This is a genomic window from Ruegeria arenilitoris (genome assembly GCF_013031355.1).
GTDB lineage: Bacteria > Pseudomonadota > Alphaproteobacteria > Rhodobacterales > Rhodobacteraceae > Ruegeria > Ruegeria arenilitoris_C.
In genome coordinates this window covers 169,616-225,899 of record NZ_WPZO01000004.1, presented here as the reverse complement: position 1 = coordinate 225,899, position 56,284 = coordinate 169,616, and the positions used below count along the sequence as shown (strand labels likewise).

At 60.5% G+C, this 56,284-nt stretch carries 56 protein-coding genes, 2 tRNA genes and 1 riboswitch (2 of these 59 cut by a window edge); of the genes, 32 read left to right on the top strand and 26 right to left on the bottom strand.

Going from position 1 to position 56,284, the window contains the following annotated elements; genetic code table 11:
* Window positions 1-281, bottom strand: the 5' end (the start) of a protein-coding gene (gene petB, locus GOX63_RS12120) for a cytochrome b (protein ID WP_170326236.1). Its footprint begins 1,051 nt before the window's first position; the window shows 281 of its 1,332 coding nt (coding positions 1-281); the start codon lies at window positions 279-281; the stop codon falls past the left edge of the window.
* Window positions 282-295: 14 nt separating this feature from the next.
* Window positions 296-880 carry a ubiquinol-cytochrome c reductase iron-sulfur subunit gene (gene petA / locus GOX63_RS12115; protein WP_170326235.1) on the bottom strand — a complete coding sequence of 195 codons (585 nt, stop codon included), beginning with the start codon at window positions 878-880 and terminating at the stop codon, window positions 296-298.
* Between the two features lie 476 nt (window positions 881-1,356).
* On the opposite strand from petA, the gene GOX63_RS12110 reads away from it, so the two are divergent.
* The gene (locus GOX63_RS12110) at window positions 1,357-1,803 is read left to right on the top strand and encodes a c-type cytochrome (protein ID WP_170326234.1); all 447 of its coding nucleotides are present in this window, start codon (window positions 1,357-1,359) and stop codon (window positions 1,801-1,803) included.
* A gap of 49 nt (window positions 1,804-1,852) precedes the next feature.
* On the opposite strand, the gene GOX63_RS12105 is transcribed toward GOX63_RS12110, so the two are convergent.
* Window positions 1,853-2,461 carry a glutathione S-transferase gene (locus GOX63_RS12105; RefSeq protein ID WP_170545812.1) on the bottom strand — a complete coding sequence of 203 codons (609 nt, stop codon included), beginning with the start codon at window positions 2,459-2,461 and terminating at the stop codon, window positions 1,853-1,855.
* Between the two features lie 112 nt (window positions 2,462-2,573).
* A riboswitch (FMN riboswitch) is annotated at window positions 2,574-2,718 on the top strand.
* A 72-nt stretch (window positions 2,719-2,790) separates the two neighbouring features.
* On the opposite strand from GOX63_RS12105, the gene GOX63_RS12100 reads away from it, so the two are divergent.
* The 5 genes from GOX63_RS12100 to cobO all read left to right on the top strand — a co-directional run bounded on the left by GOX63_RS12100 (window position 2,791) and on the right by cobO (window position 6,709).
* Window positions 2,791-3,231: a 6,7-dimethyl-8-ribityllumazine synthase gene (locus GOX63_RS12100; protein WP_170326232.1), complete on the top strand. Its 441-nt coding sequence runs from the start codon at window positions 2,791-2,793 to the stop codon at window positions 3,229-3,231.
* 94 nt (window positions 3,232-3,325) lie between these two features.
* Complete coding sequence (gene aroC, locus GOX63_RS12095; RefSeq protein WP_170326231.1) at window positions 3,326-4,426, top strand: chorismate synthase; 1,101 nt, start codon at window positions 3,326-3,328, stop codon at window positions 4,424-4,426.
* Window positions 4,410-5,084 (top strand): HD domain-containing protein, encoded by a 675-nt coding sequence (locus GOX63_RS12090; protein ID WP_170545810.1) that lies wholly within the window; start codon window positions 4,410-4,412, stop codon window positions 5,082-5,084. The genes aroC and GOX63_RS12090 overlap by 17 nt, the downstream gene beginning before the upstream one ends.
* A gap of 32 nt (window positions 5,085-5,116) precedes the next feature.
* Entirely contained in the window at window positions 5,117-6,052 is a 936-nt protein-coding gene (locus GOX63_RS12085; RefSeq protein WP_170326229.1) for a DMT family transporter, read from the top strand.
* Between the two features lie 57 nt (window positions 6,053-6,109).
* Window positions 6,110-6,709: a cob(I)yrinic acid a,c-diamide adenosyltransferase gene (gene cobO / locus GOX63_RS12080; protein ID WP_170326228.1), complete on the top strand. Its 600-nt coding sequence runs from the start codon at window positions 6,110-6,112 to the stop codon at window positions 6,707-6,709.
* Between the two features lie 34 nt (window positions 6,710-6,743).
* Here the strand turns inward: cobO and GOX63_RS12075 are convergent, their stop codons facing one another.
* The 5 genes from GOX63_RS12075 to GOX63_RS12055 form a co-directional block, all read right to left on the bottom strand.
* Window positions 6,744-6,938, bottom strand: a complete 195-nt coding sequence (locus GOX63_RS12075) for a hypothetical protein (RefSeq protein WP_170326227.1) — start codon at window positions 6,936-6,938, stop codon at window positions 6,744-6,746.
* A 194-nt stretch (window positions 6,939-7,132) separates the two neighbouring features.
* Window positions 7,133-8,701 carry an alkaline phosphatase D family protein gene (locus tag GOX63_RS12070; RefSeq protein ID WP_170326226.1) on the bottom strand — a complete coding sequence of 523 codons (1,569 nt, stop codon included), beginning with the start codon at window positions 8,699-8,701 and terminating at the stop codon, window positions 7,133-7,135.
* Window positions 8,702-8,834: 133 nt separating this feature from the next.
* The gene (locus GOX63_RS12065; protein WP_170326225.1) at window positions 8,835-9,200 is read right to left on the bottom strand and encodes a hypothetical protein; all 366 of its coding nucleotides are present in this window, start codon (window positions 9,198-9,200) and stop codon (window positions 8,835-8,837) included.
* A 109-nt stretch (window positions 9,201-9,309) separates the two neighbouring features.
* On the bottom strand, window positions 9,310-10,260 hold the full coding sequence (locus tag GOX63_RS12060; protein WP_170326224.1) for an AraC family transcriptional regulator: 951 nt from the start codon (window positions 10,258-10,260) through the stop codon (window positions 9,310-9,312).
* 126 nt (window positions 10,261-10,386) lie between these two features.
* Window positions 10,387-11,253 carry a branched-chain amino acid aminotransferase gene (locus GOX63_RS12055; RefSeq protein WP_170326223.1) on the bottom strand — a complete coding sequence of 289 codons (867 nt, stop codon included), beginning with the start codon at window positions 11,251-11,253 and terminating at the stop codon, window positions 10,387-10,389.
* A gap of 159 nt (window positions 11,254-11,412) precedes the next feature.
* Between GOX63_RS12055 and GOX63_RS12050 the strand changes: the two genes are divergently transcribed.
* The 6 genes from GOX63_RS12050 (at window position 11,413) to dxs (ending at window position 16,670) form a co-directional block, all read left to right on the top strand.
* On the top strand, window positions 11,413-11,925 hold the full coding sequence (locus GOX63_RS12050; protein WP_170326222.1) for a MarR family winged helix-turn-helix transcriptional regulator: 513 nt from the start codon (window positions 11,413-11,415) through the stop codon (window positions 11,923-11,925).
* Entirely contained in the window at window positions 11,922-12,623 is a 702-nt protein-coding gene (locus tag GOX63_RS12045) for a response regulator (protein WP_170326221.1), read from the top strand. The genes GOX63_RS12050 and GOX63_RS12045 overlap by 4 nt, the downstream gene beginning before the upstream one ends.
* Before the next feature lie 69 nt (window positions 12,624-12,692).
* Window positions 12,693-13,619 (top strand): histone deacetylase family protein, encoded by a 927-nt coding sequence (locus tag GOX63_RS12040; RefSeq protein ID WP_170326220.1) that lies wholly within the window; start codon window positions 12,693-12,695, stop codon window positions 13,617-13,619.
* Window positions 13,616-13,858 (top strand): exodeoxyribonuclease VII small subunit, encoded by a 243-nt coding sequence (locus tag GOX63_RS12035; RefSeq protein WP_058272726.1) that lies wholly within the window; start codon window positions 13,616-13,618, stop codon window positions 13,856-13,858. The genes GOX63_RS12040 and GOX63_RS12035 overlap by 4 nt, the downstream gene beginning before the upstream one ends.
* Window positions 13,859-14,725 (top strand): polyprenyl synthetase family protein, encoded by an 867-nt coding sequence (locus GOX63_RS12030; RefSeq protein ID WP_170326219.1) that lies wholly within the window; start codon window positions 13,859-13,861, stop codon window positions 14,723-14,725.
* 16 nt (window positions 14,726-14,741) lie between these two features.
* Window positions 14,742-16,670, top strand: coding sequence for a 1-deoxy-D-xylulose-5-phosphate synthase (gene dxs / locus GOX63_RS12025; protein ID WP_170326218.1), 1,929 nt, complete (start codon window positions 14,742-14,744; stop codon window positions 16,668-16,670).
* A 29-nt stretch (window positions 16,671-16,699) separates the two neighbouring features.
* On the opposite strand, the gene GOX63_RS12020 is transcribed toward dxs, so the two are convergent.
* Window positions 16,700-16,775 (bottom strand) — tRNA-Thr (locus tag GOX63_RS12020).
* A 213-nt stretch (window positions 16,776-16,988) separates the two neighbouring features.
* Between GOX63_RS12020 and GOX63_RS12015 the strand changes: the two genes are divergently transcribed.
* From GOX63_RS12015 to arsB, 4 genes are read left to right on the top strand one after another with little or no spacing between them, the layout of a single operon-like run.
* Complete coding sequence (locus GOX63_RS12015; protein WP_170326217.1) at window positions 16,989-17,822, top strand: helix-turn-helix domain-containing protein; 834 nt, start codon at window positions 16,989-16,991, stop codon at window positions 17,820-17,822.
* Window positions 17,819-18,817: an ArsJ-associated glyceraldehyde-3-phosphate dehydrogenase gene (locus GOX63_RS12010; RefSeq protein WP_170326216.1), complete on the top strand. Its 999-nt coding sequence runs from the start codon at window positions 17,819-17,821 to the stop codon at window positions 18,815-18,817. The genes GOX63_RS12015 and GOX63_RS12010 overlap by 4 nt, the downstream gene beginning before the upstream one ends.
* Window positions 18,814-20,079 (top strand): organoarsenical effux MFS transporter ArsJ, encoded by a 1,266-nt coding sequence (gene arsJ / locus GOX63_RS12005; RefSeq protein ID WP_170326215.1) that lies wholly within the window; start codon window positions 18,814-18,816, stop codon window positions 20,077-20,079. Before GOX63_RS12010 ends, arsJ begins: the two co-directional genes overlap by 4 nt.
* Entirely contained in the window at window positions 20,076-21,128 is a 1,053-nt protein-coding gene (arsB, locus tag GOX63_RS12000) for an ACR3 family arsenite efflux transporter (protein WP_170326214.1), read from the top strand. Before arsJ ends, arsB begins: the two co-directional genes overlap by 4 nt.
* 18 nt (window positions 21,129-21,146) lie before the next feature.
* On the opposite strand, the gene GOX63_RS11995 is transcribed toward arsB, so the two are convergent.
* A complete protein-coding gene (locus tag GOX63_RS11995) occupies window positions 21,147-22,160 on the bottom strand; it encodes a LacI family DNA-binding transcriptional regulator (protein ID WP_170326213.1) in 1,014 nt (337 codons plus the stop codon).
* Window positions 22,161-22,394: 234 nt separating this feature from the next.
* Here GOX63_RS11995 and GOX63_RS11990 point away from each other — a divergent pair, with 234 nt between their 5' ends.
* The 5 genes from GOX63_RS11990 (at window position 22,395) to GOX63_RS11970 (ending at window position 27,629) form a co-directional block, all read left to right on the top strand.
* The gene (locus tag GOX63_RS11990) at window positions 22,395-23,699 is read left to right on the top strand and encodes an extracellular solute-binding protein (RefSeq protein ID WP_170326212.1); all 1,305 of its coding nucleotides are present in this window, start codon (window positions 22,395-22,397) and stop codon (window positions 23,697-23,699) included.
* Window positions 23,700-23,771: 72 nt separating this feature from the next.
* On the top strand, window positions 23,772-24,653 hold the full coding sequence (locus GOX63_RS11985; protein ID WP_170326211.1) for an ABC transporter permease subunit: 882 nt from the start codon (window positions 23,772-23,774) through the stop codon (window positions 24,651-24,653).
* Between the two features lie 11 nt (window positions 24,654-24,664).
* A complete protein-coding gene (ugpE, locus tag GOX63_RS11980) occupies window positions 24,665-25,558 on the top strand; it encodes a sn-glycerol-3-phosphate ABC transporter permease UgpE (RefSeq protein ID WP_170326210.1) in 894 nt (297 codons plus the stop codon).
* Between the two features lie 11 nt (window positions 25,559-25,569).
* Entirely contained in the window at window positions 25,570-26,616 is a 1,047-nt protein-coding gene (locus GOX63_RS11975) for an ABC transporter ATP-binding protein (protein ID WP_170326209.1), read from the top strand.
* Window positions 26,613-27,629: an endonuclease/exonuclease/phosphatase family protein gene (locus tag GOX63_RS11970; RefSeq protein WP_170326208.1), complete on the top strand. Its 1,017-nt coding sequence runs from the start codon at window positions 26,613-26,615 to the stop codon at window positions 27,627-27,629. Before GOX63_RS11975 ends, GOX63_RS11970 begins: the two co-directional genes overlap by 4 nt.
* A gap of 3 nt (window positions 27,630-27,632) precedes the next feature.
* Here GOX63_RS11970 and GOX63_RS11965 read toward each other — a convergent pair.
* Window positions 27,633-27,709, bottom strand: a tRNA-Arg gene (locus GOX63_RS11965).
* 115 nt (window positions 27,710-27,824) lie between these two features.
* On the opposite strand from GOX63_RS11965, the gene GOX63_RS11960 reads away from it, so the two are divergent.
* Window positions 27,825-28,850 carry a LacI family DNA-binding transcriptional regulator gene (locus GOX63_RS11960; protein WP_170326207.1) on the top strand — a complete coding sequence of 342 codons (1,026 nt, stop codon included), beginning with the start codon at window positions 27,825-27,827 and terminating at the stop codon, window positions 28,848-28,850.
* A gap of 4 nt (window positions 28,851-28,854) precedes the next feature.
* On the top strand, window positions 28,855-30,063 hold the full coding sequence (locus tag GOX63_RS11955; protein WP_170326206.1) for a winged helix-turn-helix domain-containing protein: 1,209 nt from the start codon (window positions 28,855-28,857) through the stop codon (window positions 30,061-30,063).
* Window positions 30,064-30,066: 3 nt separating this feature from the next.
* On the opposite strand, the gene GOX63_RS11950 is transcribed toward GOX63_RS11955, so the two are convergent.
* Window positions 30,067-30,765, bottom strand: a complete 699-nt coding sequence (locus GOX63_RS11950; RefSeq protein WP_170326205.1) for a fumarylacetoacetate hydrolase family protein — start codon at window positions 30,763-30,765, stop codon at window positions 30,067-30,069.
* Between the two features lie 523 nt (window positions 30,766-31,288).
* Window positions 31,289-31,723: a homoprotocatechuate degradation operon regulator HpaR gene (gene hpaR / locus GOX63_RS11945; RefSeq protein WP_170326204.1), complete on the bottom strand. Its 435-nt coding sequence runs from the start codon at window positions 31,721-31,723 to the stop codon at window positions 31,289-31,291.
* 235 nt (window positions 31,724-31,958) lie between these two features.
* On the opposite strand from hpaR, the gene GOX63_RS11940 reads away from it, so the two are divergent.
* Window positions 31,959-33,371: a pyridoxal phosphate-dependent decarboxylase family protein gene (locus tag GOX63_RS11940; RefSeq protein ID WP_170326203.1), complete on the top strand. Its 1,413-nt coding sequence runs from the start codon at window positions 31,959-31,961 to the stop codon at window positions 33,369-33,371.
* A gap of 10 nt (window positions 33,372-33,381) precedes the next feature.
* The gene (locus GOX63_RS11935; protein WP_170326202.1) at window positions 33,382-34,152 is read left to right on the top strand and encodes an aldolase/citrate lyase family protein; all 771 of its coding nucleotides are present in this window, start codon (window positions 33,382-33,384) and stop codon (window positions 34,150-34,152) included.
* A gap of 4 nt (window positions 34,153-34,156) precedes the next feature.
* On the opposite strand, the gene GOX63_RS11930 is transcribed toward GOX63_RS11935, so the two are convergent.
* Complete coding sequence (locus GOX63_RS11930) at window positions 34,157-35,299, bottom strand: DUF3095 domain-containing protein (protein ID WP_170326201.1); 1,143 nt, start codon at window positions 35,297-35,299, stop codon at window positions 34,157-34,159.
* A 142-nt stretch (window positions 35,300-35,441) separates the two neighbouring features.
* Here GOX63_RS11930 and GOX63_RS11925 point away from each other — a divergent pair, with 142 nt between their 5' ends.
* The 4 genes from GOX63_RS11925 to GOX63_RS11910 all read left to right on the top strand — a co-directional run bounded on the left by GOX63_RS11925 (window position 35,442) and on the right by GOX63_RS11910 (window position 40,541).
* A complete protein-coding gene (locus tag GOX63_RS11925) occupies window positions 35,442-36,614 on the top strand; it encodes an MFS transporter (RefSeq protein ID WP_170326200.1) in 1,173 nt (390 codons plus the stop codon).
* Window positions 36,615-36,637: 23 nt separating this feature from the next.
* Window positions 36,638-37,672 (top strand): glycosyltransferase family 4 protein, encoded by a 1,035-nt coding sequence (locus tag GOX63_RS11920; protein WP_170326199.1) that lies wholly within the window; start codon window positions 36,638-36,640, stop codon window positions 37,670-37,672.
* A gap of 111 nt (window positions 37,673-37,783) precedes the next feature.
* Complete coding sequence (locus GOX63_RS11915) at window positions 37,784-38,806, top strand: aspartate-semialdehyde dehydrogenase (protein ID WP_170326198.1); 1,023 nt, start codon at window positions 37,784-37,786, stop codon at window positions 38,804-38,806.
* 124 nt (window positions 38,807-38,930) lie between these two features.
* Complete coding sequence (locus GOX63_RS11910) at window positions 38,931-40,541, top strand: DUF4139 domain-containing protein (RefSeq protein WP_170545807.1); 1,611 nt, start codon at window positions 38,931-38,933, stop codon at window positions 40,539-40,541.
* Window positions 40,542-40,562: 21 nt separating this feature from the next.
* Here GOX63_RS11910 and GOX63_RS11905 read toward each other — a convergent pair whose 3' ends face one another.
* The 8 genes from GOX63_RS11905 to GOX63_RS11870 all read right to left on the bottom strand — a co-directional run bounded on the left by GOX63_RS11905 (window position 40,563) and on the right by GOX63_RS11870 (window position 49,292).
* Window positions 40,563-41,609 (bottom strand): ABC transporter ATP-binding protein, encoded by a 1,047-nt coding sequence (locus GOX63_RS11905; RefSeq protein ID WP_170326196.1) that lies wholly within the window; start codon window positions 41,607-41,609, stop codon window positions 40,563-40,565.
* Complete coding sequence (locus tag GOX63_RS11900) at window positions 41,609-42,856, bottom strand: MGH1-like glycoside hydrolase domain-containing protein (protein WP_367646713.1); 1,248 nt, start codon at window positions 42,854-42,856, stop codon at window positions 41,609-41,611. The genes GOX63_RS11905 and GOX63_RS11900 overlap by 1 nt, the downstream gene beginning before the upstream one ends.
* A gap of 5 nt (window positions 42,857-42,861) precedes the next feature.
* Window positions 42,862-44,070 (bottom strand): carbohydrate ABC transporter permease, encoded by a 1,209-nt coding sequence (locus GOX63_RS11895; protein WP_170326194.1) that lies wholly within the window; start codon window positions 44,068-44,070, stop codon window positions 42,862-42,864.
* Window positions 44,070-45,302 carry a carbohydrate ABC transporter permease gene (locus GOX63_RS11890; protein WP_170326193.1) on the bottom strand — a complete coding sequence of 411 codons (1,233 nt, stop codon included), beginning with the start codon at window positions 45,300-45,302 and terminating at the stop codon, window positions 44,070-44,072. Before GOX63_RS11890 ends, GOX63_RS11895 begins: the two co-directional genes overlap by 1 nt.
* 57 nt (window positions 45,303-45,359) lie before the next feature.
* A complete protein-coding gene (locus GOX63_RS11885) occupies window positions 45,360-46,715 on the bottom strand; it encodes an ABC transporter substrate-binding protein (protein WP_170545804.1) in 1,356 nt (451 codons plus the stop codon).
* A gap of 17 nt (window positions 46,716-46,732) precedes the next feature.
* On the bottom strand, window positions 46,733-47,878 hold the full coding sequence (locus GOX63_RS11880) for a LacI family DNA-binding transcriptional regulator (RefSeq protein ID WP_254435938.1): 1,146 nt from the start codon (window positions 47,876-47,878) through the stop codon (window positions 46,733-46,735).
* 121 nt (window positions 47,879-47,999) lie between these two features.
* Entirely contained in the window at window positions 48,000-48,536 is a 537-nt protein-coding gene (locus tag GOX63_RS11875; protein ID WP_170326191.1) for an SRPBCC family protein, read from the bottom strand.
* Between the two features lie 105 nt (window positions 48,537-48,641).
* The gene (locus GOX63_RS11870) at window positions 48,642-49,292 is read right to left on the bottom strand and encodes a carbonic anhydrase (RefSeq protein WP_170326190.1); all 651 of its coding nucleotides are present in this window, start codon (window positions 49,290-49,292) and stop codon (window positions 48,642-48,644) included.
* Between the two features lie 144 nt (window positions 49,293-49,436).
* Here GOX63_RS11870 and GOX63_RS11865 point away from each other — a divergent pair, with 144 nt between their 5' ends.
* The 3 genes from GOX63_RS11865 to GOX63_RS11855 all read left to right on the top strand — a co-directional run bounded on the left by GOX63_RS11865 (window position 49,437) and on the right by GOX63_RS11855 (window position 52,006).
* Entirely contained in the window at window positions 49,437-49,826 is a 390-nt protein-coding gene (locus tag GOX63_RS11865; RefSeq protein ID WP_170326189.1) for a hypothetical protein, read from the top strand.
* A 63-nt stretch (window positions 49,827-49,889) separates the two neighbouring features.
* The gene (locus tag GOX63_RS11860) at window positions 49,890-51,272 is read left to right on the top strand and encodes a leucyl aminopeptidase family protein (RefSeq protein ID WP_170326188.1); all 1,383 of its coding nucleotides are present in this window, start codon (window positions 49,890-49,892) and stop codon (window positions 51,270-51,272) included.
* On the top strand, window positions 51,269-52,006 hold the full coding sequence (locus tag GOX63_RS11855) for a C40 family peptidase (protein ID WP_170545801.1): 738 nt from the start codon (window positions 51,269-51,271) through the stop codon (window positions 52,004-52,006). The genes GOX63_RS11860 and GOX63_RS11855 overlap by 4 nt, the downstream gene beginning before the upstream one ends.
* On the opposite strand, the gene GOX63_RS11850 is transcribed toward GOX63_RS11855, so the two are convergent.
* The 4 genes from GOX63_RS11850 to GOX63_RS11835 form a co-directional block, all read right to left on the bottom strand.
* Window positions 52,003-52,353, bottom strand: coding sequence for a DUF2794 domain-containing protein (locus tag GOX63_RS11850; RefSeq protein ID WP_170326186.1), 351 nt, complete (start codon window positions 52,351-52,353; stop codon window positions 52,003-52,005). The genes GOX63_RS11855 and GOX63_RS11850 overlap by 4 nt on opposite strands.
* A gap of 76 nt (window positions 52,354-52,429) precedes the next feature.
* Window positions 52,430-54,094 carry an ABC transporter permease gene (locus GOX63_RS11845; RefSeq protein ID WP_170545798.1) on the bottom strand — a complete coding sequence of 555 codons (1,665 nt, stop codon included), beginning with the start codon at window positions 54,092-54,094 and terminating at the stop codon, window positions 52,430-52,432.
* Window positions 54,095-54,215: 121 nt separating this feature from the next.
* On the bottom strand, window positions 54,216-55,436 hold the full coding sequence (locus GOX63_RS11840) for a phenylacetate--CoA ligase family protein (protein ID WP_170545795.1): 1,221 nt from the start codon (window positions 55,434-55,436) through the stop codon (window positions 54,216-54,218).
* Between the two features lie 19 nt (window positions 55,437-55,455).
* Window positions 55,456-56,284, bottom strand: the 3' portion of a protein-coding gene (locus GOX63_RS11835; RefSeq protein WP_170326183.1) for an ABC transporter ATP-binding protein. It continues 5 nt past the right edge of the window; only the last 829 of its 834 coding nucleotides appear in the window; its start codon lies beyond the right edge, outside the window; the stop codon is at window positions 55,456-55,458.

Sequence of the window (56,284 nt, the reverse complement as noted above, 5' to 3'; positions counted from 1 at the left end):
CGCAGCATATAGCCGCCATTCACGTTGCGCATGATGTGTTCGATGCTGGCGAAGGCCAGATCAACATGCGGGGTGTAGTGCATCACCAGAACGATACCGGTGACGATCTGCAGCGCCAGGCAGAACGCCAGGACGATGCCCCAGATCCACCACCAGTTCAGGTTCTTGGGGGTGGGGATCATGATGGTGTCGTAGATCAGGCCGACAATCGGCAGGCGGCTGTTCAGCCACTTTTCGCCGTTTGTCTTCGGCTCGTAATGATCGTGGGGAATTCCGGACATAAGTTGGGTCTCCCTTAGCCGAGTCTGATGGTGCTGTTGTCCACCCACTCAACGGGCGGGACGGGCAGGTTTTCGGGCGCGGGGCCTTTGCGGATACGACCGGCAAGGTCGTAGTGCGAGCCGTGGCAGGGGCAGAACCAGCCGCCAAAGTCACCGGCATCACCCAGAGGCACACAACCCAGGTGGGTACACACGCCCATCTGAACGATCCATGCGCCGGGCGCTTCGCCTTCGGGCGACGGCATCACGCGGTTTTCGTCGGTCGCAGGCGCATCCGCGGGCAGGTTGAAGTTGCGCGCCAGCGGATCGGGCAGTGCGTCTACGCCTTCGGCGTCCTGCTCTTGCGCTTCGGTGATCTCGGCACCGGTGCGGTGACGGATGAACACGGGTTTACCCAGCCATTTCACGGTCAGCTGCGTACCCGGCTCAACGCCGCTCACGTCCACGCGGATCGAGGACAGCGCCTGAACGTCTGCCGATGGGTTCATTTGGTTGATCAGGGGCCATACGGCTGCACCCGTCGCAACGACACCTGCGCCGCCAGCGACGTAGTAGAGGAAATCTCTGCGGGTGCCTTCGTTGTCTTCTGCGTGGGACACGAGGTTTTCTCCGATTCCGGCGCCCGCAGTTGCGGGCAAACATGCATCAGCACCGCATCAAAGCGGCGTCTCATCGCGGCTATCTAGCCGGGAGAAATCGGTTCGTCCAGCGGTCATAGGCGCGCACTACGCCGCATATGGGCATTCATGTCACAACGGGGGGCTGATTTTTCAAGTTTTGGACGGGTTTAAGTGGGGAAATCCGCCAATCAGCCTAATTCGCCATCCATGTGATTCGGGTCCGGCGTACACGGGCCACCAGGATCAGTCATCCCCTCATCACAGGCTGCCTGATTTGCAAATTTCTGACCCATTTTCGCCATGCAATTTCCCACTTTCAGGAAATCCGTGACCGCGAAAAAACTGAGTTAAAAATAGATATTTTATAGGAGCTTACGCAGGCCTGATTTCGATTGCACTTTTAGCGGGAATCTCCGAAGGGCCGAATTAATCCCAACCTCAGCAGGACATTTTCCATGCCAAAGCTCATTCCAACTGCGTTGACTCTTACGATTGCCCTTGCGTCACATGCCGCAGCTGCCGGTGACCCGGCCAAAGGTGAAAAACTCTATAACCGCTGCTCTTCCTGCCATGCGATCATCAAAGACGGCGAGGTTCTGGTCAAAGGCGGCATCACCGGACCGAATCTCTTTGGCGTGGTGGGCCGCGTCGCCGGTGCCGAGAATGACTACCGCTATGGGAGCGAGCGTCTCCCCGTCGGCATGTTCACCGATGACATGATCCGCGCCGGCGAAGAAGGTCTGGTCTGGACCGAGGAAAACATCTCCGCCTATTCGCAGGACCCGATTGGTTTCATTCAAGAATATCTGGATGACGAAACCGCGCGCCCGAACATGAGCGTGAAGCTAAAAAAAGGCGCCGACGACATCGCGGCCTATCTCGCCACGTTCAGCGCACCCTGATCGACCACGCGCTGGCCCTGCAAGTCACGGCCAGCGCACCTGAATCGGGTTAACCCTCGGGACGGGTCGCCGCCATGCTGGGCCGTTCGTTGAAGGTGGCAAACCACTCGCTCAGCGCGTCATTACCTTTGCGCCAGTTCCGCGCGTCGTGTCGCAGGTCCAGATAGCCCAGCGCACAGGCCACGGCCACCTGCCCCATATCCAGCGGCCCCGACAGATGCGCCATCCAGCGCTGGTTCAACGCGGCACAGGCCCGTTCAATCTTGCCCCATTGCGCATCCAGCCACGTGTCCCACTGTTTGTCCTCGGGGCGCAGGCGCGCCTCATAGGCCATCCCCACCGCCGAATCCAAAATACCGTCAGCCAGCGCCTCCAACGTCAGCACGTCCCAACGCCCGGTGCCCTCGGGGTACATTCCCGCCTTGATGCGCGCGTCCAGAAAGGCGCAGATCACGCGGCTGTCGAACAGCGTCGGACCATCGGGTCGCTCCAGCGCCGGAATGCGTCTCAGCGGCACCTTGCCCTGCAGCTCGTCCGCAGGAGCCAACGGAGTGGTGGCGACGTTCAACACCTCGACATCTTCAAGCTGGCGGGTTTCGTGCAGCAAAACCATCACCTTGCGGACATAGGGCGAGGTTGGACTGTGATAGAGTTTCATTCGCGCTCTCCTTGGTTGCAGCGACCTTACAGGACGACCATGGAAACGAAACCCGTCAATTCGGTGGCAAGCAAAGCCTCTTGCAGAAGTGAACGGGCCTTGGCACATTCCACCCCGTTCTCAGGGCGGGGTGAAATTCCCCACCGGCGGTATGCGGGCATGACCCGTAAGCCCGCGAGCGGCCCCGTGCCGGGGTGTCAGCAGATCTGGTGAGAGGCCAGAGCCGACGGTTAAAGTCCGGATGAAAGAGAACGTGCAGCGTGCCGGTGATGCGGCGCGCCTGCCCGTGATCGCCTTGGGTGACGTGTCTGTTACGAAAGGAGATCATGATGACACACACCCGCTATGCTTTTATCAAAGCCAACTGGCATTCCGATATCGTGGACCGTGCGCTGGACGGGTTCCTCCAACTCATCCCCGCGGAACAGGTCGATGTCTTCGACGTCCCCGGCGCGTTCGAGATGCCCTTGCTGGCCCGCGATCTGGCCCAGACCGGCCAATACGCTGCCGTAGCCTGTGCCGCTTTTGTGGTGGATGGCGGCATCTACCGGCACGATTTTGTGGCCCAAGCCGTGGTTGATGGCCTGATGCGTGCAGGCATGGATACCGGTGTTCCGGTCCTGTCGGTGTCGCTAACCCCGCATCAATATCAGGAAACCAATCACCACAACGCCATCTACCGCGCGCATTTCGTAGAAAAGGGGCGCGAGGCCGCGCAAGCCGCCCTAATGATCACTAAAACCCGTGCCGAACTAACCCGTGCGGCATAGGCACACTTGGTTGGGGCGCCCTTGCCCCAACCGCAAATCCGCTTGAGGCCACGGGCCTTGCCCGCTAATCACAACCCTCAAAGGAGCACGCCCCATGTCGATGAACAGCTTTGGACACCTCTTCCGCGTCACCACCTGGGGTGAAAGCCACGGGCCCGCCTTGGGTGCCACCGTCGACGGCTGCCCGCCGGGCGTGACGATTGACGAGGCGATGATCCAGCACTGGCTGGACAAGCGCAAACCGGGGCAGAACAAATTTACCACCCAGCGGCGTGAACCCGATCAGGTCAAAATCCTGTCTGGCGTGTTTGAAGGCCAGACCACCGGCACACCCGTCCAGTTGATGATCGAGAACACCGATCAGCGCTCGAAAGACTACGGCGATATCATGCACAAGTTCCGTCCGGGCCACGCCGACATCACCTACTGGCAGAAATACGGTATCCGCGACTACCGCGGTGGCGGGCGCAGCTCGGCCCGCGAAACCGCGTCGCGAGTCGCCGCAGGTGGATTGGCCCGCGAGGCGATCAAGCAGATCGCACCGAATGTGCAGATCACCGGCTATATGACGCAAATCGGCCCGCACAAGATCGACCGCGCCAATTTCGACTGGTCGCAGATTGAACAGAACCCGTTCTGGACACCCGATGCCCAAGCCGCGGAGGATTGGGCCACCTATTTGGACGACCTTCGCAAGTCCGGCAACTCGGTCGGTGCGGTGGTCGAGGTTGTGGCCCGCGGCGTTCCCGCCGGGCTGGGCGCACCTGTTTACGCCAAGTTAGACACGGATCTGGCCGCTGCGATGATGTCAATCAACGCAGTCAAAGGCGTTGAGATCGGCGAAGGCATGGCCGCCGCTGAACTGACCGGTGAAGCCAATGCAGATGAGATTTTCATGGGTCAGGACGGCCCACAATACAGCAGCAACCATGCCGGGGGCATTCTGGGCGGCATCTCGACCGGGCAGGATGTTGTGGTACGGTTTGCGGTCAAACCGACCTCGTCCATCCTGACCACGCGCAAGACCATCACCAAATCGGGAGAGGAAACCGAGATCATCACCAAAGGCCGCCACGACCCCTGCGTCGGCATCCGCGCGGTGCCGGTGGGTGAGGCAATGATGGCCTGCGTGATCCTCGACCACCTGCTGCTGCACCGCGGCCAGATCGGAGAGAACCGTGGACGGATCGGCTGATCTGCGCTCGCGCCTGCGCGCCGTCGTCGCGCAGCGGATGGAAACCGATCCGGCACACGATCTGGCCCATCTGGACCGGGTCTGGGTGAATGCTCAGAACATCGCGGATGGGGCGACAGACCGGTCCGTGTTGCTGGCCGCCTGTTACCTGCATGATCTGGTCAATCTGCCGAAAGACGACCCCAAACGCCATCTGGCCTCGCGCAAGTCGGCGCAGAAATCAGAGCCTATCCTGCGAGAATTGGGCTATAACGACACCCAGATCAGCGCCATCCAGCACGCCATCGAAGCGCATAGTTTCTCGGCCAATATCACGCCCGAAACGCCCGAGGCCTGCATTCTGCGCGATGCGGACCGGCTGGATGCGCTTGGGGCGATCGGGGTTGCGCGAAACTTCTCGGTCTCGGGCGCATTGGGGCGGACGCTGTATGATGCCGCCGATCCTTTTGCTGCGAACCGCCCGCTGGACGATCTTGCCTTTTCGATCGACCATTGGAAGGTCAAGCTGTTGGCACTGCCGGATGACATGCTGACCGAAGGCGGCGCGGCATTGGCGCGGCAACGTACCCAACGGATGATCCGGTTCCTGGAAGAGTTTGCCGACGAGATCGGCCACCCCCTGCCTGCCGACTGGTCGAGTTCCCGCACCGATCATTGATCTTTGACTGACAAAAGAGCAGGGTCGCGCCGATGGCAAAACCCTTAACATCGCATCGACCTGTGCTGGCCGTATCGCTGAAACTCAGCGCGCTGGTTCTGTTCACCGCAATGCAGGCGCTGGTCAAAGCCTTGTCGGACGATTTCCCACCCGGAGAGATAGTATTCTTCCGCTCGCTCTTTGCGGTTCCGGTGATCATCGGCTGGCTGGTCTATCGCGGTGAGTTGGCGCAGGGGTTGGTGGTCAAGAAACCCATGGGGCATTTCTGGCGCGGCGTTCTGGGCACGAGCGCCATGGGCCTGACCTTTACCGGCCTCAGCCTGCTGCCCCTGCCCGAGGTCACGGCAATTGGCTATGCCACCCCGATCTTCACCCTGATTCTGGCCGCGATCATGCTGGGCGAGCGTATTCGCATGATCCGCATTGGCGCTGTTGCCATCGGCCTTCTGGGGGTGCTGATCATGATCTGGCCCCGGCTGGGCGGCAACAATATGGACACCGCCGCCACCATCGGCGCGCTCTGCGTGCTGGTGGCCACCATGGCGCGGGCCTTTGTGCAGATACACATCCGGCAATTGGTGCAGATCGACCATCCCGCTGCGGTGGTGTTCTATTTCTCGCTGACCGCTACATTGCTGTCGTCTCTGACAGCCTTTTGGGGTTGGACGATGCCAACATGGGAACAGGCTCTAATACTGGCTACAATGGGGTTGATCGGCGGCGTGGCACAGATTCTGGTGACCTCGTCCTATCGCTTTGGACAGGCCTCAATGCTGGCCCCTTATGATTACACGACCATGCTGTTTGCCATAGTCATCGGCTATGTGTGGTTCGATGAGTGGCCGACACTTGTCATGCTGGGTGGCGCGGCGCTGGTCATTGCGGGCAACGTGCTGGTTATCCTGCGTGAACGCCAACTGGGCGTGGATCGGGGCAAGGACAAATCGGCCCCGGACCCAAAGGCCTGATCTTTACCTTTGGCAAACTTCGCTTAGGTTGGGCGCAAATCAAGAAAGGTTCCGCTCATGAGCGACGCACAAGATCACAAGGAAAAGATGCAGAAGGTGCAGGCCCAGCACCGCAAGAAAGTGTCCGAGGCCGTCGACCCGGAGCGCGGGCTGGTTCTGATCAACACCGGCAAAGGCAAGGGCAAATCCTCGGCCGCGTTTGGCGTGGTGATCCGGGCGCTTGGTTGGGGCCAGAAGGTCGCCGTGGTGCAGTTCATCAAAGGCAAGTGGAAAACCGGCGAGCGGCGTTTTTTCGAGGAACGCGATCTGGTGACCTGGCACACGATGGGTGAAGGCTTCACCTGGGACACACAGGACAAGGAGCGTGACATCGCCGCCGCCAACGCCGCCTTTGACAAGGCCCGCGCCCTGATGGCCAGCGGTGACTATGATCTGGTGGTTCTGGACGAGATCAACATCGCCCTGCGCTATGAATACCTGTCGGTGGATCAGGTGATCGACGGTTTGAACGAACGGTCCGACAAGACCAGTGTGTTCCTGACCGGCCGCGATGCGCCGCAAGCGCTGCGTGACTATGCCGATCTGGTTACCGAAATGACCGAAGAAAAGCACCCGTTCCAAGCTGGTATCAAAGCCCAGCGCGGCGTTGATTTCTAAGGTTTAGAGCTTGTACAGCCCCGCCCCGGGGCTGTTACCCCATCGGATTTTCATTGAGAAACCGAACCGAGCCACGACGACTTGCGGCACTGGCTGGCAAGGTTTCAGGCAAGTCGCGTTCTGCTTTGGGTGTTTTGTCGACATAGGCGCAAAAGTCATCGTCACAGCAACAGCCGCAAGCTGTGGCTGCTTCGTGCCGTGCCATGATTTCGTCCAGCGGATCGCCCATGTCTTACCCCGATCATTCGTTTCCGAGGCGGCGGCAAGCTCTCACCGTTTCATGCGCTAAGCCCGCAAACCGCCTCGAAACCCTGTGCCGGATGCTCTTGCATCTGGCGTTATGCGTTATCTGACTATTTTAGTCGGAATTTTCAAGGGCAAAAACACGCCCCAAAATTCTTCGGGGCGCGATGTGACGAGCGATCAGATCCCCTGCGGCTGCGGGTCCAGTGTGACCGACCACAATTCGGTATCGGCACGATCCATCAGGCGCACGGTCATCTGCTGGGTTGCGCCGTCGATATCGACCAAGCCAAAGAACTGCAGGCCTGCACTGGGGGGCAGATTGGCGCCCTGCTCCTTGGTCGGCGCTTTGGCGAACTTCACCTCTGGCCCAAAAGTGCCGTCCAGCGCGTTCGGACCAAAGGTTCCGGCGTGCAGCGGGCCGGACACGAATTCCCAGAACGGCTCAAAATCCTGGAATTGCGCTTTGTTAGGGTCATAATAGTGCGCAGCCGTATAGTGTACATCCGCCGTGAACCAGACCGTGTTGGTAACCCCTTCGGTCTTGATGAAACGCAGCAGATCGGCAATTTCCAACTCGCGCCCCTTGGCCCGGCCACTATCCCCGTTCGCGATCGCCTCGGCCCCTTTCTGATCCTTCCACCGGTCCCAAACGATCAGACCGATGGGCATATCAGAGGCGATCACCTTCCATGTGGCCTGCGACGCGGCCAATTCACGTTTCAGCCACGCCAGCTGTTCGGCGCCAAGAATGCGCGACTTGTCGGTGATTTCATCCTCCATCGAAGACCCGTTCGGCCCGCGATAGCTACGCAGATCCAGAAAGAACACGTCCAGCATCGGACCATACGAGATCTTGCGATACACACGCCCCGGCTCGGCCGGCGTGATCCGCAGCGGTGTCATCTCGTGAAAGGCACGGCCCGCGCGGGATTGCAGTACATGCACCGATTTCTCGGTATAGCGGTCGTCCGAGATCAGGTCCTTGGCATCCGACCAGTTGTTGACCACCTCATGGTCATCCCACTGGAAGAATGTCGGGCAGACGGCGTTCATCGCGCGCACATGCGCGTCCATCATGTTGTATTTCCACTGGGCGCGAAATTCGTCCAACGACTCGGCCACCTTGCGTTTCTCGTCAATCAGGGTGGTGTTTTTCCAGATCAACTGGCCGTCTTTCTCAACCTCATCCTGCATCGGACCATCGGCATAAACCGTGTCGCCCGAGTGGATAAAGAAATCCGGCCGGTGCTGCGCCATGGTGGCATAGGTGCGCATACCTTCGTCATCGATGCCCCAGCCTTGCCCTGCCGTATCACCCGACCATGCAAAGCGGATATTGCGACGCTCGGACGGTGCAGTGCGGAATTGACCAATAATAGGCTCTGATACGACATTGATGTCGCTCAGATCAGCAGCCACAAACCGGTAGAAGATTTCCTGATCCGAGGGCAGCCCCTCGACCAGCCGCTTCACCGCGAAATCGCTGTTCGGGATCGCATCCATCGGGGTCAACTTGCGGACGTCGGCAAAGCTCTCGGTGGTTGAGACCTCCATCATCACCCGCGCAGGGCGATCCGTGCGGGTCCAGATCATGCCCGAGCTCATGTCCACATCGCCGGACTGCACGCCATGGGTAAAGACGGGACGGGACGCGGCGCGACTGATCGCAGGCATGGACAGCGACGCGGCAAAGGCAGTGCTGCCAGCCAGAAAGGCGCGGCGGTTGGGGCGAAGGATTTGGGTCATGGTGGCTCTCCTGTCTGGCGACCCTTTTGGGTCACGCGATTGGTGAGCGGCAGTGAGCCGCCTGTTTGTAAAACAAGCGGCTCAGATTCTTGAAAGTATCACGATGAAATTGTGACACCTGTGGAAAACCTGCTCAGGCGGTCAAACCCTGTTCTGGCGTGCTGAGCGAGATGACGGCGACCACCGCTGCGCCGTTCAGCCAATAGTATATCGCATCCAGCCCCGAGAACCCAAACAGGCTTGGCGCGGCCAGAAACACGACGCCGACCAGCAGATCAACGGCCAGATGGAACTTGTAGGGCAGCACCCGCCAGATGCCGAGGTGGTGATCGGTCAGCACGGTCAGCACAAAGGCCGCAACACCAGTTGCAACAGACAGCCACAGGGCCATCGGGTTGGATTGCCCCAGCCCCAGAACAAAGGGCAGCCCCATAAGCGCAAAGGCGACCGGGTAGTCCAGATAGGCGTGGATGGTGCGGGTAACGAAACGAACAGACATTGAAATTTCCTTTCCTTTCTTGGCATGACCCCAAACTAGGAAAGAGTATTCGGACGTTTAATTCCGGATCGTTCGTGAAACTGTGCAGATCGTTCAGAACTGGGTGCGATCAGTGCATCGACCGATACGCAGCCGGGGAGAGGCCGATCTGCTTTTTGAATACCCGGGAAAACGCAGCCTCGGAAGCATAGCCGACCTCGGCCGCCGCATCCGCCACGTTCCAGCGCGCCTCGGTCAATCCGTGACAGGCGATCTGCATCCGCCAGTCGGTCAGGTATTGCATCGGTGTAGTTCCCATCTTCTCGGCAAAGAGCTGTGCGAAGGCGGTGCGTGACATACCGGCCTCGCGCGCCAGCGATTCAACGCTCCACTCCTGCGCCGGGGCCTGATGAAAGGCGGTCAGTGCGCGTGAGATGCGGGGATCGGCAAACCCGGCCAACGCGGATTCGCTTGGGCTTTGATGCTCCAAATGGGCACGAATGGCTTGTGCAAACAACACCTCGGACAGTTTCAACGCGATCAGATCGCCGCCGATCCGGGCGCCGCTGACCTCGGACCCGATCATGCGTAGGGTGGCTTCGATCCAGGCCCCGGCCTCTTCGCCGTAGTTTTCGATCAGGATATAGGGTGGCAGCCGGTCGATCAGCATATGCCCGCTCCCTTGCCGTCCCGGAGGGCCGGTGAACGAGAAGTGACCACAGATCAGTTGCGTGTCTCGGCTTTTATCCTCGCCGCCATAAATCAACACGCCGTCACCTTGGTATCCGGCATCGTCCAGGACCTGCTCAAGCGGCAGCGCGTCCATCGGTTTGACCTCATTACACAGCAGGGCATGTGCCGCGCCATGCGGGATCAGAATCAGGTCGCCCTGCTTCAGACGCAGCGTTTCGCCTGTGTTAGAGACGTAAACTTTCAATTCCCCGCGCTGAACGAAATGAAACCGGGCGACGTTCTGGTAGGCGGGCACCTGAATACCAAACGGCGGTGTGAAAGAGGTTCGAAAGTAGAATGTCCCACGCAGGGACAGGCGGGTGAGGATATCGCTGAGCAGGTCCAACATGGGGTTAACCTACACCCGGTTGCGCGTTCGTCCAGCCAACGGGACGATCTGCACAAAGTCTTGAACGGCGGGCAAAGAAAAACCCCCGCCAATAGCGGGGGTTCCATAAATCGTGTGTCGCTCGGATCAGGCGCGGACCAGCGCCTCATACTCGGCAGCGATCTCACGGGTCAGGTCTCCGACCTCGAAGGTATAATCACCGATCTGCCCGACCGGGGTGACCTCGGCGGCGGTGCCGGTCAGCCAGCACTGTTCGAAATCAGCCATTTCCTCGGGCTTGATGCGGCGTTCGTGGACAGTGATGCCTTTGTCTTTCAGCATCTGGATCACGGTCTGACGGGTAATGCCGTTCAGGAAGCAATCTGCCAGCGGCGTGTGCACCTCACCATCCTTGACGAAAAACACGTTGGCGCCGGTCGCTTCGGCCACGTAGCCGCGCCAGTCCATGAACAGCGCGTCCGAGCAGCCCTTGGCCTCGGCCTTGTGCTTGGAAATGGTGCAGATCATGTAGAGGCCCGCCGCCTTGGCGTGGACCGGGATGGTTTCCGGGCTGGGGCGTTTCCATTCCGCGATGTCCAGCTTGGCGCCCTGCATCTTGGCGTCGCCGTAATAGGCGCCCCACGGCCAGACGGCCACGGCCATGCGCACCGGGTTCTTGGCCGACGCCACGCCCATATCTTCGCCCGATCCGCGCCAGACCAGCGCACGGACATAAGCGTCCTGCAGGCCGCTGGCCTTCAGCGCTTCTTCCTTGGCGGCCTCGATTTCGTCCACCGAATAGGGCATCGGCATATCCAAAGCCTCGGCCGAGGCAATCAGACGTTCGGAATGTTCGCGGCTTTTGAAGATCTTGCCGTTATAGGCGCGCTCTCCTTCAAAGACCGAGGACGCATAGTGCATCGCATGGGTCAGGATGTGCACATTGGCCTCGCGCCAGGGCACAAGTTTGCCATCCAACCAGATGGTGCCATCACGATCATCATAACCCGCCATGCGAAACCTCCAGCCTTGGGTTGAATTTTCCGATTGTTGCGCCAATTAAGTCCGATGCGGACATAAAGTTGCGCAGAAACTGCGATTCGATACCTGTCCACTCTTGGAATGTCAACAACGCTGACATAAACTCGGCACGAGTAACGAATGAGGCATACTATGTCGGATACGCGTCCCGCCCAAGTCTTTGGCGGTGAAAGCCTGTTGTTTTTGACCGACGAACAGCTTCGGCAGGGGATCGAGGCGATGTTTTTCGCATATCGCGGCTTTACCGCCGACCCTGATCGCATTCTGGCGCAGATGGCCTATGGCCGGGCGCATCATCGGGCGATCCACTTCATCAACCGCGCGCCGGGGACGACGGTGAACAACCTGCTGGCTATTCTCGGGGTGACAAAACAGTCTCTGAACCGGGTGTTGCGGACGCTGATCGAGGATGGCCTGGTCGAAAGCCGCGTCGGCACGGTGGACAAGCGGGAACGGCATCTGTTTCTGACCGAAAAAGGCAAGGCGCTTGAGACCAAACTGTCCGAAGCCCAGCGCGTGCGGATGCGCGCGGCGTATAAGGACGCAGGCCCCGAGGCCGTGTCAGGATTTCGTAAAGTGCTTGAAGCGATGATGGATGCTGATATGCGTCATGCCTATACGAAACTGCGGGATACCACCTCATGAGCGAAATGGACGCCCATCTGCTGATCGTTGACGACGATGAGCGTATTCGTGATCTGCTCAAGAAGTTTCTGATGCGGAGCGGTTTTCTGGTCACGGCGGCCCGTGATGCGGCACACGCACGGCGTGTGTTGTCCGGGCTGGACTTCGACATGATCGTGATGGACGTGATGATGCCCGGCGAGGATGGCGTGAGCCTGACCAGAACGCTGCGCGAAACCCATACTACTCCAATCCTGCTGTTGACCGCACGCGGAGAGACCGAGCACCGCATCGCCGGGCTTGAAGCGGGTGCGGACGACTATCTTGCCAAACCGTTTGAACCGAAAGAGCTGCTGCTTCGGATCAATGCGATCTTGCGGCGGATGCCGGAAACCCCGGCGCTGGATACCGCGACCAAGATTCTGAACCTTGGGCCGATCCGTTATGACGTGGAACGCGGCGAGATGTGGCAGGGCGAAGAGCCTGTGCGTTTGACAGCAACCGAGAGCCAGTTGATGAAGATCTTCTCGGCCCAGCCGGGTGAACCGATCAGCCGCGCCAAACTGGTCGAGGATCTGGGCCGCGACAAGGGTCAGGCGCAGGAGCGCGCTGTGGACGTGCAGATCACCCGTCTGCGTCGGAAAATCGAACAGGACCCAAAGCAGCCACGGTACCTGCAGACGGTACGCGGCGCCGGATATATGCTGGCGCCGGATTGATTTGGCCGCTGCGCGGCGATTTTATGCCTTCGGCGAGGATGTTTTTGGCCAGATGAACAGGGGATTCTGATGAAAACCGCCCTTTTGAATCATGCGGATTGCCTTGGGCATGTGACACCGGACGGGCATCCGGAACGGGTGGCGCGGTTGGAGCATATTCTGCACGCGCTGGAGTCACTGGATTTAAACCGGGTGACGGCCCCTTTGGCGGCGGATGACGATCTGTTGCGGGTGCATCCGGAAAGCTACATTCGAGACATTCGCAGCGCGCGCCCGGCAGAGGGGTTTGCACAGATTGACGGGGATACGTTCATGTCTCCGGGCTCGGTCGATGCGGCCTACCGTGCCGCCGGGGCCGTGGTGCGCGCTGTGGATATGGTATTGCGCGGAGAGGCCCCGAACGCCTTCTGTGCGATCCGGCCGCCGGGTCATCATGCGGAAACAGACACAGCGATGGGCTTCTGCCTGTTCGGAAACGCGGCGCTGGCAGCCAAGCACGCGCTGGATCACCACGGGTTGAACCGGGTTGCGGTGGTGGATTTCGATGTGCATCACGGCAATGGCACGCAGGATCTGCTGTGGGATGAAAAACGCGCGCTGGTGATCACCAGCCAACAGATGCCTTTGTGGCCCGGATCGGGGCGTCCGGATGAGACCGGCGCCTTTGAGACCATTCTCAACATCCCTCTGGCCCCCGGGACAGGTGGGGCAGAGATGCGCAGGGCTTATGAAACGCAAGCCTTCCCGCGCCTGCGCGCTTTCAAGCCGGAACTGATCATCATCTCAGCCGGGTTTGACGCGCATCAGGACGATCCGCTGGCCAATCTGAACTGGTCCACCGGCGATTTCGCCTGGGTCACGGCAGAGCTATGCAAACTTGCCAACGAGCTGTGCGAAGGACGTATCGTCTCGACTTTGGAAGGCGGGTATGATCTGAACGCACTGGCCGAGGCCACCCGCGCCCATGTGGAAGAATTGATGAAGGCAGCCCGATGACCGATACTCCCGTTGATCAGATGACATTCGAACAGGCGATGAAAGAGCTTGAGGCCGTGGTCGGCCAGTTGGAGCGCGGCGACGTGGCGCTGGACCAGTCCATCGCGCTGTACGAGCGCGGGGCGGCGTTGAAAAAGCGCTGCGAGGATGAGCTGAAACGGGCCGAGGAAAAGGTGGCCGCGATCACTCTGGACGCCAATGGTCAGCCGACCGGGACGACGCCTGTCGAAGGTCAGTAAATGTTTCGCGAAAAGCTAGCGCAGGATGCGGCGCGTATTCAGGATCAGTTCGATCTGGTTCTGGGTGCGCTGGACGATCTGGATGTAACCCGGGCGATGGCCTATGCCACCGAGGGCGGCAAGCGGTTGCGCGGGTTTCTGGTGCTGGAAAGCGCACGCCTGCATGGCGTGGACGAAGGGCGCGCGATTTGGCCAGCCGTTGGGATCGAAGCGCTGCACGCCTATTCGCTGGTGCATGACGATTTGCCCTGCATGGATGACGACGACCTGCGGCGCGGGCGCCCGACCGTGCATGTGAAATGGGACGACGGCACTGCCGTTCTGGCGGGCGATGCGCTGCAAACGCTGGCCTTTGAACTGTGCACACGGCCCGAGGTCGGCACTGCCGAGGTCCGCGCGGAACTGGCCCTGACGCTGGCAAATGCCAGCGGGGCGCAAGGCATGGTGCTGGGTCAGGCGTTGGATATTGCGGCGGAATCGGCGGCTGCGCCGCTGACATTGGACGAAATTACGCGCCTTCAGGCGGGCAAGACCGGCGCCCTGATCGAATGGTCGGCCTGTGCGGGGGCTCGGCTGGCGCTGGCCGATCCGGAACCCTTGCGCCAATATGCCCAAGCCCTTGGCCTTGCTTTTCAGATCGCGGATGACATCCTTGATGTGGAAGGTGATGCCGAAAAGGCCGGGAAACGCCTGCAAAAAGATGCTGAGGCCGGCAAGGCCACGTTTGTATCCCTGTTGGGCCTGAATGCGGCCAAGGCCCGTGCTGTAGAGCTGGTCGACGAAGCCTGCGCCGCATTGGATGGGTACGGTGCTACGGCTGAAACCTTGAAGGACGCCGCCCGCTTCGTTATTGCCCGGGACAGCTAAGCCAGGAACGCGCCAAATGTCTGACCGCCCGAACACGCCCCTGCTGGATCTTGTGAGCCGCCCTGCGGATCTCAAGCAGTTTTCGGACGCGCAACTGCATCAGGTGGCGCAGGAATTGCGGGCCGAGACGATTTCGGCCGTGTCCGTCACCGGCGGGCATCTGGGTGCGGGCCTGGGCGTGGTCGAACTGACCACCGCGTTGCACGCTGTCTTTGACACGCCGCGAGACAAGATCATCTGGGACGTGGGACACCAGTGCTATCCGCACAAAATCCTGACCGAACGCCGCGACCGTATCCGTACCCTGCGTATGAAAGACGGCCTGAGCGGCTTCACCAAGCGCAGCGAGAGCCCCTATGACCCCTTCGGCGCGGCACATAGTTCCACCTCGATCAGTGCCGCGCTGGGTTTCGCCGTCGCACGCGATCTGGGTGGTGTGACACCCGAGGGGCTAGGCGATGCGATAGCGGTGATCGGTGATGGCTCGATGTCCGCTGGCATGGCGTTCGAGGCGATGAACAACGCGGGGCATCTTGGGAAACGCCTGATCGTCATCCTGAATGACAATGAAATGAGCATCGCACCGCCTGTCGGTGCGCTGTCCAGCTATCTGTCGCGGATCTATACCGAGGCCCCGTTCCACGATCTGAAAGCCGCCGCCAAAGGCGCGGTGTCACTGCTTCCCGAACCATTCCGCGAGGGTGCGAAACGCGCCAAGGAAATGCTGAAAGGCATGGCCGTGGGTGGCACCTTGTTCGAAGAGTTGGGCTTTTCCTATATCGGCCCCCTCGACGGGCACGACATGGACCAGCTGCTTCCGGTTCTGCGGACGGTCAAGACACGAGCAACCGGCCCGATCCTGATTCATGTGCTGACCAAAAAGGGTAAGGGATATGCCCCTGCCGAACAGGCCCGGGACAAAGGTCATGCGACGGCCAAGTTCGATGTGGTGACTGGCAAGCAGCACAAGGCCCCGTCCAACGCGCCGTCTTATACCTCGGTCTTTGGTAAAACGCTGGTGGAAGAGGCCGGGCGTGATGACAAGATCGTGGCCGTGACCGCTGCTATGCCGGATGGCACCGGGCTGAGCTTGTTTGCGGAGCGCTACCCCTCGCGCTGTTTCGACGTAGCGATTGCCGAACAGCACGGCGTGACCTTTGCCGCAGCGCTGGCAGCCGGTGGGATGAAGCCGTTCTGCGCGATGTATTCCACCTTCCTGCAGCGCGGCTACGATCAGGTCGTGCATGACGTCGCTATTCAGCGCCTGCCGGTGCGCTTTGCTATCGACCGCGCTGGCCTTGTGGGCGCCGACGGCGCCACCCATGCGGGGTCGTTTGACATCGCCTATCTGGCCAACCTGCCCGGCTTAGTCGTGATGGCCGCCGCGGATGAGGCAGAACTCGTGCATATGGTCGCCACTGCTGCTGCCCATGACGACGGTCCCATTGCGTTCCGTTATCCGCGTGGCGAAGGCGTAGGTGTTGATCTGCCCGAACGCGGTGAGGTGATGGAAATCGGCAAAGGCCGGATGATCCAGAAAGGCGCACGCGTGGCGCTGCTGTCTTTTGGCACCCGCCTGGCCGAGGTTCAGAAAGCCGCCGAAGCACTCTCGGCCCGGGGCATCACCCCGACCATCGCCGATGCCCGCTTTGCCAAACCGCTGGACCGCGAGCTGATCCTCGATCTGGCAGCAAATCATGAGGCCCTTATCACCATCGAAGAAGGCGCAATCGGCGGTTTCGGCAGCCACGTGGCGCAACTGCTGGCGGATGAGGGCGTATTCGATCACGGATTGAAGTACCGCTCGATGGTGCTGCCGGATACCTTCATCGATCAGGCCAGCCCGGCAGATATGTATGCTGTCGCGGGCATGAACGCCGAACAGATCGAAGCTAAGGTGCTGTCGGTTCTGGGCGTGACAACGATTGGCGAGAAACGCGCCTGAGCGTCAACGACCTGAGCAATTGGAAAACGTGGTGCCTCAAGAGGGACTCGAACCCCCGACCTTGTCCTTACGAAGGACCTGCTCTACCAGCTGAGCTATTGAGGCAAGCGAAGGACCGTTTAAACGGTCGGGGTTGCGCGCGCAAGCCTCGATGTTTGTGAATTCACCTACCGGTTCCGTGACGTATCGCGGAGTCGCACTCCCACGCACCTGATCTTCTGCCCTAAAACATCGCACCCGCGTATTTGACTGTGAATTTTTTGTAACGACGCGATTCACGGATTGCTGTACAATCATTATTTCTATATTTCATGAAATATGACAGAACAGATTACCGACCAACTCGCCATCCTCGGCCACCCGCAGCGCATCTCGGTGTTTCGCATGTTGATGCGACGCTTTCCTGACACTGTGCCCGCCGGTGAGCTTGCAACCGAGCTGGATATCAAGGCCAGCACATTGTCGAACTATCTGAACGCGCTGCAACGCTCGGGGCTGGTGACGCAGGAACGGTCGGGAACCTCTCTTCTCTATTCGGTCGATATGAAGAACGTGCAGCACATGCTGGATTTTCTGGTCCTCGATTGCTGCCGTGGCCGCCCTGATATCTGCATGCCTTTCAGCCAAGGAAATGACACCATGACGGACCGCAAGTTCAATGTACTGTTTCTGTGCGTGGGCAACTCTGCCCGCTCGATCTTTGCCGAGTCGCTGCTGCGCGAACTGGGTAACGACCGGTTCAACGTCTATTCTGCCGGAACCCAGCCGACATCGGCACTCAATCCTTTTGCCGTGCAGGTGTTGAAGGACAAAGGGCATGATACTTCGGTCCTGCGTTCCAAGCACATGTCCGAGTTCGCCGCAGCTGGCGCGCCCGAGATGGATTTTGTCTTTACCGTCTGCAACCAGGCCGCCAACGAAGAATGCCCGGCCTGGGAAGGCCAGCCGATCAGCGGCCATTGGGGTATGGTGGATCCGGTCAAGGCTACAGGCACCGATGCGGAAAAAAGCCTGGCCTTCCAAAATGCCTATGGCGCGCTGAAGCGCCGGATCGAAGCCTTTACCTCGCTGCCGGTCGAAAGCCTGGACCGGATTGCATTGCAAACTGCTGTCGATGACATCGGCAGGACGTCACTTGAGGACACGAAATGACGACTTACGCTGTAAACGGCCTGGGCCGGATGGGAAAACTGGCCCTGAAACCGTTGCTGGAGAAGGGCGCCAAGATCGCTTGGATCAATGACAGCGTCGGCGATCCCGAGATGCACACGCATCTGCTGGAGTTTGACACGGTACATGGTCGTTGGGACGCCGAATTTTCGCACGATGCCGAAAGCGTCACCATCAACGGCACGCGCCTGCCCTTTATCGGCACCAAATATCTGGACGAATTGCCTCTGGATGGTGTGGACGTGGTGATCGACTGCACCGGCGTTTTCAAGAGCGAGGCCAAGCTGGCGCCCTATTTCGCAGCCGGTGTTAAAAAGGTTGTCGTCTCGGCCCCGGTCAAGGACGGCCCCACCACCAATATCGTCATGGGCGTCAACGAAGACACCTATGATCCGGCCACGCATCACATCGTGACGGCGGCGTCCTGCACCACCAACTGTCTCGCTCCGGTGGTCAAGGTGATCCACGAAAACCTTGGCATCCGCCACGGCTCGATGACCACGATCCATGACGTGACCAACACGCAAACCATCGTGGACCGTCCCGCCAAGGACCTGCGCCGCGCGCGTTCGGCACTGAACTCTCTGATCCCGACCACCACCGGCTCGGCCACTGCGATCACGCTGATCTATCCCGAATTGAAAGGCCGTCTGAACGGCCACGCAGTCCGCGTACCGCTGCTGAATGCCTCGCTGACCGACTGCGTGTTCGAGGTGGAGCGTGAAACCACTGCTGAAGAGGTCAACGCCTTCTTCAAAGCCGCAGCCGAGGGCGAGTTGAAGGGCATTCTGGGCTATGAAACGCGCCCGCTGGTCTCAACCGATTACACCAATGACGAACGGTCTTCGATCGTCGATGCGCCCTCGACCATGGTGGTGAACGGGACGCAGGTGAAAATCTATGCTTGGTATGACAACGAGATGGGCTATGCGCACCGTCTGGTCGATGTCGCGCTGAAGGTTGGGGCATCGCTGTGACCACCCGGCCCGAAGGACTGTCGGCCTATGTTGCGGTCACGGCGGCCTATTGGGCCTTTATGCTGACCGACGGGGCCCTGCGTATGCTGGTGCTGCTGCACTTTCATACGATGGGGTTCTCGCCGGTCCAGCTGGCGTATCTGTTTGTTCTTTATGAAATCGCCGGGATGGGGACCAACCTTGCGGCAGGCTGGATCGCGGCGCGGTTCGGGCTGACCTCGACCTTGTATGCGGGGCTGGCGTTGCAGGTGGCGGCGCTGCTTGTTCTCACACAACTAGACCCTAACTGGGCGATTCCGGCCAAAGTTGCCTTTGTGATGATCGTGCAGGGGGCCAGTGGTGTCGCCAAAGATCTGGCCAAGATGTCCTCAAAATCCGCGGTGAAACTGCTGGCGCCGACCGAAGGCGGTGGCCTGTTTCGCTGGGTTGCTGTTCTGACCGGCTCGAAGAATGCCGTCAAAGGCTTGGGTTTCCTGCTGGGGGCTGCTTTGCTAGCGACGCTGGGCTTTGTCTGGGCCACGCTAGCCATGGCGATTGTGTTGGCGGTTATTTTGGTGGCCGTCATCCAGTTCATGCCACCCGGCCTGCCCAAGGGACGCAAGGGCGCAAAATTCTCCGAGGTTTTCTCGAAATCCTCAAACGTGAACTGGCTGTCGGCAGCGCGGGTATTCCTGTTCGGCGCGCGGGACGTGTGGTTTGTGGTGGGCATCCCGATCTATTTCTATGCCGTGCTGTCCGACGGCACCGAGGAGGGCAACCGCGCGGCGTTCTTCATGATCGGCACCTTCATGGCCGTCTGGGTGATCCTGTACGGAGCCGTTCAGGCCAGCGCACCCAAGATCCTGCGCGCATCCGAGCGCAGCGAAGGCGACCTGATCCATGCCGCCCGCAGCTGGGCCACCGCCCTGTTCTGCATTCCGGCGGCGTTGACGGTTGCGGTATTGGTATCCTCGGGGCCGCAGACATGGCTGACCGTCACGCTGGTTCTGGGTCTGCTGGTGTTCGGGGCGATCTTTGCGGTCAATTCGTCGCTGCATTCCTACCTGATCCTGGCCTTCACCAAGTCCGAACGGGTGACGATGGATGTCGGCTTCTACTACATGGCCAACGCAACGGGTCGCCTGGTGGGCACCGTGTTGTCGGGCCTGACCTATCAAATCGGCGGGCTGCCTCTGGTTCTGGGCACCGCTGCCGTGATGGTGGCACTGGCGGCGCTGACGTCGGGCAAGCTGACCGATCAAACAAACGAGGCCTACTCATGAGCATTTTCGAACGCTACCTGACCGTCTGGGTCGCCCTCGCCATGATTGCGGGTATTCTGATTGGTCTGGCCGCGCCGGGGCTGATCGGGCTGATCGCCTCGGCTGAGGTGGCCAGCGTCAATCTGGTTGTGGCCGTGCTCATCTGGGCCATGGTCTATCCGATGATGGTAGGCGTCGACTTCGGCGCCGTTGCGGGCGTGGCACGCCAGCCCAAAGGGTTGATCGTGACGCTGGTGGTCAACTGGCTGATCAAGCCTTTCACCATGGCGCTGCTGGCGGTGCTATTCTTCGACTATGTCTTCGCGCCGTGGATTCAGCCCGAGGATGCCGCGCAATACACCGCCGGTCTGATCCTGCTGGGCGCGGCCCCCTGCACCGCGATGGTTTTCGTGTGGTCGCAACTGACCAAAGGCGATCCGACCTATACGCTGGTGCAGGTCTCGGTGAACGATCTGATCATGGTGGTGGCTTTTGCCCCCATTGTGGCGTTTTTGCTGGGCGTGACCGATATCTCGGTCCCATGGCAGACGCTGGTGCTGGCGACGGTTCTTTATGTGGTGCTGCCGCTGATCGCCGGGTTGATCACGCGCCGCAAACTGGGCTCGCAAGACGCCATTGACGCATTTTCGGCCTGGGTGAAACCGTGGTCGGTGCTGGGCCTGATCACAACGGTGGTCATCCTGTTCGGCCTGCAGGGACAGACCATTCTGGCGAAACCGCTGGTGATCGTCCTGATCGCGGTGCCAATCCTGATTCAGAGCTACGGCATCTTCGCCTTGGCCTATGGCGCGGCTTACGCGCTGAAAGTGCCCCACCGAATCGCCGCCCCCTGCGCCATGATCGGCACGTCGAACTTTTTTGAGTTGGCCGTCGCTGTCGCCATCAGTCTGTTCGGCCTGAATTCGGGCGCGGCCCTGGCCACCGTGGTGGGCGTTCTGGTCGAGGTGCCCGTGATGCTTTCACTCGTGGCGTTTGCCAACCGCACCCGCGCCCGTTTTCCCGAACCTGCCGGGATCGAGGCGCATGGCGCCGAGAAGCTGCGCCCCTGATTGGTGCAACGCGGGTGTTCAGTGCGTCCCGCGCGGCACGAAATAGGGGTCGATCAGGAGGGTTTCGCTGGTTCTTGCGGGTTCGGACAACCGACGTTCCAGCAAGTGGATCACGTGCTCGACCGCGTCGTCGATGGGGTTGCTCACGGTGCTCAGATTGAAGGTCGGCCATCCGGCCATTTCGATATCATCAAAGCCCACAATCGACAGGGCCCCTGGCACATCCACGCCAAGTTCGCGCGCCGCGGTCAGCGCACCGATTGCACTGGCGTCATTGGCACAAACCAGTGCATCCAGGCTGTTGCCCCGCAACAGGTTCATCGACGCATCGTACCCGGCCTCGACGGTAAACTCGCCCGCCTCTTCCGCGATCAACGACAGCCCGGCCTGATCCAGAGCCTCCATCAAACCCGCCCGGCGATCGGCGGATGAGGCAAAACACTCCGCACCGGCAATAAAGCCGAACCGCTTGCGGCCCCGATCAATAAGGGTCTGCGTGGCGATGCGCATGCCATCGGCGTTCCGGCAGCACACGTTATCCACCCCCGGCGCATCCACGATCCGGCCGGATGAAATCATCGGTACTCCAAATTTGCTGCACTGCTCGACCAGTGCGCCGGGCATACTGCCGCCCCGCAGAATCAGAGCGTCCAGCGGGTACCGCATCACCTGATCAATGGCCGCTTCGGCGTGGTCATCACCGCCATCAATGAGAATCGGCCACTTGTTCAAAGCGTTCAGCTGACCCACCAGACGGTTCACGAATTCGGAATCATAGGTGTTGCGCATGTTGCCAACAAAAACCGCCACCAGATGCGACCGGCCACCCTTTAACCCCGCCGCCAGAGCGTTGGGCTGATAGCCCATGCGCGCGGCCATCTTCTGGATCTTTTTTCGTTTGTTTGCATCAAGATAAGCGCCAGGCGTAAACGCGCGTGAAACCGCGGAACGCGACACTCCGGCCGCATCGGCAACGGCTTGCGCCGTCACGCGGCGAGGCCTTTCGGCAGGTTTGCTGCTGTCGTCTGTCACACCAATTCAGTCCTCTTTTTTTGATAAATTTGTCAATATTGCTAGAAATCTTTCATCGAACTGTCATACGTTAACATTATGTGAGCACGTGTGCAGAATCCAGACGCGGCTCGCAGAGCAGGTCGGAGGACTGCACGTTTGAACAACGCTGCAGGAGAGCCTGCGCAACAACCTGGCAACTATTGCCACCGGTCTCTTTGCTGCAAGGGGCCGGTATCGAACCGGAGGATCGAAATGACCAACCTGAAGTTCTGCGCAACTGCCGCAGCCCTCGCGTTCACCGCGACCGCGGCCTTTGCAGAAACCGAAATCACGTGGTGGCACGCCCATGGCGGACAGCTGGGCGAAACCGTCAACAAGATTGCCGAGAAGTTCAACGCGTCGCAGGACGAATACAAGATCACTCCGATCTACAAGGGCAGCTACGAAGAAACGCTGACCGCCGGTATCGCCGCCTTCCGCGCGGGCGAGCAGCCAAACGTCATGCAGGTGTTTGACGCCGGTGCCGCCACCGTGATCGCGGCAAAGGGCGCGACTGTTCCGGTCCAGGACCTGCTGGCCGACAACGGTGTCAACTTCGACATCAACGACTACATCGCCGGCGTTCGCTATTTCTACGCCGACAGCGACGGCAAGATGATCGGGATGCCGTTCAACTCGTCCACCCCGATCCTGTATTACAACGTCGACGCGCTGGAAGCCGCAGGCGTCACCCCGCCAAAAACCTGGGAAGAGTTCCAGTCGACCACCGCTCCGGCGCTGAAAGACGCAGGCTATATCGCGCTCAGCCAGTCGCACCTGCCCTGGATCTTCACCGAGAACTTCATGTCGCGTCATGACCTGCCGTTTGCGACCAACAACAACGGCTATGACGGCACCGACACCCAGATTCTCGTCAACAACGACGCCATCAAGGCGCACTTCACCGCCGTGACCGAGTGGAAAGACAACGGTCTGTTCGAATGGTACGGCACCGGCTGGGGCGACAACGCCAAGCCGTTCGAAGAAGGCAAGGTTGCCATGTGGCTGGGCTCGTCCGGCTCGTTCGGCGGCCTGCTGCAAAAAGACCTGCCGTTTGAGTTCAGCGCAGTGGAACTGCCCTATTGGGAAGCCGTGACCCCCGAGCCGACCCAGACCTTCATCGGTGGTGCCGCCCTGTTCGCCATGTCGGGCAAGTCGGACGAGGAAAACAAGGCAACCGCCGAGTTCTTCCGCTTCCTCACTTCGCCTGAAACCCAGTATTTCTGGCACCAGGAAACCGGTTACGTGCCGATCACCGAGGCCGCCTATGAGCTTGCCAAGACCGACGGCCACTATGACCGCTTCCCCGCAGCGGCCGTGGGCGTGAATCAGCTGCAGGCCAAGGCCGGTGAGAACACCAAGGGTTACCGCATGGGCTTCTACGTCCAGATCCGCGACATCATGAACCGCGAATATGGCCGTATCCTGACCGGTGAAACCGACGTGAATACCGCCTTTGAAAACATCGAAGCAGAAGCCAACGAACTGCTGGCCCGCTTCGCCAAGACCCAGGGTTAAACCCCGGGATCACCCCCAGGATGGTCGCGTCGTCACGGCGCGGCCATCCCTTCTCATTCTTACGGACGGGTCATGAAACGCGCGGGCTTCGACAATATCTGGCTACCTGTGGCGCTGCTGCTGCCACAATTGATGATCATCGGCATTTTCTTTTACTGGCCTGCGGGCTGGGCGCTGCAATCATCGTTCTTTCTGCAGGACCCGTTCGGGTTCGGATCAACCTTTGTCGGGGCGGACAATTACACCTCGTTGATGGGCAACGATCAGTACAAGCGCATCGCCTGGTTCACGGTTGTCTTTTCCATCCTCGTCACGTTTTTCTCGCTGGCCATCGCGCTGCTGCTGGCGGTGAAGGCAGACAAGGTGCTGCGTGGAGCCAAGACCTATCGGACGCTGCTGATGTGGGTCTATGCGATCGCACCGCCGGTCGCGGGCTTCCTAGGTATCCTGTTCTTTGACCAGAGCACCGGCCCGATGACCAAGTTTTTCCAGATGTTCGGGTGGGATTTCAAACTGGGCGTCGACTACAACGCCACCGCGACCGCGATGATCATCGTGTCGGTCTGGAAGCAGATCCCGGTCAATTTCATCTTTTTCCTGTCGGGCCTGCAATCCATCCCGCGCTCCGTGCGCGAGGCGGCGATGATCGACAACCGCTCGGCCACCGGGCGGTTCTGGCAGGTCACCTTCCCGCTGCTGGCGCCGACCGCATTCTTCCTGCTGATCATCAACATCACCTACGCCCTGTTCGACACGTTCGGCATCATCGACGCGCTGATGAAGGGGGAACCCGGCAACAACCCGATGACGCTGGTCTACAAGGTTTATCTGGATGGCTTCCGGGGCAATGATCTGGGCGGCTCGTCTGCGCAATCGGTGATCCTGATGGTTCTGGTGCTGATCCTGACCGTCTTTCAGTTCCGGCTGGTCGAACGCCGGATTCACTATACCTGAGGGGGCTAGTCATGGCTGACACAACGCTTGAAACACCCGCCGTCACCCACCGCCCCCGCCGCATTCGCTGGGAAACGGTCGGAGATCACGTCGTCTTGATCCTCGGTTCGCTGCTGATGATCCTGCCGCCGCTGCTGGCGCTGACCACGGCCAGCCATGATGCGGTGACGATTCACCGCGAAGGGCTGCAACTGACGATCGGCGACGATCTGGGCAAGAATTTCCACGCCGCCATGCTTGAAAAGGGCGGCTTTACCCAGACAGTTGACGGAACGCTGATGTTGATGAACTCGTTCATTCTCGGCATCGGCTTTGCCGTGGGCAAGATCATCATCTCGATGATGGCCGCCTATGCGATTGTCTATTTCCGTCTGCGTTTTGCGACACTGGCCTTCTGGATGATCTTCACCACCCTGCTGCTGCCGCTTGAGGTGCGCATCCTGCCGTCCTACGAGGCGATCCAGAAGCTGGGCCTTACCAACACCTATACCGGCCTGATTGTGCCACTGATCGCTTCGGCAACGGGGACCTTCTTCTTCCGCCAATTCTTCATGTCCGTACCTGAGGAACTGGCCGAGGCCGCCCGGATCGACGGTGCAGGCCCGTGGAAATTCTTCATCGACATCCTCGTCCCGCTTAGCCGGACGATGATCGCGGCGATCTTCATCATCATGTTCGTCTTTGGCTGGAACCAGTATCTGTGGCCGACCCTGATCACCACCGACGAAAGCTTCTTTACGTTGGTCCGGGGCATCAAGCAGATCGTGCTGTCCTATACCGACAGTCAGATCCCCGAACACGGGCAGGCCCTGGCGCTGGCCATCGTGGCGATGATTCCACCCGTGGCCATCGTCATCTTCTTCCAGAACTGGTTCGTCAAGGGCCTCACAGAATCCGATAAATAAGGAATACGCGCATGGCTCAGGTTTCTTTAGAGGGCATCCGCAAGGTCTATCCCAACGGCTTTAAGGCGGTTAAAAGCACCAGCTTCACCATTCAGGATGGCGAGTTCGTCGTCCTAGTCGGCCCTTCGGGCTGCGGTAAATCCACCCTGCTGCGGATGATTGCGGGGCTGGAAGATATCACCGAGGGTACGCTGAAAATCGGCGACCGGGTGGTCAACAATGTGGACCCGGCGGATCGGGACATCGCGATGGTGTTCCAGAACTACGCTTTGTACCCGCATATGACGGTGCGCAAGAATATCGGCTACGGGCTGAAGAACCGCGGTACCCCGGCGTCCGAGATTGCCGCCAAGGTGGAAGACGCCGCCAAGATGCTGAACCTGACCGAGTATCTGGACCGCAAACCGGCGCAGCTGTCCGGTGGCCAGCGTCAGCGGGTTGCCATGGGCCGCGCGGTGGTCCGCGACCCGGCGCTGTTCCTGTTCGATGAACCGCTGTCGAATCTTGACGCGAAACTGCGCAACCAGATGCGGATCGAGATCAAGGCCCTGCAACGCCGCCTTGGTACCACCGCCGTCTACGTGACCCATGATCAGGTCGAGGCGATGACGATGGCGGATCGCATCATCGTTCTGAACGCAGGCCAGATCGAACAGATCGGCACCCCGACCGAGATCTACCACAACCCGGCCTCGACCTTTGTTGCCTCGTTCATGGGCGCACCGCCGATGAACCTGATCGAGGCCGAGGTGGCCGATCAGCAGGTCCGGATCAACGGGTATGACGGGCTGATGCCTGCCCCCGGCTCTTATGCCGGCCCGGTCACGATGGGCATACGCCCCGAGGATGTTGAGCTGGACGAACAGGGCTCGGTCACTTTCCGCGTCGATATTCTGGAAGAACTCGGCGCCCACCGCCTGCTGCACGGTGCGATTGCGGATCAGCCCTTTACTGTGATGGTCAACAAAGACCACGACGTTCAAACCGGCGAAACCCGCGTCACTCTCAAACCCGACGCCCTGCGGCTGTTCGATGCGGAAACGGGAAAAGTCCTTTGATTACAGAAAGTTTGCGTGTTCTCCCCGCTGTGACCCCGGATCAGCGTCAGGAGATTCTGGCCGCACCCCGTACGTCCGAGGCGCACCGGGGCCTGTTGTCCGGCCTGCCTGCCATGAACGCGCTGCAGGTGGGGGGTGAGGCATCGGCTACCCAACTGCCCGCCCAATTCACCGTCGCGGCCTGGAATGTGGAGCGCTGCCTGTTCCCCGAAGACACCGCCGCCCACCTTAAACCGATTGCCCCGGACGTCGTGCTTCTGTCCGAGGTCGATCATGGTATGGCCCGCACGTCTCAACGCCACACAACCGAAGAGATGGCGCGTGCTTTGGGCATGGTCTACGCCTTCGGGGTGGAGTTTCACGAACTTGATCTGGGCGGCCCGACCGAACGGTCTTTCTGCACGGATGAATTCAACGAACACGGCTGGCACGGCAACGCAATCCTGTCCTCGGTGCCATTTGAACGCACCGCGTTGATCCGTCTGGACGACCACGGCCACTGGTTCGCGCCCGAGGCCGGTGCGGCCGACCCCGAGCAACCCCGCGTCGGCGGCCGCATGGCCATCGCCGCCGTGATCCCAAATGCCAGCGGCCCCATCTGCGTGGTCTCGACCCATTTGGAAAGTAACGCGGACACGGCGCACCGGCACGCTCAATTTGATCTGTTGCTGCAGAAACTCGACGCCTTTGCCCCCGGTCTGCCGGTCCTTATTGGCGGAGACCTGAACACCGGCAACCACCTTCCACCCGATTTCGACTGGCGGCGGGAAACCCTGTTCGATCTGGCCGAGGGCCATGGCTATTCCTGGGCTTTTACCCCGCCGGGGCTGACGACACGGCCAAGCCTGATCACCCCGCACCCGGACCGCAAAATGAAACTGGACTGGCTGGCAGGTCGAGGATTCGCACCTGTAGAAAGCGGAATTCTGACCTCGATTTCCGCTACAGGAACACCGTTGTCAGACCATGATTGCGTCTGGAGCACCGTTGAACCACAGACCGAAACTGCCTGAAACTGGCGACCCCGGCAGGATTCGAACCTGCAACCTGCCCCTTAGGAGGGGGCTGCTCTATCCAGTTGAGCCACGGGGCCGCGCAAGGCTCTCTGTAACGCGGTTTTTTTCGGTTGTCATGAGTTTTGCACAACAGTTGTAAATCGCGTCCTGTTCACGCTACCATCGGGCAAAACAACAGTGCAGGTGCCCTCCGTGACCACAGAAACAAAACGCCCGCTTACCCTTCGTGATGTGTCCGAAGCGTCCGGAGTGTCAGAGATGACGGTCAGCCGGGTTCTGAGAAACCGGGGCGACGTGTCAGACGCCACCCGCACCCGCGTTCTGGCCGCCGCGAAAGAGCTGGGATATGTCCCCAACAAGATCGCAGGCGCGCTGGCCTCAAGCCGGGTCAACCTGGTCGCGGTGATCATCCCATCGCTGTCGAACATGGTCTTCCCCGAGGTTCTGACCGGTATCAATCAGGTGCTGGAAGATACCGAGTTGCAGCCCGTGGTCGGCGTCACCGACTATCTGCCCGAGAAAGAAGAAAAAGTGCTGTACGAGATGCTCTCGTGGCGGCCATCGGGAGTGATCATCGCCGGGCTGGAACATACCGAGGCTGCCCGGGCCATGCTGGATTCGGCCGGAATTCCGGTGGTTGAGATTATGGATACCGATGGCAAGCCCGTGGACGCGATGGTCGGCATCTCGCACCGTCGCGCCGGGCGTGAAATGGCCGAGGCGATCCTGAAGGCCGGATATCAGCATATCGGCTTCATGGGCACCAAGATGCCGCTGGACCACCGTGCGCGGAAGCGGTTTGAAGGCTTCACCGAAGTTCTGGGCAAGAACGGTGTAGAGATCGAGGATCGCGAGTTCTATTCCGGCGGCTCGGCCCTGGCTAAGGGGCGCGAGATGACGCAAGCCATGCTGGAGCGGTCGCCAGAGCTGGATTTTCTGTATTATTCCAATGACATGATTGGTGCCGGCGGGTTGCTGTATCTGCTGGAACAGGGCATCGATGTGCCGGGGCAGATCGGTCTGGCCGGGTTCAACAATGTCGAACTGCTGCAGGGTCTGCCCCGCAAATTAGCCACGATGGATGCCTGCCGGTTGGAAATCGGGCGCAAGGCGGCTGAGATCATCGCCGCACAACTGGCCGAACCGGATGCCGAGATCGACACCCGCGTGACCCTGACCCCCAAGATCAGCTATGGTGATACGCTGAAACGGCGCTGACGCTGTGGCGCTGCAACGGCTGGACAACAAGGCGGCCCGTGCCCTGTTCATGGACCGCCATGCGCTGGCCGAACAGCCTTCGGGTGGGGCCAAGGGCGCTGATCTGCTGGACCTGATCCACCGGCTGGGTTTTGTGCAACTGGACAGCATCAACACTGTCGCCCGGGCCCATGACATGATCCTGTTTTCGCGGCGGCCGTCCTACCGCGCGAAGAACCTCAAACGCCTCTATGAGCGCGACAAGGCACTGTTCGAGCACTGGACCCATGACGCCGCGGTCATTCCGATGGAATTCTACCCGCACTGGCACCTGCGGTTTCAACGCGACGAGGCGCTATTAAAGTCTCGCTGGAAGAACTGGCGTCGCGACGGGTTCGAACAGCAATTCGCCACCGTTCTGCAGCATATCCGCGACCACGGGCCGGTATCATCCTCGGATGTGGGCAAGGACGAAAAGAAAGGGTCCGGCGGTTGGTGGGACTGGCATCCCTCCAAAACCGCGCTGGAGTTTCTGTGGCGGTCAGGGGCCCTGACGGTGATAGGCCGCAACGGGTTTCAGAAACGCTATGACCTAACCGAAAGGGTGATCGACACGCATCTGTGCCCGGGCAAGATGGCCTGCGATGCCGAGGCAACCGTGGATTGGCTGTGCAACGCCGCACTGGACCGACTGGGTTTTGCCACGCCCGGAGAGCTGGCGGCCTTCTGGGACACGGTCAGCGTGGCCGAGGCGAAAAACTGGTGCGAAAAGGGTCTAACACAGGGGGTATTGGAAGAAATCGAAGTTACATGTGCCAACGGACAGGCGCGGAAACTGCTGGTCCGGCCCGGCCTTGCGGCGGCTGACCTGCCCGCACCGCCGGGGCGCATCCGGGTGCTCAGTCCGTTTGATCCCATGTTGCGCGACCGCAACCGGGCCGAGCGGCTGTTCGGGTTCCACTACCGGATCGAGGTTTTCGTCCCTGCCGCAAAGCGGACCTACGGGTATTACGTCTTCCCTCTGCTGGAGGGCGACCGGATGATTGGCCGCATCGACATGAAAGCCCAGCGCGATCGGGGCGTCCTGCAAGTCAGCGCGCTGTGGCCGGAGCGGTCTGTGCGCTGGTCAGAGGCCCGCACCCGGCGCCTGCAATCGGAACTGGACCGCGTCCGTCGTTTTGCCGGGCTGGACGATGTGGTGTTTGCGAAAGACTGGTTGAAAGACCCTAAATAGGGTCTATTCTGCGTCCGTTAGCGTCAGTCGGATCGGCTGCAACCCATCAATGCCACCCTCGATCACATCCCCGGCCTGAACCGGACCGACACCGGCGGGCGTGCCGGTCAGAATCAGGTCTCCGGGCCGCAGATGGTAATAGCCGGACAGATGGCTGATGATCTCGTCGATCTTCCAGATCAGCTCATTCAGCGTTGCGTCCTGACGGACCTCGCCATTCACGCTCAGATGAATGCGGGTGTCATCCGCCGGCGACCAGTCAGCGGCACGAGTCAGCGGCGCAAACACTGCCCCGGCCTCCAGATCCTTGCCCAAATCCCAGGGGCGCTGCTTGTTGCGCTCGCGGATTTGCAGGTCGCGGCGGGTCATGTCCAGCGCACAGCCATAGGCGTAAACCGAGTCCCAGGCCTGTTCGCTGGTGGCGCGAAAGACGGGTTTGCCGATGGCCACGGCCAGCTCCATCTCGTGATGAAAATTATCGGTGCCCGGCGGGTAAGGCACGGTTGCTCCGGTCAGCGCCGCGTTTGGGGCAGATTTGGTGAAATAGAACGGCGCCTCACGATCGACCTCGTGCCCCATCTCGGCTGCATGCGCTGCATAGTTGCGGCCGACACAGAAAATCCTCCCCACCGGATACGCCGCCTGTTGCCCCAGAACCGGAATCGCAATCGGCTCGGGTAAAGAAAACACAGTATCTGGCATCGCGGCCCCCTTTTGTTTCAGCCAGCCCGCATCTTAGCGCCGCAATCCGAGGGGACAAGACGCCCGGTTTTGCGCACGCCCGGCACTGCAGAACACAAAAAACTGAGCAAATTCCGTTCACAATCCGGGTGCCCTGTCTTGGAAAACACCGGAACAGTTCTAAATTGGAGGGTGGCAGAGCGACGACGCCGGTTACTCGGGGTACGGCGCGCTCTGGCCGCCGCTCACAGGTACGGCGGGTAAACATGCACCCGTCTGGACGTGAAGACATCCCATAAAGCCGCGAACCACGCGGCGTTAACGGATGCGAATACTTCAGAGAACTACGGCCTAAGACTTTACCCCCAAAGTCTTTGCGTCAGAGAGCCGGTATATTTCGGTCCGGCACGTTTTCTGAAGCGCAGGTCGGACCGTCGGGACCTATTCGACGCAACCGGCCTCGGGCCAGGCACATAATCCAGTACACGTCTGGCCGCCCCGCCGGAGAGAATGCCTAACTCCGGCGGGGTTCGTATTTTGGGCGTCACGTTTCCAGATTGCGCAGTTCATTCAACAGGTCCAGCAGCGCCTCGTGCCGGTCCGGGCCCAGCTTGGTGCGCAAATCTTCGGCCAGATGGACCGTCACCTGAATGTTGTCGCGGATAATCTGCCTTCCCTTGGCTGAGATATCGACGATCTGCCTGCGCTTGTCGTCCGGGTGGACTTCCCTGCGGATCAGCCCCTTGGTCTCGAGCTTTTGCAGAATGCGGGTGAGGCTTGGCAACAACAGGCACGCCCGGTCCGCAATATGGGTCGGCTCTTGCGGGCCTTCCTCGTCCAGGACGCGAAGCACGCGCCATTGCTGTTCGGTTACACCGACATCCGTCAGCATCTTGCGAATGGGCCCCATGACCCGTTCTCTGGCCCGAAGTAATGCAATGGGCAATGAACGTGACGTCAATGGTACTTCATTGGTCATAAGGAATTTTCACCGAATTCACGCGATACTGCAACGGGCCAATCTATTCCTCGTTGTAATGTTACCTGTGGCCCTTGTTAGAGTCTTTCGAATTGGCGCACTTTGGGCCAATGCAATTCAAATTTAGTAAACATGGCAATTAATATTGACCTTTGGCGCTTAATCGCCATGACTGGCACAATGAAGAAACTCACCCCGGGGCAAATCCGGGTCTGACAGATATCCGAGGATTGGCATGAAGTGGGACGAGTTCACCGACTGGGGTAAGAAAATATCCGAATGGGCGCAGGATTACCACCTGACCGTGGGTGACAAACCGGTGCGTGCCCGAACCGAACCGGGCGAGATTCTGGACGCCCTGCCCGCCCATCCGCCGGAACAGGCACAGGCGATGGAGGATATCTTTCGCGATTTCGAAGATATCGTGATGCCCGGTATCACCCATTGGCAGCACCCCCGGTTCTTTGCCTATTTCAATGCGAACACGTCGCCCCCGTCGGTTCTGGCCGAGTTTCTGACCAGTGCCATAGCGCCGCAATGCATGTTGTGGCAGACCTCGCCCGCCGCGACCGAGATGGAAACGCGGATGATGGACTGGCTGCGCCAGGCGCTGGACCTGCCCGAAGGATTTGCCGGCGTCATTCAGGACTCCGCCTCCTCGGCAACACTGGCGGCGGTGCTGACCATGCGGGAAAGAGCGTTGAACTGGCAGGGCAACCAGCAGGGATTGTTCGGGCAGAAACCGCTGCGCATCTATTGCTCGTCCGAAGTGCATACTTCGGTGGATCGCGCCATCTGGGTGGCCGGGATCGGACAAGACAATCTGGTGCGCATCCCGATCAAGGGCGACTGGCGCGGCATGGACCCCGCGGCGCTGGAAGCGGCGATTCAGGCAGATTTAAACCTTGGTTTGCAGCCCGCAGGCGTCATTCTGTGTGTCGGAGGGACTGGCACCGGCGCAACCGATCCGGTGGATGAATGCCTGAAGATTGCGCAGAAATACGGGCTGTATTCCCATGTAGACGCGGCCTGGGCGGGGTCGGCGATGATCTGTCCGGAATACCGCCACTATTGGCCCGGGATCGCGCAGGCCGACAGCATCGTGTTCAACCCGCATAAATGGCTGGGTGTGCAATTCGACTGCTGCGCGCATTTCCTGAAAAACCCCGATGATCTGGTGCAGACGCTGGCGATCAGCCCGGAATACCTCAAGACCCACGGTAAGGACGGGATTATCAACTATTCCGAATGGTCAGTGCCTCTGGGCCGCCGGTTCCGGGCGCTGAAACTGTGGTTCGTACTGCGCGCCTATGGGTTGGAGGGGCTGCGCAAACGGCTGCGCAACCATGTGAACTGGTCCACCGACCTGCATGATCGGTTGGCGGCCGAGCCGGACTTCCATATTGTCACCCCGCCGATGTGGTCGCTGTGGACTTTCCGCTATACGCCTGAGGGACATACCGATTTGGACGATCTGAACTTGCGCCTGGTCGATGCGATCAACGATGATGGCCGCATCTATCTGACCCAAACCCGTGTCGATGGCGATCTTGTGATCCGCTTTCAGGCCGGTCAGTTCGAAACCACAGAGGATGACGTTCGCATGGCCTATGATGTCATCACCGAAATCGCCCGCTCCCTGTCTTAGAGGTTCCCAAATGGCTGCGCCCACAAACACGTTCAAACAGGCTCTAACAAAAGGCGATCGCCTGATCGGTTGCTGGAGCAGCTTTGCCGAACCCGTCGCGGCCGAAATCATGGGCACCGCCGGCTTCGACTGGCTGGTGGTGGATGGGGAACACGCACCGAATGACATCCGTTCGCTGCGGGATCAGTTGATTGCACTGGCGGCCAGCCCCTCGCACCCGGTGGTGCGGGTGCCGGTGGGCGATACGGCACTGATCAAGATGGTGCTGGATATCGGCGCGCAGACCATTCTGGTGCCGATGGTCAATAGCGCCGAGCAAGCACGCGAGCTGGTTAGCGCCTGCCGCTATCCGCCCGAAGGGCTGCGCGGGGTCGGAGCCGGGGCAGCGCGGGCCACAGGCTATGGATCAGTCGCGGATTACATTCAGACCGCCGATGAACAGATTTGTCTGCTGGTGCAGGTCGAAAACCGCGCCGGGATAGCCGCGCTGGACGATATTCTGCAGGTCGATGGCGTCGATGGCGTCTTCATCGGCCCGGCGGACCTGTCTACCGACATGGGTTTTCAGGGCAACAGCGCCGCCCCCGAGGTGCGCGCCACCATCGCCGATGCCATCACCCGGATCAAAGCCGCGGGTAAAGCGCCCGGCATACTGGGCACCGATGACGAGGCCAATCAAGCCTATCTGGACATGGGCGCCCAGTTTCTGGCGGTGGGGATCGATGTGATGCTGCTGGCGCAAGCCGCGCGGGCGTTGTCGGCAAAATGGAAGGCAAAATAACGCCCTAACCCTGCATCGCGGCAGCGGCCTGCGCGTATCCCCCCGAGGCCCCGTCGACGAAATGCACATGGTCGTCCCGCATGGCCGAGGGCACAAAGCAGGTCATCATCGCCTCGTCCTGTGCGTGCAGCCCATAGCGGACCTTGCCCTGTTCACGCGCTTGTTCCAGCATGATCCTGATTTGCTTGAGCGTGGCCGGATCGCAATCCAGCGTCATCTTCAGCCCGTCATCGAACTTGCGGAAATCAGCATTGCGGCTGACCATGTGTTTGTAGTGACCGGGATCGAACTCGCCCAACCGCTTGCCGGTTTTGAACAACAGCGCGATCAGCAGGTTTTGCCCTAACAGCTTGACCCTCTGCCCAAACAGGTTGCGCCCCGCGCGCGAGACACGGGCGTCCAACTCGACATCCGGCGGCGGCCAGCTGATCGGCGGACCGTTTTCCGGCACCGGGTGGCCTGCACGCTCCAACCGTTCCGAAGCGGTCAGAACCGATCGCGCCAGATCGGCAAAATCGCTCTCGGTTGCTTTTTGCGTCGGCTGGATCACCAACGAGACGATCTGACCATGACGCGCCTTGCTGTTGGACCAGCGGCAGGACAGGCCGGTCAGATCAGGCAGCGCGCCCGGATCAGAGGGCGGCACCTCGAACGCACCGGATTTCATCTGCGCTTCGGCCCAGACCAGACCCCCGCCAGAGAACATGGCGTAATCCACACCGTCCGAGGGGGCATAACGCGCCACCCGCAAATCCCGGCCCGCCAGACGGATTTCGGATACCGGCACCAACGCACCGCGCAACGTGATCCCAAACTCTTCCTCAGCCCAGCGCCGCAGCTCAGCCAGCACCGTGCGGGCGGTGTCGACGGCGCTTGCGGGGATGGCAAAGCCTGCGCCATCACCGCCGAAGACATAGGGAAACTCCTGCCCTTTCAGCGCGTTGATCATGGCCGAGATCACCGCAGCGCCGACCATGTTGACGGTCTTGTAGCGGCCCCGCGCAATCTCACCGGTGGAATCGACGATATCGGCCACACCCAGTGCCCAATCACTCGGCACGGCTGTAAACCGCGCTGGCTGCGCCAGGCTGGTGAAGTCCCGCTGTAGGGGAAGGCTGTCATAAAAGGCGGCCTGTGCGTCTTTCATCGGCACCTCGGGGTGATGGGTATCGCAATAGATAGCCCGAATGTGAACGCTGTCCGGTGAAAACAGTATAGCACACAAGCTTGTGTGACGCACCGGGACGTGCCAAGCATTTCCGCACAACCGGGGGAGGAAGGGGCAGTTCATGAAGGCAGGTCTGGTGGTCTTGTGCCTGGGCTATGTGCTCAGCCAGTTCTTTCGCGCCTTTCTGGCGGTGCTGAGCGTTGATCTGGGCCGCGATATCGGCGCCACGCCCGAGGATCTGGCCTTTGCCTCGGGGCTTTGGTTTCTGGTCTTTGCCGCCATGCAGTTGCCGGTGGGCTGGGCACTGGATCAGATCGGGCCGCGCCTGACAGCAGCGGTTTTGTTGCTGGTCGGTGGCGCGGGCGGTGCGGCGTTGTTCGCCGTGGCCAGCACGCCGTTTCACATTGCCATCGCAATGGGGTTGATCGGGGTCGGGTGCTCTCCGGTGCTGATGGCGTCTTACTACATCTTTGCGCGGGAATACCCGCCCGCACGGTTTGCGACGCTGGCCGCGGTGATGCTGGGCGTGGGTTCAGTAGGCAATCTCGTGGCCTCCTACCCCACCGCGCTGGCGGTCGAGCTGATGGGATGGCGTGCGACGATGTGGGTGCTGGCGTTGTTCTCAGGGACGATCGCACTGGGCATCTGGGTCACCGTGCATGACCCCAAACGGGTTGAGACCGAGCACCGGGGATCGGTACTGGACTTGCTGAAAGAACCCGCGCTTTGGGCGATCCTGCCGCTGATGCTGGTGGCCTATGCGCCCGCGGCGGCCACACGTGGGCTGTGGGCCGGGCCGTATCTGAGCGATATCTTCGCCCTCAGCACCACCCAGATTGGTACGGCGACGCTGATCATGGGGGCCGCAATGATTGCCGGAACATTCGCCTATGGTCCCCTTGACCGGATGCTGGGCACGCGGAAATGGGTGATCTTCGGCGGCAATGCGCTGGGCACGGGGGCGCTGGTGTTGCTGTGCCTGTGGGTCGACAGCGCGGTCTGGCTGTCGGTGGTGCTGATGGCGGTGATTGGCTTCATGGGGGCCAGCTTTCCGGTCATCATGGCTCATGGCCGCGCCTTTGTGGCCCCGCATCTGGTGGGGCGTGGCATGACCCTGCTGAACCTCTTTGGCATTGGCGGCGTTGGCATCGCGCAATTCGTCACGGGGCGCATCCATGCGGCCACAGTGGACATCAGCCCGACCGCGCCCTACACAGCGATATTCGGCTTTTTCGCGGTCACGCTTGCCATTGGTTGCGTGATCTATCTATTCAGCCGCGACAGCGTCGACTGACGCTGGAACCGTCAGGAGAGCCCATGTCCGACCCGCGCGTCATTGCCCCCAATCTGAAACGCCGGCTTTCGGGCGTGACCGCGACGATTGCCCGGCTGGTGCCGCTGCAAGTGCAGTGGATCGACATCGCCGCGACCGGGCCGGGCCTGCCCGAAGACATCCCGCATATCCCGCTGGGCCGCCTGCCTTTTCTGTCACGCAAAACCAAGCGCGTCTGGCACGCCCGCCGCAATACCGAGATGCTGCTGGGCCTGTTCCTGCGCAACGTCCTGCGGCTGAGGCTGAAACTGCTGTTCACCAGCGCCTCGCAGCGGGCGCATACCGGTTACACCAAGTGGCTGATCGAGAAGATGGACGCGGTGGTCGCCACCTCTCGCAAAACCGCCGGGTATCTGGAACGGGACGCGCAGGTGATCATGCATGGCATCAACCTGCAGGATTTCACCCCGCCCGAAAACAAAGCGGCGGTGCGTGCCCGACTGGGCCTGCCCGATGGCCTGCTGCTGGGCTGTTACGGCCGCATTCGTCACCAGAAAGGCACCGACGCTTTTGTCGACGCGATGATCGACCTGTGTGGCCGCTTTGACGACGTGCACGGCATCGTCATGGGCCGCGCCACCGAGAAACACACTGGTTTTTTGGCCGAGCTGCAAGACAAGGTCGCCAAGGCGGGCCTGTCCGACCGTATCCTGTTCATGCCCGAGGTCACCGTCGATCAGATCGCTGAATGGTACCAGGTACTGGACCTGTTCATCGCCCCGCAACGGTGGGAGGGATTCGGGCTTACTCCGTTGGAAGCAATGGCCTGCGGCGTGCCGGTTGTGGCCACCGATGTCGGCGCGTTTTCCGAGATCGTCACCGACCCGTCGCTGGGTCGCGTGGTGAAACCCGGTGATATCCCCGCCCTGGCTGATGCTGCCGCCGACATGCTCGCGAACCGCGATTCCCTGACGCAATCTGGCATCGCCGCCCGCGCGCATGTCGAACAGAATTTCGACATCAACGGCGAGGCCAGAACCCTTGTGGCGCTCTACGAGAAGCTTCTGAACGACGCCTGATGCCATTTGCAGCGTAAAATCGGCGTCATTGCGGCAAATAAACCCCGAAAACTCTTTTTTCTTTGCCGCAACGCAGCTATGAACGCGCGTCCTTAACTTTGGAGACATGAAATGGGCTATCGCGTCGTTGTCGCCGGCGCCACGGGTAACGTGGGCCGCGAAATGCTGAACATCCTGGCGGAACGCCAGTTCCCGGTCGATGAAATTGCCGCTCTGGCAAGCCGTCGTTCGCTGGGCACAGAAGTTAGCTTTGGCGACAAGACACTGACTACCCAGGACATCGACACCTTCGATTTCACCGGCTGGGACATGGCGTTGTTCGCCATCGGCTCGGACGCAACCAAGGTTTACGCCCCCAAGGCGGCGGCCGCTGGCTGCGTGGTGATCGATAACTCGTCGCTCTACCGCTATGACCCGGACATTCCGCTGATCGTGCCGGAGTGTAATCCGCAGGCGATCCACGACTACAAAAACAAGAACATCATCGCCAACCCCAACTGCTCGACCGCGCAGATGGTTGTCGCGCTGAAGCCGCTGCACGACCGTGCCAAGATCAAGCGCGTTGTCGTGTCGACCTATCAGTCGGTTTCGGGTGCCGGTAAGGATGGCATGGACGAGCTGTGGGATCAGACCAAAGCGGTCTACAACCCCACAACGGACGTGCCGCCGAACAAGTTCCAGAAGCAGATCGCCTTCAACGTCATTCCGCAGATCGACGTCTTCATGGAAGACGGCTCGACCAAGGAAGAGTGGAAGATGGTTGTCGAGACCAAGAAGATCATCGATCCGTCGATCAAGGTCACCGCAACCTGCGTCCGCGTTCCGGTCTTCGTCGGCCACTCCGAGGCCGTGAACATCGAGTTCGAAGAATTCCTGGACGAAGACGAAGCCCGCGACATCCTGCGCGAGGCACCAGGCATCATGGTGATCGACAAACGCGAACCCGGTGGCTACGTCTCGCCGATCGAATGCGCGGGCGACTTCGCCACGTTCATCAGCCGCATCCGCCAGGATTCAACCGTTGAAAACGGCATCAACCTGTGGTGTGTCTCGGACAACCTGCGCAAGGGTGCCGCCCTGAACGCGGTTCAGATTGCCGAACTGCTGGGCCGTGAGGTTCTGAAAAAGGGCTGACCCCCTTCCAACTGAAATGCCACAAGGGCCACCAAATTCGGGTGGCCCTTTTTCTTTTTCTTGTAGTGAAATGAAGCGCCTGCAACCCTTGCGGGAAGCCGGAACCATTTCTCTGCGAGCACTTATGAAAAACCTGTTTTATCTGTTGGCGCTTGCGCCGACGTTGCTGTCTGCCGAAACATTCACAATCGACACCAAAGTCAGCGAAGTGACAGTATACCCACAAGGAGTCGAAGTTCTTCGAACCGGAACCTATTCGATCCCTGCAGGCACACATCGGCTGGTACTGTTGGGCGTCCCGGCCAGTGATCCGGATACCCAGTTGTCAACGATGCAGGTTCAGGCCGATGGGCTCAGCCGATCCGCGCTTATTATTCGCGGAGATGATGTACCGTGGCACGACTACGTCAGCGATGAGGTCAAACAGGCCGAGGATCGCGTCACCGATATCGAAAACCAGATCGCGACCGTAGAGGACAGGGCCGAAACTGCGCGGCTCAGGGCCGAGGCGGCCCGCCATAAGATCGCATTCCTGTCCAATCTGGGTCGGAACGAGGGTCTGGCAGGTTCAGATGCTGAAAACCTGCGCAACATCGCCCAAATGGTTGGAGAAGAATCTCTGAACGCCGAGAACACTGCGCAAACCGCCGAAATCGAAGCACGCAAAATCGAAGAGAAACTGGTCGATCTGGAAGAGCAACTGAACGCAGCTCAAGCCGATTTGGCTGCCTTGCTGCCAGAAACGGACGAGCGACTGTTCATCGCCGTGGACGTCACTGCCAAAGCAGCGTCCGAGGGCGCTATTTCCCTGTCTTATATCGATTTCTACAACGCGGACTGGCAACCCGGATACGAATTTGATCTGAAGACCACAGACACGCCCGAAGTTCGGATCGACCGACGCGTTCTGGTGACGCAGGAGACCGGCGAGAACTGGCAGGACGTCAGGCTTAGCGTGTCGACACTTCAACCCGTTGGGCAAAACAGCGCTTCGCGTATCTTTCCCCAGCGCAGGTCAATCAGCGAATACGTTGCAAATCTTGAAGAACCAGTTGTCGAAGCCCCCGTGGTGGTGGAGGAAACTGCGGGCTTTGCACCTGATCCCGCATCCGTTCAGGGCACCGGCATCACCTATACCTTGTCCGAGCCGATCTCGATCGCAAGCGGATCTGAAATTGCCGAATTCGCCCTGGACAGCATGACCCAGTCGGTTGAACTGTATGCGCTGGCAAACCCAAGTCGCGATGAAACGGCGTATCGCACAGCACGTTTCACCAATCCTTACGACCAGATGTTGCTGTCGGCGAACTTTGCCAGATGGCGGGTCAACGGAGTGTTGGTGGCAACGGACAGCACCGCAAGCATTGGTCCAAGGGAAGAGGTTGAGATGGGGTTTGGCCCGCTTTACGCCCTGACCGTCAAGCGCGACATCCTGGGGCGTAGCCAAGGCGATGTTGGCCTGATCTCACGCTCCAATCAAAGTCAGGAACGCGCGCAGATTAAGGTTGAAAATCTGACAGGCGAAACCTGGCCGCTTCGCATTTTGGACCGTGTGCCTTTTTCCGAACAGGACGATCTTGAGATCACCTGGACCGCCCGGCCGAAACCAAGCGAAGAAAACGTAGATAACCGGCGCGGCATTCTGGCGTGGGAGCTGGAGTTGGCGCCGGGTCAATCGGAGACGATTCAATTGGATACCAAACTCAGTTGGCCCGAAGGAATGGAGCTGCACTGATACGCTCCATCCCGTGCCACCTCACAGCGCCTGCCCCTCCTCATCAAAAAACTGGAGCTTTTCCGGCGCGAAGTGCATGCCGATCTTGGTGCCTGCCTTGATCTCGGTATCGCCACCCAAGCGGACAGTGACTTTCTCCTCGGTGCCGCAATCGACGATGACGAACATATCGGCGCCGAGGTATTCGACCACCTCGACCAGGCCGTCACTGTGACCCGCGCCGGGTTCGACCACGCTGATATGTTCCGGGCGTATGCCCAGCATCGTGGCCGTGCCTGCACGGTCAAACGGGCCGCTGCCACCGTTTTCCAGTTGGAACTGGTCACCAGACACGGTGCAAGGCAGGACGTTCATCTTTGGGCTGCCGATGAACTGCGCTACGAACAGGTTCGCGGGGCGTTCATACAATTCGCGCGGGGTGCCGACCTGAGCAATCTTGCCGAACTCCAGCACCACAATGCGGTCGGCCAGGGTCATCGCTTCGACCTGATCATGGGTCACGTAGATCATGGTGCGGTTGAGGCTTTGGTGCAGCTTGGCGATCTCGTACCGCATCTCGACCCGCAGGGCGGCGTCGAGGTTGGACAGGGGCTCATCGAACAGGAATGCGGTGGGGTCGCGCACGATCGAACGCCCGATGGCCACACGCTGACGCTGCCCGCCGGACAGATCCTTGGGGCGACGTTCCAGATAAGGGTCCAGCTTGAGCACCTCGGCGGCTTTGCCCACACGCTCGGCGATCTCGGCCTTCGGAACACCCGCCACCTTTAACGAAAAGCCCATATTCTCGGCCACGGTCAGGTGGGGGTACAGAGCATAGGACTGGAACACCATGGTCAGCCCGCGTTTTGACGGCGGATGATCGGTGACATCATTCCCGTTGATCAGAAGCGACCCGCGCGAGATATCCTCGAGCCCGCCGATCATCCGCAACAGGGTCGATTTCCCACAGCCCGAGGGGCCAACGAAGACCACGAACTCACCCTCTTCGATCTGCAGGTCGATGCCTTTGATCACCTGCACTTCGCCGAACCATTTCTCGACGGATTTGAGCTCGATGCTGCCCATCAGTTCCTCCCTGCCCAATGCAGCCAGACGGCGGCTGTCCAAGTGAATGAGTTGCCCCCGGCCGGACTGCCGGTGATCGGGTCGTAATATTCGGCAAAGCCGTGGCCCGCGATCAGACGCGCGGTTTTCAGGCGCAGGGCTTCGGCTTCGACGCCGTGGCCCATTTCCGCAAGGCCAAAACCCGCCAGCATGTTCATGAAGGCCCAGGTCGGTCCGCGCCAATAGCGGCGCTCATCAAACTTGGGCATGTTCGGATCATAGCTGGGGATCGGATGCGGCACGGTTGTCAGAACGGTTTTCACACGGTCCAGCATTTGCGAGGAGTCAATCCCCCCATACCAGCACAGATAGCTCGCGTTAGAGACGCTTTCGGCCCATTCACCCGTATGCGCATCGCGGGCGTCAAAGGCGCCCAGCGCCTCGTTCCACAACGACCGCGCGCCCGCCTCAAGCCGGGCCACATCCGCATTAAGACCCTCGGCCGCGATGCCAAGCTCCTGACTGATGGTCAGCAGATCGCGGGCGGCGCGCAGGGTGGTGAAGCTCATGGTCGGGTCGGCGACGCGGAACGGGTTCAGCTCCAGCAGTTTCGCCTGATCCCAGCCGGCCTCGCGCCCGATCTGCACCAGTTTGATATAGCGGTCATAGTCGTATTTGGTGGGCCGGTCGGCACTGTTCACATGGCTGGTGTCGCGGCGCTGATATTCACCCACATCCGAGGCGTCGATCCCCGCCATCGCACCATCCCAGTCCGGCGCGTTGTCGCGCCCGGCTTCCCACGGATGTGTGGTGCAGACGGCGCCGTGTTCGTCCAGACGCCAATTCATGAACCAGCGGTGCCAGGCCAGCATGGCCGGGAACAGGGCGCGAAGGCGCGCTTCACCCACTACGCGATCTTTCTCCCAGACCCGCCGTGCCATGGTGGCGGCCAGCGGCGGTTGGGTCACACCGGATGACGCAATCGGCCCGGTGCCGCCCCAGACATCCGGCCCGGGGAAATAGCCCGGATCAGGTTTATGGAACAGGATATGAGGCACCATGCCGTCCGCCCACTGGCCGGAAAACAACGTCTCAAGCTCGACCCAAGCGCGGTCGATGTCGAACTCGGCAAAGCCCAGCGCCGCAACCGCGCTGTCCCAGTTCCACTGATAGGGGTAAAGGCCGCTGGTCGGGATCGTATAGCCGCCCCGATCATTGGCAATCAGGATGTTGCGGGCCGATTCACTCGGCGTCGTATAGTAGTTCATATCTGTCATCCTTTGACCGAGCCTGCCGTCAGGCCTTTGGTCATGAAACGTTCAAGCCCCAGGAACAGGGCCATGATCGGAACGGTGGCAATCACCGCACCGGCCATCAGGTGTTGGCGGGGGATTTCCGAGGAGTTCAGCATTGTGACACCTCGGGTCAGAGTGAATTTCGACGGGTCGTCCAGCAGCATGAAGGCCAGCAGGAATTCATTCCAGGCAATCATGAAGACATAGAGCGATACCGACGCCAACGCCGGCAGGCTGAGCGGCAAGGTGATCTTCCAGATCACCGCCAGACGCGACAGGCCATCCATCAGACCGGCCTCTTCGACCTCGGTCGGCAGACCGCGGAAATAGCCCTGCAGCATGTACAGCGCGACCGGGATCGTGGTGACCGGGTAAATCATCACAATGCCAAGGATCGAGTTACGCAGGCCGGTCAGCGAGAACGCGATATAGATCGGCAATGCCAGCACGATCATCGGCACCATGTAGATCAGCAGGATCGAGCGCGAGAACGCCTTTTGCCCCTGAAACCGGAACCGTGCCACCGCATAGGCGCCCGGAACGCTGAACAGCAGCGTGATGAACACGGTCAGGCACGAGACATAGAAGGACGTCCACAGGTAGCTGCCGAAATTGAAGTCGCGGAACAGCTCGGTATAGCTGCGCAACAAAGCCCAGCCCTGAGATAGGTCGACTGAGAAATCTAGCGGGTTCTGCAACAGTGCCTGCTGTGATTTCAGGCTGGTCATCACCATCACATAGAAGGGGATGATTACGATGGCGGTGAAGAAGATATAGCCGAACCCTGTGCAGAACCGGATCACCGCGTCTTCGTATTCGTGGCGGGTCAGTTCCCCAAACGGCAGTTCCTTGAGAATCGCAGCCAGTGAGACATGCATCACCAAGGCCACCGAGATCACCGTCACCAGCAGAGCCAGCAGCGTCGTATCCGATCCGATCAGAACCGGGCCGAAGCCGGTCAGGCAGGACAGGCCCAGCAAAGCTGAGACGCCCAAGCGCGCCGGGGCGTGGCGGGCGGGAAAGCGAACATAGACAAGCCCGGCCACTGCGCCCCAGATCAGGCTCAGCAGAACCTGCGGGCGAAACGCCGCGCCGGTGGCGAAAGACATGGTGACCGCGATGGTGGTGGCAATCACCACCATCCACAACGCGCCCAAAACCGGGCCGGTGATATACCCTTTGCGCATCACAGGCCCTCCTCGCGGCTGATGAACTTGAAGAAGACAAAGCTGAAGGCGATCAGGCACATCAGGATAACCACGGCCACCGCCGCGCCCGCCCCAATATTCGAGACCGCAAAGGCCTGCTCATAGACATTCACGGTCAGCGTACGGGTGCCTGCATTGCCGCCGGTCAGCAGGAAGATGTCGTCGAACTTGTTGAAGGTCCAGATAAAGCGCAGCAGGAACAGCACTGACAGGATGCCCAACAGTTGCGGGATGCTCAGCAGCCAGAACTTCTGGAACGGAGAGGCCCCATCCATATCCGCCGCCTCATACATGCTGCTATCGATAGACTGCATCCGCGCCAGGATGAACAGGAAGGACAGCGGGAAATAACGCCAGATCTCGAACACCGTGACCATGATCAGGGCCAAGGGGCGTTCCCCGAAGAAATTGATCGGCTCACTGCTTAACCCCATCTGCACCAGAAGCGCATTGGCCGAGCCCGAGAACGGGTCAAACAGCGTAACCCAGGTAAAGGCCACGGCGATGACTGGGGCCACATAGGGAAACAGGTAGAGGCCACGGATAAAGCCTTGCCCCTTGAAGCTTTTGTTCAGCAGCAGCGCGGCAAACAGGCCCATCACCAGCGCGCCGATGGTGCCAAAGACGGTATAGAACAGGGTGACCCCAAGCACGCCCCAGAATTCATCTCCGTCAAACACCCGGGCGAAGTTTTCAAGGCTAAACTCGAAATTGGTCAACACGCTGGGGCCGCTGCCGGTCACGTCGGGCTCGGATTCTTCAACCAATTCCTCGAACGCATCCGGGTCGCCATCGACCTCGATCGGAATGCGGATACGCTCCCGCTGGCCGCCCTCAAGGGCGCCGAAGTCGCAAAACAGATCCTGCCCATCCAGAACACAGGGCGCGGCGACCTCTCCGGCGGTCACGCCGTCCGGCAGCACATCACTCAGGGTCACACCTTGGATGGCGATTTCCTGGCTTGAGTTGCGCAGCCGGTATTCGATCCGCAGATCGTCGCCCGATCCGCGCAGGCTTTCACGCACGACCGGTGCGGGCGGGCGCAGGTCGGACAGGGTAAAGGGCTTGAAGCTGATCCAGATGATCGCCAGCAGGGGCAGGATCACAACCAGCGACACACTGATGATGGTCGGAGCAAGCAGCGTCCAGGCCAATCGCGCCTCGCGTTTGGCTAACGCCCCGGTTCCGGTCGGTGGGGTGGCCGAAGACATGGGATACCTCGAAGGGTTGTACGCAGCGGCGCGGACGCCGCTGCAGGTGCTGGTTTGTTACTGAACCTTGGCCAGCTCTTCGTTCATGGCCGCAACAGCGGCGGCGGCGTCTACCTCGTCATCGATATACTGACGCACGATCCGGTTGATGGCCTGAGAGTTGATCATTTTCGAGGCCAGCGCCAATTGGCCCTCGGCCACGCCCCAACGCTGTGCCACATCCAGACCACCGACGATCTCGTCGATCATCGCCTGTTCATACAGCTCACCCAGCGGGGCCTTGCGGTCCACGCCCACGGGCAGGTCGGCCCAGGCTTCCGAGAAGGCCGTCGGATTGTCGGCATTGCCACGACGCACCGGGAACTTACCCTCGGGCGCAATGGCCAGTGTCTGGGTATAGCCCTGATCCATGGCGTATTTCACGAACTCCATCGCTGCATCGGTATCCGCATCGTTGGTGATACCGAAGTAACGCACATCACCCCAGGCCGCGCCATCGGGGTTTGACGGGCCGGAAAGTTTGGTCACGATACCGGTCTTGCCCGCCAGATCGCGCGAGGTTGGGTCATCGGTGATGGTCGGCGGGGCGCTGTCACGCAGGCCGGCCAGTTCGTCCAGAATGAAGGGCGACCAGATGATCATCGCGGCCTTGCCGTCAAAATACAGCTCGCGCGATTGCTTCCAGTACAGCTCACCCGGGGGCGACGCTTTGGAGATCGCCTTGTAGAAATCCAGAACCTCGGTGGTTTTGGCTTCGCCCAGCGGCTGGAACCCGTCGGGGCCCACCGGCGAGACGCCATTGGCGAGGAAGACATGCTCCAGCACCTGACTCATGAAGTTTTCGTCGACCTTGGTGGCCGAAACAAAGCCGTACATCTCGGGCGGGTTATGCAGGGCCTCCAGCGCGGCCTGAATGTCGGCAAAGCTGTCGGGAGCGTCCAGACCGGCCTCATCGAACAGGTCCTTGCGGTAGACAACCATCTGAGTCCAGCCATCCACAGGCACGGACGCGGTTTCATCGTTGAACGCAGCCATCGCCAGCGCGCCGGGGGCAAAGGTGTCGGCGCCCAATTCCTCAATCACTTCGGTGGCGGCTTCGGTGTCCAGAATGCCGGCCTCGGCCCAAGGCAGCGCGTATTGCAACGTGTGATAGACCACATCCGGAAGGTCTCCGGCGGCAAAGGCCGCGGTGGCACGGGTACCCAGATCGCTTTCGGTGACAGGGATCACCTCGACCGTGGTGCCGGTTTCAGCCTTGAACTGATCGGCCATCTCTTGCTGTTTGGCCAGACGTTCGGGCTGTTCCTCGGTGGTCCAGAACCGGATCGTGTCGGCCTGCACGGACAGTGCAGTCAGCGCCAGAGCCAGCGACGATCCAAGCATCAGCCTTGCGGCTTTGGGTGTCAGTTTCATGAGTGGTCTCCTCCCGGTTATTCTTTGTTGAGTTGCGTGTGTTTCTTCGCCAGGTCCGCCGGTTTCAGATGCGGCGGCCCGTCTGATTCCCCTTCGACCAGAGTCGCATCGGTCAGCTCGCGCAGGGTGGCAGGGTCCTCGCCCCGGATCTGGCGGATCAGCAAGGTTGCCAGCCGCTGCCCAGCCATGCGGGAATCGACGGCGAACGTGGTCAGCGCGGGGCGCGCATAGCGGCATTCCGGAACGCCGTCATAGCCGATGACCGAGACGTCCCGGCCGATCTCGAACCCCAGATCCTGCGCGGCGGCACAGAACCCCAACGCGGCCAGATCAGTTGCAAAAACAATCGCGGTCGGCGGCTGATCCAGCTGCATCAGCGCCATCGCCTGCGCGGCGCCGTCCTCCCGCGTTCGGGCGCCCTCGCGGATCAGATCGGGATCAAGCGGCAGACCGGCCTGATGCAGTCCTTCGGTGTAGCCATCGCGGCGCAGGTGGCTGTAGTTGAACTTTGGATCGCTGCCGACATAGCCGATGCGCGTATGTCCGAACCCGGCCAGCCGCAGCACGGCCTTGCGCATGGCGGTTTCGCCTGCGATGTCGAACCACGAGGTCTCCTCCCACGTGTTCGGCTGCCCGTACCCGGTGCGACCATAAAGGATATGCGGCACCTCAAGATTGCGCAAAAGCCCGACGCGCGCATCCTTGACCATCGTTCGCGGCAGGATGAAACCGTCCGCCTTGCGCTCCTCGAACAGACGGCTGAGCACTTTCAGCGTGTCCCGTTCCGAGGTCGCGGTGGAAATTGTCATCGTCCAGTCGAGGCTGCTGGCGGCCTCGCAGGCACCGGCCAGAAAATCTTGCAGGAACGGGTTGTGCTGATCGGGCTCTTCGCTGTTCAGCACCATCGCAATGGCGCGCACCTGCCCGGTCCGGATCGCCTGCGCGTGGCTCAGCGGGCGGTAGCCCAGCTTGCGGGCGGCGGTTTCGACCCGGTTCCGCGTGACCTCGGAGATATCGGTATAGCCGTTCAGCGCCCGCGACACCGTGCTTTTCGACAGGCCCAGATGCGCCGCCAATTCGTCCAGCTTCACCCGGCCAGAGACCGAGGTGCGATTCGCTGACGCGAGCGATTGATATGAAGGATTCGTAGTCATTTTTTCCATTTGTTTGCTCCGAAACCGGTTTCGGCAATGAAAAAGTTAAAAAAGATGCAAACTGGTCATTTTTTAGCGCCTTTGAAGAATTTTCATTCCAACGCCGCGACTTACCGAGGGGCGGAGTCCGCTAACTCTGCGTTTCGACCAGCACTTTCAGGTTGGAGAGGCCCCGTTCGTAGTCGCCTCCCACCCATTCATCCATCATCAAACCCATCCATCGCGCCATCGGATTCAGCCCCAGATCGGTGACAAATCCCCAGGTCACCTGCGTCCGTTCACCCTCGGGCTCCAGATCAAACGACGCTGTGGCGGTTCCCATAGACCCGAAATCCAGCGCGGTTCTGACCGTCTGATCGGGGACGCTTTCGATGATCTCCTGCGATCCGGTTCCGACCTGTGGGTGCTCCGAGCTCCAATTCAGAGTATTGCCCACTCCGGCCTCAGGGCCGCTATACGTCAGCTGCGTTGCGGGATCCCGTTCCAGCCATGGCGACCATTTCTCAGTCTCCTGCATCGAATTTACATAGGGAAAAATGGCTGCGGGCGGGGCGTCGATGACAATGCTGCGCGATACTTCGGCCCGCCCGGGCAACAGATACGATACCCCGATCAGCAGCAATACAAGCACAAGCAGAGCCAGAAGAATGCGTTTGATGACTCGCATGAAACGTCCCCGATCCAAACCCGGATAAGGCGACTATAGCAAAAAATAGCGCGGAATCAGAGACCTGATCCCGCACCTGTCAAATCCACGGACTATTCCGATGGGTCAGACGACCACGAACTTCTTTTCCTGCGGATCATAGCATTGCAGCCCGCCCTCGCCGATATCAGTCCACAGCCCATGCAGGCTGAGCGAGCCGTCCTGCACCGCCGAAGACACAAACGGGAAAGTCATCAGGTTCTCGAGCGAGGCGACAACCGCCTGCCGCTCGAACTGCCGCGCCTGATCGACGCTGTCTTCGATATCGGCCACCAGCTCGTATTTCGGCTTCAGAATGTCCATCCAGCGGCCGACAAAGCTGTCTTTGGCCTCCAGCTGCGGGGCTTGGCCTTTGCACATGTCGATACAGCCCTGAACTCCACCGCATTGCGAATGGCCAAGCACAATCAGATGCGCCACCTTCAACGCGGTCACGGCGTATTCAATCGCCGCACTGGTGCCGTGGTGATCCCCGTCGGGCGCGAAAGGAGGTACCAGGTTGGCAATGTTGCGATGGATGAAGAAATCGCCCTGATCCGCCCCGAACATCGACGTCACGTGCACACGGCTGTCGCAACAGGAAATCACCATCGCACGCGGGCGCTGCCCTTCGGTCGCCAAGCGGCGATACCAGACTTGATTTTCGGAATAGGTGGTGGCTTTCCAGCCGTGATACCGTTTGACCAAATAGCCCGGCAGAGGTTTCGCTAAGTCCATTCTTCTGTCCATCTTCGTGTTGCTGAAAGCTGCTCTACCCTGAATTCGCGGAAAATTCGAGCAATTATCCTGCGCGGATGCAAGGTTTTGCAAAGGAATTCATCGTCAAAGTCCGTCTATGCCGTGGGGGCGTAATGAATTGGGGTGAATGTGGTGGATAAGATACTCACGCTTGAACATAAGGAAACCGTCCGGCTGGACCTGGAGCAACTGAGCGGACTGTATCGCCAGCTGGGCGACAAGAACGCGCTGGACGTGTTGTGCCGCACGGTCGAAGAACTGGCCGTACGCCTGTCAAACTGCGAACGCTTCTGGCGGCAGCGCGACTGGGCGGGGCTGCGCAAATGCGCGCGTTCACTGGTGGCGATCGCGGACCAGATCGGCATGGTCGCGCTGGCGCGGGTCGCCGGAGATGTGGCGCAGACTGTGGATACGGGCGATGCAGTGGCCACAGGTGCCACCCTGTCACGGCTGATCCGGGTCGGAGAGAAATCGCTGACCGTGATCTGGGATCAGCAGGATCTTTCCGTCTGACAGGGCTTGCGGACGGGCCGTGGGCGGCTAGGCTGGGCGCAAATCGAACCAGCCGAGTTTTCCATGACCCTGTCCTTTGCTTCGCCCTCTGATCCTTCGCTTCCTCTTCATGTCATCGCGCAACCCGATCTGGACGATTGGCTGGCGGGCCAGCCAGATCGCATCTCGACCTGGGTGCAGGCCAGCGGCTTTACCGGCGCGCTGGGACAGGTTGCGTTGATCCCGGGGCCGGACGGTGCACCGGAATTCGCGGTTGCGGGCTATGGCAAGGCCGCAGGCCGCGCGCGCAAACGGTTTCCGCTGGCCGCCAACGCCGAAGCCTTGCCCAAGGGCACCTATCACATCGCATCGGGCGTGCCTTCGGAGGCGCTGGACACCGAATGTCTGGGCTGGCTGCTGACCGGTTACGCGTTTGATCGCTACGCTGCGCAATCTGGGGCCAAGGCGCGTCTGATTGCCCCCGAAGGGATCGATGCCGCTCGGATCGAAGTTCTGGCACAGGCCGAGGCTCTGACCCGCGATCTGGTCAATACGCCCACCGCAGATATGGGCCCGGCCCAGCTGCAATCCGCCGCCGAGGGGCTGGCGCAGGAATTCGGTGCCTCCTGCAACGTGATCACGGGGCAGGCCCTGCTGGAACAGAACTTTCCGATGATCCACGCCGTTGGCCGCGCCGCCGCGCAGGAACCGCGCCTGATCGAGATGAATTGGGGGGGCTCCGGCCCCAAGCTGACGCTGGTCGGCAAAGGCGTGTGTTTCGACACCGGGGGGCTGAACCTGAAACCCGGCAACTCGATGGCGCTGATGAAGAAAGACATGGGTGGATCTGCCAATGTTCTGGGACTGGCGCGGATGATCATGGCGCTGAAACTGCCGTTACAGCTGCGTGTGCTAATCCCGGCGGTTGAGAACTCGGTCTCCGGTAGCGCGTTCCGCCCGGGTGATATCCTGACCTCGCGCAAGGGTCTGACGGTCGAGATCAACAACACCGATGCCGAGGGGCGGCTGGTGCTGGCCGATGCGCTGACGCTGGCGGATGAGGGCAATCCGGATCTGGTGATCTCGATGGCCACGCTGACTGGCGCGGCGCGGGTGGCCGTTGGCGGCGATCTGGCACCTTTCTACACCGATGACGACAATGCCGCCGATGCGCTGGCGAGGGCCGCAAAACAGGCCGCCGACCCGGTCTGGCGGATGCCGTTTCACGAACCCTATGAGGCGATGATCGAACCGGGCATTGCCGATCTGGACAATGCGCCTTCGGGCGGATTTGCGGGATCGATCACCGCCGCGCTGTTCCTGCGCCGGTTCGTGGGCGAAAGCCGTTACATGCATTTCGACATCTATTCCTGGCAAGCCAGCAAAGCGCCGGGCCGCAGCAAGGGCGGTCTCGGCCAAGGTCCGCGCGCCCTGCTGACTGCCCTGCCCGAGATTCTGAGCCTATGACCAAACAACGCATCATAAACCCCGTGGTCAACTTGCTGCGCCGCCCTGATGGCCCTCGGGACCGGCAGTTGTTGTTCGGTGACACGGTCACCGTAACGGAAACCCAAGGCGGTTGGAGTCACGTGACTGCAGACAAGGACAACTACACCGGTTGGGTCGCCTCGGATCAACTAGGCGCTTGGGTCGAGGACACCCACTGGATCACCGCCCCTGCGACCCACGCCTATGCAGAGCCGGATATGAAAAGCCCCGACCGGGTCTCGCTGAGTTTCGGCAGCAAGGTTCAGGTCCTGTCGGAACAGGGCCGGTTTCTGGAAACCGAACTGGGTTTCATCCCTGCCGTCCACGCCAAGCTGAACGCCACCCATCTGACCGATCCGGTCGCCGTGGCCGAGCTGTTTCTGGGCACGCCCTATCTGTGGGGTGGCAACAGCCGGTTCGGGCTGGATTGCTCGGGTCTGGTGCAGGCCGGACTATTGGCTTGCGGTATCCCCTGTCCCGGCGACAGCGGCGATCAGGAGCGGGAACTGGGGCAGGCTCTGCCCGCAGGCACGGACCCGAAACATGGCGATCTGCTGTTCTGGAAAGGCCATGTCGCCTGGGTCTATGACGACAACATGCTGCTGCACGCCAACGCCTTTCACATGGATGTGACATTCGAACCGATGGATCAGGCAATCGCGCGCATTCTGGATCAGGGCGACGGGCCCGTCACATCCCACAAAAGGCTCTAATCAAGGTCGACCGAGCGGATCAGCTTGCGCTCCAGCACCCGCAGAACGGTGCGCAGGTCGTGGCCGCGTTTCAGAATCCGGCCATCCATGCCGACCACCGAATACATCCCCTGCCTTTGCCGCAGGCGGGGGTGTTTTTCGACGCGGTAGATCGGATGCTCGGCCGTGCGTCGAAAGATGGAGAACACCGCCATGTCCCGCAGGTTGGAAATACCGTAATCGCGCATTTCCCCGGCAGCGACCATCCGGCCATAGACGGACAGGATATAGGACATCTCGCGCCGGTCGAACGCGACGGGCATCTGTGCCGAGTTAGCAGAAAACCGGCTGGGAGGCTGCATGTTCATACCCTCAGCCTTGCCGGAAAATACGTTTGAATCAAGCCCGAGCACGATAAGGTGTGGTTTTTTGGCCGATCGTGACCTAGCGCCGGCCGACCTGACGGCAGATCAGAATCACCGGCAACAGCCCCACCGCAAGGATGACCAGAGAGGGCACGGCAGCGCCCTCGAGACGTTCATCCGAGGCCAGCCGGTAGGCCTGCACCGCCAGCGTATCAAAGTTGAACGGGCGCATGATCAGGGTGGCGGGTAGCTCTTTCATCACGTCGACAAAGACGATCAGCAGCGCCGTCAGCAACGACGGTGTCAGGATCGGCAGATGCACCCGGCGCAGCGTACCCAGCGGTGTTTGGCCCAGGGATCGCGCAGCCGCGTCCATATTGGCGTGAACGGTGCTCTGCCCGCCTTCATAAGCGCTGAGCGCGGCGGCCAGAAAGCGCACCATATAGGCCGCGATCAGCAACCAGATCGACCCTGTCAACAGAAGCCCGGTCGAGATATCGAAGGTCTGCCGCATCCACGCATCCAGCGCGTTGTCAAAGCTAGCAAACGGCACCATAAGGCCCACCGCGATCACCCCACCCGGCACCGCATAGCCCAGGCGCGCCAGATAGCCCGCAGTGGCCGATTTCCGGCCCGGCCGCAGGCGCTGAAAGAACCCCACGCAGATCGCCGCGAACACGGTGACGACCGCCGCTGTGCCTGCCAGAGTCAGCGAGTTCTGAATAAACCCGATATAGCGCCGTGACAGCAGGTTCTGTTCCGATTGCAGGCCCATCTGGATCAGGATGAAGACCGGCAGCAAAAAGCCCAGAAACACCGGCACAGCGCACAGCGTAAAAGCCGCCACGGATTGCCAGCCTTTCAACTGCGCCGAGGGCAAGGACGCGTGGCTTTTACCCGCCTGATAATATTTCGCCTTGCCGCGCTGTATCCGCTCGGCCATCGCCATGACGAGGGCAAAGCCCAGCAGGCACAGGGCAAGCTGCGCGGCGGCGGCGCGGTCTCCGATCGAGAACCAGCTGGTGTAGATACCGGTGGCAAAGGTCTGCACGCCGAAATAGGCCACCGTGCCGAAATCGGCGATGGTCTCCATGATGGCCAGCAGAACACCGCCCGCAATGGCGGGTCGCGCCATCGGCAGCGACACGTGCCAGAAGGCCAGCCACGGGCTTTTGCCCAGCGCGCGGGCGGCCAGAAAGGCCGTCGCACTTTGCTGCAGGAACGCGGCCCGCGCCAACAGATAGACATAGGGGTAAAGCACGAGGATCAGCATCACCGCCGCGCCCTCGGTCGAGCGGATCTCGGGGAACCAATAATCGCGCGGACCCCAGCCGGTTACGTCGCGCAGGGTGGTCTGGACGATGCCGGGATGGTCCAGAATGAACGTATAGGCGTAAGCTAAAACATAGGCCGGGAAGGCCAGAGGCAGGACCAGAGCGATTTCCAGAAAACGCACGCCGGGAAAGCGGGACATCGTCACCAGCCACGCCGCGCCCACCCCGATGGAAAAGGTCCCCGCGGCCACCAGAACCACCAGAATCACCGTCGTCAGCGCATAGCGCGGCAGAACCGTTTCCAGCAGGTGCGAGATCGTGTCCGTCCCGCCCGTTACCGCCGCCAGAACAACGGCCACCATCGGCAACAGGCACGCGGCCGCCACCAGACAGGCCACCGTGCCAACCAGCCGGGTGCCAAACACGCCCTGACGGCGCGTTCCGTGTTCTGAAAATTCGATTTCGGCCATGTTTCCGGTTTTGACAGGGTAAGGCGCAGGTTCCGCCTTTAATTGACCAAAACGCTAAGAAACACCAGTGGGCGACGAAACAAATCTGCGGCACATACTGCCGCAGATTTGATTTTCACGGTCATTCGTAGACGCGCTGATCCTCAATCACCAAACCGTCCTTGGGCAGCGATCCGGGGGCCACGACCTCGATCGCGCCTTTCAGTTTCAGCACCTCGACCACCGATTTGGCATAGGCCACATCGTCGCTGCGGGGGCTTTCGATCTTAACGGTCATGGTGTCCATCTCTCCCTGACGGGCGGCGATGACGCGAGCCTTGACGATCTCTTCGTGCTTGTCGACCAGCGCAGCCACCTGTTCGGGGCGCACGAACATGCCCTTGATCTTGGTGGTCTGATCGGCGCGGCCCATCCAGCCCTTGATCCGCAGATTTGTGCGGCCACAGGGGGATTGCCCCGGCATGATCGCCGAGAGATCGCCTGTGGCAAACCGGATGAGCGGATAGTCAGGGTTCAGCGAGGTCACCACGACCTCACCCACTTCACCCTCGGCAACAGGCGTTCCGGTGCCTGGGGTGACGATCTCGACAATGATATGTTCGTCGATGATCATCCCCTCCATCGCGGGGCTTTCATAGGCGATATTGCCCAGATCGGCAGTGGCATAGCATTGCAGGCAGGAAATGCCCCGATCGGCATATTCCTGGCGCAAGGACGGGAACAACGCGCCGCCGCCTACAACGGCTGCGCTGAAGCCCAGCGCCACGCCCATCTCATCCGCCTTGTCCAGAATGACCTTCAGATAATCCGGGGTCCCCGCATAGGCGGTGCAGCCCACGTCGCGTGCGGCGGTCACCTGCAACTCGGTCTGACCGGTGCCGGCGGGCAGCACGGCGGCCCCTACGGCCCGCGCGCCGCTTTCAAAGATCATGCCTGCAGGTGTCAGGTGGTAGCCAAAGCAGTTGTGGACAATGTCACCCGGACCCACGCCCGCTGCGTGAAGGAACCGCCCCATGCGCCACCAGTCCGGATCGGTGCTGCCGGGTTCATAGATCGGGCCGGGGGATTGGAACACATGGTGGAAATGCCGCGCCGGTTTGACCGTAAAGCCGCCGAAAGGTGGCCGCGACGCCTGCGCCTGCGCCAGATCGGATTTGCGCAGAACCGGCAGTTTCGCCAGATCGGCGGCCGAGGCGACGGCATCGGTGTCGGCGCCGGCCAGATGCGCCTCGAACCCCGGCGCGGACAGCGCCCGCTGAAGCTGAACGCGCAGGGCCTGCGCCTGATCGGAGGCACGTTGGTCGGCTGAACGGGTCTCGAGCGCGTCGTAATAATTCGTCATGACCATATCCTCCATCCGCTTACAGCCACCTCTTGCGGCGGCGATACGAGCGCACATCGCGGAAGCTTTTGCGCCCCTCATCCGACATGCCCAGATAGAATTCCTTTACGTCCGGGTTCTCGCGCAGATCGGCCGCCGGGCCATCCATCACCACGCGGCCCGATTCCAGAATGTAACCGTAATGGGCAAACCGCAGCGCCACGTTGGTGTTCTGTTCAGCCAGCAGGAAGGACACACCCTCTTTCTCGTTCAGATCCTTCACGATGCCAAAAATCTCTTCGACCAGCTGCGGCGCCAGACCCATCGAGGGCTCGTCCAGCAGAATCGTCTCTGGGCGCGACATCAGCGCCCTGCCCATCGCCACCATCTGCTGCTCACCGCCCGAGGTATAGCCTGCCTGTGACCGGCGGCGTTCCTTGAGGCGGGGGAAATAGGTATAGACCAGTTCAAGGTCCTGCTGGATCGCGGCCTTGCCGTCCTTGCGGGTATAGGCGCCGGTCAGCAGGTTCTCCTCGACCGTCAGGTGTTCGAAACAATGGCGGCCTTCCATCACCTGGATAACGCCCTTTTCCACCAGATCAGCCGGATCACTTTCGTGGACACTGGTACCGCGATACTTGATCGACCCTTTGGTGACCTCGCCGCGTTCTGACTGCAGCAGGTTCGACACTGCCTTGAGCGTTGTTGTCTTGCCCGCCCCGTTGCCGCCGAGCAGAGCGGTAATGCCCCCTTTGGGCACAGTCAGGCTGACACCCTTCAGCACCAGGATGACGTGGTTGTAGATCACCTCGATATTATTCACTTCAAGCAGGGTTTCCGCCTGAACTTCGGTGGTTTGAGCCGCATCC

Coding starts and splice junctions, on each gene's coding strand:
- GOX63_RS12110 (WP_170326234.1), top strand. CDS start 1,357: ATGCCAAAGCTCATTCCAACTGCGTTGACTCTTACGATTGCCCTTGCG.
- GOX63_RS12105 (WP_170545812.1), bottom strand. CDS start 2,461: ATGAAACTCTATCACAGTCCAACCTCGCCCTATGTCCGCAAGGTGATG.
- GOX63_RS12100 (WP_170326232.1), top strand. CDS start 2,791: ATGACACACACCCGCTATGCTTTTATCAAAGCCAACTGGCATTCCGAT.
- aroC (WP_170326231.1), top strand. CDS start 3,326: ATGTCGATGAACAGCTTTGGACACCTCTTCCGCGTCACCACCTGGGGT.
- GOX63_RS12085 (WP_170326229.1), top strand. CDS start 5,117: ATGGCAAAACCCTTAACATCGCATCGACCTGTGCTGGCCGTATCGCTG.
- cobO (WP_170326228.1), top strand. CDS start 6,110: ATGAGCGACGCACAAGATCACAAGGAAAAGATGCAGAAGGTGCAGGCC.
- GOX63_RS12075 (WP_170326227.1), bottom strand. CDS start 6,938: ATGGGCGATCCGCTGGACGAAATCATGGCACGGCACGAAGCAGCCACA.
- GOX63_RS12070 (WP_170326226.1), bottom strand. CDS start 8,701: ATGACCCAAATCCTTCGCCCCAACCGCCGCGCCTTTCTGGCTGGCAGC.
- GOX63_RS12065 (WP_170326225.1), bottom strand. CDS start 9,200: ATGTCTGTTCGTTTCGTTACCCGCACCATCCACGCCTATCTGGACTAC.
- GOX63_RS12060 (WP_170326224.1), bottom strand. CDS start 10,260: ATGTTGGACCTGCTCAGCGATATCCTCACCCGCCTGTCCCTGCGTGGG.
- GOX63_RS12055 (WP_170326223.1), bottom strand. CDS start 11,253: ATGGCGGGTTATGATGATCGTGATGGCACCATCTGGTTGGATGGCAAA.
- GOX63_RS12050 (WP_170326222.1), top strand. CDS start 11,413: ATGTCGGATACGCGTCCCGCCCAAGTCTTTGGCGGTGAAAGCCTGTTG.
- GOX63_RS12045 (WP_170326221.1), top strand. CDS start 11,922: ATGAGCGAAATGGACGCCCATCTGCTGATCGTTGACGACGATGAGCGT.
- GOX63_RS12040 (WP_170326220.1), top strand. CDS start 12,693: ATGAAAACCGCCCTTTTGAATCATGCGGATTGCCTTGGGCATGTGACA.
- GOX63_RS12035 (WP_058272726.1), top strand. CDS start 13,616: ATGACCGATACTCCCGTTGATCAGATGACATTCGAACAGGCGATGAAA.
- GOX63_RS12030 (WP_170326219.1), top strand. CDS start 13,859: ATGTTTCGCGAAAAGCTAGCGCAGGATGCGGCGCGTATTCAGGATCAG.
- dxs (WP_170326218.1), top strand. CDS start 14,742: ATGTCTGACCGCCCGAACACGCCCCTGCTGGATCTTGTGAGCCGCCCT.
- GOX63_RS12015 (WP_170326217.1), top strand. CDS start 16,989: ATGACAGAACAGATTACCGACCAACTCGCCATCCTCGGCCACCCGCAG.
- GOX63_RS12010 (WP_170326216.1), top strand. CDS start 17,819: ATGACGACTTACGCTGTAAACGGCCTGGGCCGGATGGGAAAACTGGCC.
- arsB (WP_170326214.1), top strand. CDS start 20,076: ATGAGCATTTTCGAACGCTACCTGACCGTCTGGGTCGCCCTCGCCATG.
- GOX63_RS11990 (WP_170326212.1), top strand. CDS start 22,395: ATGACCAACCTGAAGTTCTGCGCAACTGCCGCAGCCCTCGCGTTCACC.
- GOX63_RS11985 (WP_170326211.1), top strand. CDS start 23,772: ATGAAACGCGCGGGCTTCGACAATATCTGGCTACCTGTGGCGCTGCTG.
- ugpE (WP_170326210.1), top strand. CDS start 24,665: ATGGCTGACACAACGCTTGAAACACCCGCCGTCACCCACCGCCCCCGC.
- GOX63_RS11975 (WP_170326209.1), top strand. CDS start 25,570: ATGGCTCAGGTTTCTTTAGAGGGCATCCGCAAGGTCTATCCCAACGGC.
- GOX63_RS11950 (WP_170326205.1), bottom strand. CDS start 30,765: ATGCCAGATACTGTGTTTTCTTTACCCGAGCCGATTGCGATTCCGGTT.
- hpaR (WP_170326204.1), bottom strand. CDS start 31,723: ATGACCAATGAAGTACCATTGACGTCACGTTCATTGCCCATTGCATTA.
- GOX63_RS11940 (WP_170326203.1), top strand. CDS start 31,959: ATGAAGTGGGACGAGTTCACCGACTGGGGTAAGAAAATATCCGAATGG.
- GOX63_RS11935 (WP_170326202.1), top strand. CDS start 33,382: ATGGCTGCGCCCACAAACACGTTCAAACAGGCTCTAACAAAAGGCGAT.
- GOX63_RS11930 (WP_170326201.1), bottom strand. CDS start 35,299: ATGAAAGACGCACAGGCCGCCTTTTATGACAGCCTTCCCCTACAGCGG.
- GOX63_RS11925 (WP_170326200.1), top strand. CDS start 35,442: ATGAAGGCAGGTCTGGTGGTCTTGTGCCTGGGCTATGTGCTCAGCCAG.
- GOX63_RS11920 (WP_170326199.1), top strand. CDS start 36,638: ATGTCCGACCCGCGCGTCATTGCCCCCAATCTGAAACGCCGGCTTTCG.
- GOX63_RS11915 (WP_170326198.1), top strand. CDS start 37,784: ATGGGCTATCGCGTCGTTGTCGCCGGCGCCACGGGTAACGTGGGCCGC.
- GOX63_RS11910 (WP_170545807.1), top strand. CDS start 38,931: ATGAAAAACCTGTTTTATCTGTTGGCGCTTGCGCCGACGTTGCTGTCT.
- GOX63_RS11905 (WP_170326196.1), bottom strand. CDS start 41,609: ATGGGCAGCATCGAGCTCAAATCCGTCGAGAAATGGTTCGGCGAAGTG.
- GOX63_RS11900 (WP_367646713.1), bottom strand. CDS start 42,856: ATGAACTACTATACGACGCCGAGTGAATCGGCCCGCAACATCCTGATT.
- GOX63_RS11895 (WP_170326194.1), bottom strand. CDS start 44,070: ATGCGCAAAGGGTATATCACCGGCCCGGTTTTGGGCGCGTTGTGGATG.
- GOX63_RS11890 (WP_170326193.1), bottom strand. CDS start 45,302: ATGTCTTCGGCCACCCCACCGACCGGAACCGGGGCGTTAGCCAAACGC.
- GOX63_RS11885 (WP_170545804.1), bottom strand. CDS start 46,715: ATGAAACTGACACCCAAAGCCGCAAGGCTGATGCTTGGATCGTCGCTG.
- GOX63_RS11880 (WP_254435938.1), bottom strand. CDS start 47,878: ATGGAAAAAATGACTACGAATCCTTCATATCAATCGCTCGCGTCAGCG.
- GOX63_RS11875 (WP_170326191.1), bottom strand. CDS start 48,536: ATGCGAGTCATCAAACGCATTCTTCTGGCTCTGCTTGTGCTTGTATTG.
- GOX63_RS11870 (WP_170326190.1), bottom strand. CDS start 49,292: ATGGACTTAGCGAAACCTCTGCCGGGCTATTTGGTCAAACGGTATCAC.
- GOX63_RS11860 (WP_170326188.1), top strand. CDS start 49,890: ATGACCCTGTCCTTTGCTTCGCCCTCTGATCCTTCGCTTCCTCTTCAT.
- GOX63_RS11855 (WP_170545801.1), top strand. CDS start 51,269: ATGACCAAACAACGCATCATAAACCCCGTGGTCAACTTGCTGCGCCGC.
- GOX63_RS11850 (WP_170326186.1), bottom strand. CDS start 52,353: ATGAACATGCAGCCTCCCAGCCGGTTTTCTGCTAACTCGGCACAGATG.
- GOX63_RS11845 (WP_170545798.1), bottom strand. CDS start 54,094: ATGGCCGAAATCGAATTTTCAGAACACGGAACGCGCCGTCAGGGCGTG.
- GOX63_RS11840 (WP_170545795.1), bottom strand. CDS start 55,436: ATGACGAATTATTACGACGCGCTCGAGACCCGTTCAGCCGACCAACGT.